Origin of the sequence: Hominimerdicola alba, assembly GCF_900112155.1 — a bacterium.
In the GTDB taxonomy this organism is placed as follows: domain Bacteria; phylum Bacillota; class Clostridia; order Oscillospirales; family Ruminococcaceae; genus Hominimerdicola; species Hominimerdicola alba_D.
In genome coordinates, this window is sequence record NZ_FOKQ01000011.1 from 20,469 (window position 1) to 78,139 (window position 57,671).

Annotated in this window: 50 protein-coding genes (1 of these 50 only partly in view); 24 read left to right on the forward strand and 26 right to left on the reverse strand. The window is 46.7% G+C overall.

Going from position 1 to position 57,671, the window contains the following annotated elements:
• The coding region (locus BM265_RS07745) for a leucine-rich repeat protein (RefSeq protein ID WP_207646966.1) at nt 1-3,608 on the reverse strand (3,608 nt) is incomplete at its 3' end.
• A gap of 202 nt (nt 3,609-3,810) precedes the next feature.
• Between BM265_RS07745 and yabP the strand changes: the two genes are divergently transcribed.
• Together yabP and BM265_RS07755 are read left to right on the forward strand one after the other, a co-directional pair.
• The gene (yabP, locus tag BM265_RS07750) at nt 3,811-4,083 is read left to right on the forward strand and encodes a sporulation protein YabP (protein ID WP_081358395.1); all 273 of its coding nucleotides are present in this window, start codon (nt 3,811-3,813) and stop codon (nt 4,081-4,083) included.
• Nucleotides 4,080-4,373, forward strand: a complete 294-nt coding sequence (locus BM265_RS07755; RefSeq protein WP_074961009.1) for a hypothetical protein — start codon at nt 4,080-4,082, stop codon at nt 4,371-4,373. Before yabP ends, BM265_RS07755 begins: the two co-directional genes overlap by 4 nt.
• A 40-nt stretch (nt 4,374-4,413) precedes the next feature.
• Here the strand turns inward: BM265_RS07755 and BM265_RS07760 are convergent, their stop codons facing one another.
• The 3 genes from BM265_RS07760 to BM265_RS07770 are packed head-to-tail and all read right to left on the reverse strand — an operon-like array spanning nt 4,414 to nt 7,546.
• Complete coding sequence (locus BM265_RS07760; RefSeq protein WP_074961078.1) at nt 4,414-5,346, reverse strand: tRNA modification radical SAM protein MnmL/YtqA; 933 nt, start codon at nt 5,344-5,346, stop codon at nt 4,414-4,416.
• The gene (locus BM265_RS07765) at nt 5,346-6,152 is read right to left on the reverse strand and encodes a hypothetical protein (RefSeq protein ID WP_074961010.1); all 807 of its coding nucleotides are present in this window, start codon (nt 6,150-6,152) and stop codon (nt 5,346-5,348) included. Before BM265_RS07765 ends, BM265_RS07760 begins: the two co-directional genes overlap by 1 nt.
• A 14-nt stretch (nt 6,153-6,166) precedes the next feature.
• Nucleotides 6,167-7,546, reverse strand: coding sequence for an acyltransferase (locus BM265_RS07770; RefSeq protein ID WP_074961011.1), 1,380 nt, complete (start codon nt 7,544-7,546; stop codon nt 6,167-6,169).
• 445 nt (nt 7,547-7,991) lie between these two features.
• On the opposite strand from BM265_RS07770, the gene BM265_RS07775 reads away from it, so the two are divergent.
• Both BM265_RS07775 and ppdK read left to right on the forward strand, forming a co-directional pair.
• Nucleotides 7,992-8,927 carry an NAD-dependent epimerase/dehydratase family protein gene (locus BM265_RS07775; protein WP_074961012.1) on the forward strand — a complete coding sequence of 312 codons (936 nt, stop codon included), beginning with the start codon at nt 7,992-7,994 and terminating at the stop codon, nt 8,925-8,927.
• A 460-nt stretch (nt 8,928-9,387) separates the two neighbouring features.
• Complete coding sequence (ppdK, locus tag BM265_RS07780) at nt 9,388-12,015, forward strand: pyruvate, phosphate dikinase (RefSeq protein WP_074961013.1); 2,628 nt, start codon at nt 9,388-9,390, stop codon at nt 12,013-12,015.
• A gap of 99 nt (nt 12,016-12,114) precedes the next feature.
• Here the strand turns inward: ppdK and BM265_RS07785 are convergent, their stop codons facing one another.
• Nucleotides 12,115-13,410: a leucine-rich repeat domain-containing protein gene (locus BM265_RS07785; protein WP_074961014.1), complete on the reverse strand. Its 1,296-nt coding sequence runs from the start codon at nt 13,408-13,410 to the stop codon at nt 12,115-12,117.
• Between the two features lie 387 nt (nt 13,411-13,797).
• Here BM265_RS07785 and BM265_RS07790 point away from each other — a divergent pair, with 387 nt between their 5' ends.
• The gene (locus BM265_RS07790) at nt 13,798-15,759 is read left to right on the forward strand and encodes an endo-1,4-beta-xylanase (protein ID WP_074961015.1); all 1,962 of its coding nucleotides are present in this window, start codon (nt 13,798-13,800) and stop codon (nt 15,757-15,759) included.
• A 118-nt stretch (nt 15,760-15,877) separates the two neighbouring features.
• Here BM265_RS07790 and BM265_RS07795 read toward each other — a convergent pair whose 3' ends face one another.
• The 9 genes from BM265_RS07795 to BM265_RS07835 form a co-directional block, all read right to left on the reverse strand.
• Complete coding sequence (locus BM265_RS07795; protein WP_074961016.1) at nt 15,878-16,450, reverse strand: indolepyruvate oxidoreductase subunit beta; 573 nt, start codon at nt 16,448-16,450, stop codon at nt 15,878-15,880.
• Nucleotides 16,440-18,251 carry an indolepyruvate ferredoxin oxidoreductase subunit alpha gene (gene iorA, locus BM265_RS07800; protein ID WP_074961017.1) on the reverse strand — a complete coding sequence of 604 codons (1,812 nt, stop codon included), beginning with the start codon at nt 18,249-18,251 and terminating at the stop codon, nt 16,440-16,442. The genes BM265_RS07795 and iorA overlap by 11 nt, the downstream gene beginning before the upstream one ends.
• 47 nt (nt 18,252-18,298) lie before the next feature.
• Nucleotides 18,299-20,263 (reverse strand): type I pullulanase, encoded by a 1,965-nt coding sequence (pulA, locus tag BM265_RS07805; protein ID WP_074961018.1) that lies wholly within the window; start codon nt 20,261-20,263, stop codon nt 18,299-18,301.
• A gap of 34 nt (nt 20,264-20,297) precedes the next feature.
• Nucleotides 20,298-20,762, reverse strand: coding sequence for an HIT family protein (locus BM265_RS07810; protein ID WP_074961019.1), 465 nt, complete (start codon nt 20,760-20,762; stop codon nt 20,298-20,300).
• Nucleotides 20,763-20,774: 12 nt separating this feature from the next.
• Nucleotides 20,775-21,647 carry a phosphatidylserine decarboxylase gene (locus BM265_RS07815; protein ID WP_074961020.1) on the reverse strand — a complete coding sequence of 291 codons (873 nt, stop codon included), beginning with the start codon at nt 21,645-21,647 and terminating at the stop codon, nt 20,775-20,777.
• Between the two features lie 30 nt (nt 21,648-21,677).
• Nucleotides 21,678-22,934 (reverse strand): DUF7021 domain-containing protein, encoded by a 1,257-nt coding sequence (locus BM265_RS07820; RefSeq protein ID WP_074961021.1) that lies wholly within the window; start codon nt 22,932-22,934, stop codon nt 21,678-21,680.
• A gap of 21 nt (nt 22,935-22,955) precedes the next feature.
• Nucleotides 22,956-23,585, reverse strand: a complete 630-nt coding sequence (locus tag BM265_RS07825) for a CDP-alcohol phosphatidyltransferase family protein (RefSeq protein WP_074961022.1) — start codon at nt 23,583-23,585, stop codon at nt 22,956-22,958.
• Between the two features lie 100 nt (nt 23,586-23,685).
• The gene (locus BM265_RS07830) at nt 23,686-24,708 is read right to left on the reverse strand and encodes a lysylphosphatidylglycerol synthase transmembrane domain-containing protein (RefSeq protein WP_242940802.1); all 1,023 of its coding nucleotides are present in this window, start codon (nt 24,706-24,708) and stop codon (nt 23,686-23,688) included.
• 88 nt (nt 24,709-24,796) lie between these two features.
• Nucleotides 24,797-25,828: an MraY family glycosyltransferase gene (locus tag BM265_RS07835; RefSeq protein ID WP_081358398.1), complete on the reverse strand. Its 1,032-nt coding sequence runs from the start codon at nt 25,826-25,828 to the stop codon at nt 24,797-24,799.
• Nucleotides 25,829-26,283: 455 nt separating this feature from the next.
• Here BM265_RS07835 and BM265_RS20010 point away from each other — a divergent pair, with 455 nt between their 5' ends.
• Genes BM265_RS20010 through BM265_RS07855 form a run of 6 tightly spaced genes read left to right on the forward strand, consistent with a single transcriptional unit; the run spans nt 26,284 to nt 29,242 of the window.
• The gene (locus BM265_RS20010) at nt 26,284-26,451 is read left to right on the forward strand and encodes a hypothetical protein (RefSeq protein WP_177219557.1); all 168 of its coding nucleotides are present in this window, start codon (nt 26,284-26,286) and stop codon (nt 26,449-26,451) included.
• Between the two features lie 52 nt (nt 26,452-26,503).
• Nucleotides 26,504-26,680, forward strand: coding sequence for a hypothetical protein (locus tag BM265_RS20015; protein ID WP_177219558.1), 177 nt, complete (start codon nt 26,504-26,506; stop codon nt 26,678-26,680).
• A 21-nt stretch (nt 26,681-26,701) separates the two neighbouring features.
• Nucleotides 26,702-26,914: a hypothetical protein gene (locus tag BM265_RS07840; RefSeq protein WP_074961024.1), complete on the forward strand. Its 213-nt coding sequence runs from the start codon at nt 26,702-26,704 to the stop codon at nt 26,912-26,914.
• Nucleotides 26,911-27,141 carry a hypothetical protein gene (locus BM265_RS07845; RefSeq protein WP_074961025.1) on the forward strand — a complete coding sequence of 77 codons (231 nt, stop codon included), beginning with the start codon at nt 26,911-26,913 and terminating at the stop codon, nt 27,139-27,141. Before BM265_RS07840 ends, BM265_RS07845 begins: the two co-directional genes overlap by 4 nt.
• Before the next feature lie 19 nt (nt 27,142-27,160).
• Nucleotides 27,161-27,913, forward strand: a complete 753-nt coding sequence (locus BM265_RS07850) for an ABC transporter ATP-binding protein (protein WP_074961026.1) — start codon at nt 27,161-27,163, stop codon at nt 27,911-27,913.
• A gap of 6 nt (nt 27,914-27,919) precedes the next feature.
• Nucleotides 27,920-29,242 carry an ABC transporter permease gene (locus tag BM265_RS07855; protein WP_074961027.1) on the forward strand — a complete coding sequence of 441 codons (1,323 nt, stop codon included), beginning with the start codon at nt 27,920-27,922 and terminating at the stop codon, nt 29,240-29,242.
• A gap of 106 nt (nt 29,243-29,348) precedes the next feature.
• Here the strand turns inward: BM265_RS07855 and BM265_RS07860 are convergent, their stop codons facing one another.
• From BM265_RS07860 to BM265_RS07890, 9 genes are all read right to left on the reverse strand, one after another.
• Nucleotides 29,349-30,980 carry a class I adenylate-forming enzyme family protein gene (locus BM265_RS07860; RefSeq protein WP_074961028.1) on the reverse strand — a complete coding sequence of 544 codons (1,632 nt, stop codon included), beginning with the start codon at nt 30,978-30,980 and terminating at the stop codon, nt 29,349-29,351.
• A 342-nt stretch (nt 30,981-31,322) separates the two neighbouring features.
• On the reverse strand, nt 31,323-32,693 hold the full coding sequence (locus BM265_RS07865) for a hypothetical protein (protein ID WP_074961029.1): 1,371 nt from the start codon (nt 32,691-32,693) through the stop codon (nt 31,323-31,325).
• Nucleotides 32,606-32,941, reverse strand: coding sequence for a hypothetical protein (locus tag BM265_RS19695; protein WP_143098692.1), 336 nt, complete (start codon nt 32,939-32,941; stop codon nt 32,606-32,608). The genes BM265_RS07865 and BM265_RS19695 overlap by 88 nt, the downstream gene beginning before the upstream one ends.
• The gene (locus tag BM265_RS20020) at nt 32,934-33,101 is read right to left on the reverse strand and encodes a hypothetical protein (RefSeq protein ID WP_177219559.1); all 168 of its coding nucleotides are present in this window, start codon (nt 33,099-33,101) and stop codon (nt 32,934-32,936) included. Before BM265_RS20020 ends, BM265_RS19695 begins: the two co-directional genes overlap by 8 nt.
• A 6-nt stretch (nt 33,102-33,107) precedes the next feature.
• A complete protein-coding gene (locus tag BM265_RS20880) occupies nt 33,108-33,239 on the reverse strand; it encodes a hypothetical protein (protein WP_278287615.1) in 132 nt (43 codons plus the stop codon).
• Nucleotides 33,240-33,443: 204 nt separating this feature from the next.
• Nucleotides 33,444-34,400 carry a TIGR03943 family putative permease subunit gene (locus BM265_RS07870; protein WP_074961030.1) on the reverse strand — a complete coding sequence of 319 codons (957 nt, stop codon included), beginning with the start codon at nt 34,398-34,400 and terminating at the stop codon, nt 33,444-33,446.
• 203 nt (nt 34,401-34,603) lie between these two features.
• Nucleotides 34,604-35,872: a hypothetical protein gene (locus BM265_RS07875; protein ID WP_074961031.1), complete on the reverse strand. Its 1,269-nt coding sequence runs from the start codon at nt 35,870-35,872 to the stop codon at nt 34,604-34,606.
• Nucleotides 35,873-35,948: 76 nt separating this feature from the next.
• Entirely contained in the window at nt 35,949-37,169 is a 1,221-nt protein-coding gene (locus tag BM265_RS07880; RefSeq protein ID WP_074961032.1) for a CobW family GTP-binding protein, read from the reverse strand.
• Nucleotides 37,170-37,473: 304 nt separating this feature from the next.
• Nucleotides 37,474-38,439 (reverse strand): aldo/keto reductase, encoded by a 966-nt coding sequence (locus BM265_RS07890; RefSeq protein WP_074961034.1) that lies wholly within the window; start codon nt 38,437-38,439, stop codon nt 37,474-37,476.
• Nucleotides 38,440-38,666: 227 nt separating this feature from the next.
• On the opposite strand from BM265_RS07890, the gene BM265_RS07895 reads away from it, so the two are divergent.
• The 8 genes from BM265_RS07895 to BM265_RS07930 all read left to right on the forward strand — a co-directional run bounded on the left by BM265_RS07895 (nt 38,667) and on the right by BM265_RS07930 (nt 45,914).
• Entirely contained in the window at nt 38,667-39,068 is a 402-nt protein-coding gene (locus BM265_RS07895) for a putative DNA-binding protein (protein ID WP_177219560.1), read from the forward strand.
• Nucleotides 39,069-39,113: 45 nt separating this feature from the next.
• A complete protein-coding gene (gene ffh / locus BM265_RS07900; RefSeq protein ID WP_074961035.1) occupies nt 39,114-40,499 on the forward strand; it encodes a signal recognition particle protein in 1,386 nt (461 codons plus the stop codon).
• 11 nt (nt 40,500-40,510) lie between these two features.
• A complete protein-coding gene (locus BM265_RS07905) occupies nt 40,511-40,723 on the forward strand; it encodes a hypothetical protein (RefSeq protein ID WP_074961036.1) in 213 nt (70 codons plus the stop codon).
• 34 nt (nt 40,724-40,757) lie between these two features.
• Complete coding sequence (locus BM265_RS07910; RefSeq protein ID WP_074961037.1) at nt 40,758-40,961, forward strand: immunity 17 family protein; 204 nt, start codon at nt 40,758-40,760, stop codon at nt 40,959-40,961.
• Nucleotides 40,962-41,029: 68 nt separating this feature from the next.
• On the forward strand, nt 41,030-41,272 hold the full coding sequence (gene rpsP, locus BM265_RS07915; RefSeq protein ID WP_013497166.1) for a 30S ribosomal protein S16: 243 nt from the start codon (nt 41,030-41,032) through the stop codon (nt 41,270-41,272).
• A gap of 101 nt (nt 41,273-41,373) precedes the next feature.
• Nucleotides 41,374-41,607, forward strand: coding sequence for a KH domain-containing protein (locus tag BM265_RS07920; RefSeq protein WP_074961038.1), 234 nt, complete (start codon nt 41,374-41,376; stop codon nt 41,605-41,607).
• Nucleotides 41,608-41,882: 275 nt separating this feature from the next.
• Nucleotides 41,883-43,256, forward strand: a complete 1,374-nt coding sequence (locus BM265_RS07925) for a helix-turn-helix domain-containing protein (RefSeq protein WP_074961039.1) — start codon at nt 41,883-41,885, stop codon at nt 43,254-43,256.
• An 81-nt stretch (nt 43,257-43,337) separates the two neighbouring features.
• Nucleotides 43,338-45,914 carry an NYN domain-containing protein gene (locus BM265_RS07930; protein WP_074961081.1) on the forward strand — a complete coding sequence of 859 codons (2,577 nt, stop codon included), beginning with the start codon at nt 43,338-43,340 and terminating at the stop codon, nt 45,912-45,914.
• Between the two features lie 504 nt (nt 45,915-46,418).
• Here BM265_RS07930 and BM265_RS07940 read toward each other — a convergent pair.
• Complete coding sequence (locus tag BM265_RS07940) at nt 46,419-49,043, reverse strand: dockerin type I domain-containing protein (protein WP_074961041.1); 2,625 nt, start codon at nt 49,041-49,043, stop codon at nt 46,419-46,421.
• A 497-nt stretch (nt 49,044-49,540) separates the two neighbouring features.
• On the opposite strand from BM265_RS07940, the gene BM265_RS07945 reads away from it, so the two are divergent.
• From BM265_RS07945 to BM265_RS07965, 4 genes are all read left to right on the forward strand, one after another.
• Nucleotides 49,541-50,980: a nicotinate phosphoribosyltransferase gene (locus BM265_RS07945; RefSeq protein WP_074961042.1), complete on the forward strand. Its 1,440-nt coding sequence runs from the start codon at nt 49,541-49,543 to the stop codon at nt 50,978-50,980.
• A 1,915-nt stretch (nt 50,981-52,895) separates the two neighbouring features.
• The gene (locus BM265_RS07955; protein ID WP_074961044.1) at nt 52,896-53,570 is read left to right on the forward strand and encodes a response regulator transcription factor; all 675 of its coding nucleotides are present in this window, start codon (nt 52,896-52,898) and stop codon (nt 53,568-53,570) included.
• Nucleotides 53,567-54,934: a sensor histidine kinase gene (locus BM265_RS07960; RefSeq protein WP_081358399.1), complete on the forward strand. Its 1,368-nt coding sequence runs from the start codon at nt 53,567-53,569 to the stop codon at nt 54,932-54,934. The genes BM265_RS07955 and BM265_RS07960 overlap by 4 nt, the downstream gene beginning before the upstream one ends.
• Nucleotides 54,935-55,579 (forward strand): hypothetical protein, encoded by a 645-nt coding sequence (locus BM265_RS07965; RefSeq protein WP_074961045.1) that lies wholly within the window; start codon nt 54,935-54,937, stop codon nt 55,577-55,579.
• 60 nt (nt 55,580-55,639) lie between these two features.
• On the opposite strand, the gene BM265_RS07970 is transcribed toward BM265_RS07965, so the two are convergent.
• Complete coding sequence (locus BM265_RS07970; RefSeq protein ID WP_242940804.1) at nt 55,640-56,299, reverse strand: hypothetical protein; 660 nt, start codon at nt 56,297-56,299, stop codon at nt 55,640-55,642.
• 312 nt (nt 56,300-56,611) lie between these two features.
• On the opposite strand from BM265_RS07970, the gene BM265_RS07975 reads away from it, so the two are divergent.
• On the forward strand, nt 56,612-57,241 hold the full coding sequence (locus BM265_RS07975) for an SH3 domain-containing protein (protein ID WP_074961047.1): 630 nt from the start codon (nt 56,612-56,614) through the stop codon (nt 57,239-57,241).
• 97 nt (nt 57,242-57,338) lie between these two features.
• Here BM265_RS07975 and BM265_RS07980 read toward each other — a convergent pair whose 3' ends face one another.
• Nucleotides 57,339-57,671, reverse strand: partial view of a hypothetical protein gene (locus tag BM265_RS07980; RefSeq protein WP_074961048.1) — the final stretch only. 393 nt of this gene lie beyond the right edge of the window; only the last 333 of its 726 coding nucleotides appear in the window; its start codon lies beyond the right edge, outside the window — the gene reads right to left on this strand; its stop codon occupies nt 57,339-57,341.

Genomic DNA, 57,671 nt, shown 5'->3' on the forward strand with positions numbered 1-57,671 from the left:
AGGAGCTTTTTGCCCTTTACGTGAGCAGCTATCTTGGAAATATCAGAAACGTTGATCTTGCCGTCATTATTTACATCAGCACGTTTCTGAGCAGCTGCATCGAGTAACTTCTTACCCTTTACATGAGCAGCGACCTTTGTGATATCGGTAACGTTGATTACTCCGTCACCGTTAACATCGCCGAGCTTGAAGTCGTCAATGCCACCCTCATCTGCTATGATCAGTGTGATGCTTGCAACAGCAGTGCCGTTAGCATTCTTGACAGTGATAGTGGTAGTGCCCTTGCTCTTGAATGTTACCTTGCCTGTATCGTCTATGGTAGCGACCTCAACTTCACTTGAAGACCAGGTAAGCGTATCGGCAGCTTCTGCACCGCTTGCGGTGGTCTGCTTGCAGCCGAAGGAATAGTTTTTGCCTTTGTAAGCCAAAGTTATTTTGTCGCTGATAACCTTTCCGCCCGCGGAGAGTATCTCAAGCTTAGCAGCAACGCGATCATTATCAACGAATTCTACCTTGCTGGAATTCTTATCTGCATATTCCTGTGCGGTCGAATTGCTTGTACCGTACAGCGTGATCTTACCTTTGTCTTTTCCGAATACAAGATTGTTAGGCTTAGTGCCCAGTTGAACTGTGCCGTTATGACCAAAGTCAACGCTGGTTAGGCTGTGACAGTCATTGAATGCTTTGTCCTCGATTAGCTTAAGATTTTCATTGAGTGTAACTTTCTCAAGGAAACCGTTTACGCAGGCATACGATTTGATGGTCTCAACAGTATCGGGAACGACGTATGTAGGATCTTGTTTATAAATGGGACGGTTGTACAGAATAGTCATATCCTGGTTGTAAAGAATGCCGTCAACGCTCTTATATTCGAGATTGTTTTTATCAACATTGATACACTCCAGAGGAGTAAATCCTTTTTCTGCGATCTGCTCAAATTTAAATTTACGGAGATCTATGTTGAACATAGACATAGACATATGCAGATAGGATGTGGTTGCAGGCAGATTGATCGTCTGCATACAGAAGTTGTCTTCAAATGCCTTGCTTCCGATGGAAGTGACACTTTGTGGTATAGTATACTCGCCTTCGTTTGAGGATGGTGTTTTGAGCGTATGCAGATAGTTGCAGTAATAGAATGCGCTGTCACCTATACTAGTAAGAGATTTCTCGGGTATAATAACTGTCTTGAGATATGTGTCCTTACTGAAGCAGCTAGCAGGTATCTCCTGAATGTTTGAATTGGAGAAGTCAGCAGTATCAAGTGCTACGTTCTCTGAGAAAGCAGCTTTACCCAGAATCAACTTATCTCCGTTATCGGGAGTGTGGAAAATGATTTTGGTAAGAGCTGTCTTTGTGAATGCATTTGCATCTATCTTGGTAAGACTGTGTGGGAATACTGTATCAGTTGTGTTGTCCTTAGAGGTGAATACAGCCAGTTTTTCGGCACCGCTGAATGCACTGCTGCCGATATTAGCAAGAGCAGAGCCTTCTTCCCACAGGACTTTTGTCATTGCCTTACAGCCATAGAAAGCATCGTTCTTGATAGCACTTACGTTTTTGGGAATATAAGCATCCTCAAGGCTAGTGCAGTTCTTAAAGGTAGAAGCACTTATGGTGTTAATGTGTGAAAATGCGGTCGCAGTTTCACTTTCCTTGGTGTGAGGCATATGTTTAAGGGCTGTGCAGTCAGCAAAAGCAGAATCACGTACCTGCTCAATAGTATCGTTCATGGTTATTTCTTCCAGAGAAGTACACTTCTGGAAAGCGGAGACACCTATGGTGGATACATTGCCAAGGAACTCTATGTTCTTAAGAGAAGTACATCCGTAGAATGCGTTCTTGAATATATCGGTTACACCTGCCGGCATGAGGATGGTGTTGTTTGAATTTCCAACTTCGTTCGAACCTAACAGACCTGTGCATTTGCTGAATGCAGATTCGCCTAAAACTGAGAAATGAGAATTTTCCGCGAAGTTTATGTATTTGAAAGAAGGGCAGTCTTCGAAACAGCTTTTCTGAACACCTCCGAGGGATGCGGGGAACTGTATAGTATAAGGGATCTTTGTTGCGTTGCTGGGGGTGAGTGTTTCAAGCGATGTACATCCCTTGAAAACACAACCCTTAGGATCGGTAGTTGTTGCGCTCTTTCCGAGTACTGTCAGATTACGTGATACCACTACATCTTTCAACTCTGTGCAGTCGCAGAAAGTGTTATCGTAGAGAGTGGTTACTTTATCGGGGATATTTATACTCTCCAGAGAATTGCATGAATTGAAAGCGCTTTCTCCGATACCCTCAACATAGGTGATATCGACCTGTGTTACACCTTCGCAATTACTAAAAGTACTGCCGGAGATTAATTTCCATGTTTGTGGCAGAACGATCTTGTTCTTAGTCTTGTTTAAATCGCTTCTGGGGTAAAGTGTCAGAACCCAGCAACCAGCAAAGGCGCTTTTACCAACGTTTGTCAGCTGATCGGAAACAACGACCTGCTTGAGATTCTTGCAGTTATAAAAAACTTGATCACCGAGAACGGTGTTTGCGTCCGGAAGTTCAATGCTTGTGAGCGAGGTACAGCCATCGAACGCGCCGCTTTGGATCTCAATACAGGAAGAACCCTCAGCATCGCCTTCAAATTTGAATCTTGTGAGTGATGTACAGTCGCAGAATGTTTCCTCAGGTATCCATTTAAAATCGCTTGGCCATGTAAAGTTTTGCAGGGAGGTACAGCCCTTGAATACCTTTGGTCCGCATTTTAGATCAAGAGTGCCGTTAGGAAGTCTGTTGTAGCTGAAGCCAACAACGTTTACCGCAGTCAGGCTGGTGCAGTTCATAAAAGCAGATGTGCCGATATTGTTCAGCATATCATCACTGTTGAATACGATGGATTCCAGGTTCTTACAGCCGGAAAAAGCACTGTCACCTATGCTCAGAAGATTTTCGGGGAAATTCAGGTTTCTGATAGCGATATCACCAGAAAAAGCATTATTGCCGATGGATGAGATGTTATCACTGAATTTGATGCTTATAAGCTCAGAAGCGCCTGAAAAAGCGGAAGCTTCTATCGTTACGATGTTGGAAAGATCGAGAGGAGCGTTCGGTGTACCCTGAAGATGATCGCAGCCTTTGAAAGCGCTATTGCCGATCGTATTTATTTTATCGCCGAACGAAACGATCTGGAGAGTTGTACAGCCTGATGCAAAACTTGCACCAACGTCAGTTATAAGGCTGTCTTTGAAGTTAATGCGGGCAAGGTTCACATCGTTTTTAAGTACATTCGTGGGCGGTTTCAGAATAACTTTCTTTCCGCTAAGAGAACCGCCTGCAAAGTCTATAACGTCATCTGTTATTCTGCTCATATCGATGTCCAGGGTCGATACACCGTTATTAACACCCATGAATTCAAAAAGATCACTGGACGTGATTTCAATATCACCTGTCTTGGTCATCTTTAAAGTTACGTTTTCATCTTCGAGTTCGCGTTTGGTCTCAGCCGCAGAAGCCGTGATAGGTGTTGTCGCAGAAAAGCCGAAATTTGTGTTAGCAGGTACGCATGAAGCTACCATAAGCATTGCAGCTACGCCTGCTATGATCTTCTTTCTCATTTGTTTCTTCCTCCTTCAGGAATGTTCATAGTTTTATATTGCTGCCCGAAAATTCGGGTATAAATGTACAAAATAATTATAACACATTTTTTACATTTATGCAATAGGCTGTATCGATTTTTTTTACTTTCGGTATTTTACACTGTTCGTGTGATATACAGACACTGCAATGCATATGATATACCAAAAAGGAGGCGTATATATGACAGAAATACAGGGCAGACACAATGCAATTCTTGAAGACCGCAGCAAACTTATGCTGACGGGGGTGAACGATGTCGAGCGCTTTGATGAGAATACGGTGGTATTATACACTCAGCTGGGTGAGCTTACCGTAAAGGGAGAAAAGCTACATATCAGCGAACTAAGCGTTGAAAACGGCGAACTCAATATCGACGGTGAGATATCTGCTATGGTCTATGGTCAGCGGGATGCTGTCAGCAGACTGGGCTTTTTCGGCAAGCTGCTGAGATGACCTTGTTTGAAGCTGCTGCACAGCTGGGCGGGCTGCCCTCGGGTGTGATACTCGGGCTGATGTGGGGGATATTGTCAATCCCGCGATTGCGGTGCCCGCGCTGGGTCTGTTTTGTGGGTGATATGCTCGCTGTGATGATGTTCTCATTCTGCCTTTTCATGCTTGGCGTTGGTATCGAGGGACACCTGCGCTATCCGACAGTTCTGGGTACAGCGGTGGGATTTTCGGCGGTGCGTGGGATATGGCATATCCTGCAAAAAGAGTTCGCTCATTCAGATAATAAAGGATAAAAAATCGCCTGCGGCATTGTTTGCCACAGGCGGTCTGTTGTTATAGCTTGTCACCTTGAAATGCGTTTCTGCGGGACATTTCCATGTCTATGCCGTTGAGTACGCGGCGTTTGTCGCGGCTCCACAGCGGTGCTATGAGCTCATTCCTGTCGCCGTCACCTGTCAGCCTTTCTATGACTATCTTCGGCGGCAGAAGTTCCAGCTGGTCGCAGATAATACTGATATACTCGTCTCTTTCGAGAGTTCGGAACTCTCCGCGAGCATACATATCAGCAAGCGCCGTGCCTTTCAGCACATGGAGCAGATGAAGTTTTACCGCGTGTATATCCAGCTGTCCGACAGTTCGTGCCGATTCTCTCATCATTTCGGCTGTTTCGCTGGGAAGACCATCTATAAGATGTATACACACATTGACGTTCTCTGCTCTCAGAAGCTCATAAGCGCGGAGCAGGTCTGCGTAGGTATGACAACGGTTCATCGCGAGGGCTGTGCTGTCGTATATCGTCTGCAATCCAAGCTCGACTGTGAGGTATGTGTCCTTTGCCAGTTCGCCCAGCATCTTCGCTTTTTCGATGTCGATACAGTCTGCGCGTGTAGCGATACTCAGCCCGACGGCATTTTCGAGTTCAAGGGCAGCCCCGAACATCTCCCGAAGCAAACCCACATCGGCATAAGTGTTGCTTCCTGCCTGAAAATATGGGATACACAGCGCATCCGCCCACTTTTTCTCCATAACGCCGCGGACTTGGGCATACTGTTCCTCAACAGATCTCCGCGGGTCGCCGGCGAAATTACCGCTCATCTTCGCCGAACAGAAAGCGCATCCGCCTACGCCCTTTGTACCGTCGCGGTTGGGACAACCAAGGTCGATATTCAGCGGGACTTTGTATACCTTTTTGCCAAAGCGCTTTTTTAGGTAATAGCTGTAGCTGTGGTAGCGCTTGTTGTCGTCAGAATACTCAAAACCGTTCATCATTCTTCGGGTATATCAGGGGGCGGCTCGGTGTCCGAGGGTGAGGTATCGGGCTTGGAATCGGGCTCGTCGGTGACAGGTGGTTCGGTATCGGATGGCTCGGTGCTGTCCTCGGTATCCTGTGTTGATTCGGTATTATGAGAGATAACGGTGGTTGTGGTAGTCACGAAGGGTGCTTCGTTGTTGGTGGTTGTCATTTCCTCGTCATCATCGGGCATGGTGTATGTCTTGTAGGTCGAGGCAGGTCTTGATACCGCCGTTGTTCCGCCGCCCGGGGCAGTTTCGTCGCTGTCAGCTTCGGTGACAGTGTTGCCGTCCTTGTCGGTCATGACCGCTTTTGTGGTCACGGCATTCTCGTCACGCTCATCGTTGTCAAAGGGATTGTATTCCTCACCGTCCTGCTGACGGTCGGTGCGGGTATTGTAGTTGCCACTTCCTCTTTCGCTGATGGTGTTGCCTATGCCGTACAGAAAAGATATATGCTCCTCTGCTGACTGCATCTGCTCGGGAATCGGCAGCTCACGGAGATACCTTTTTTCGATGCCCTGTTCAAATTCGCCGCTGAGAAAACTCTCTCTTGTAAGGGTGAGCTCTTCGTCATTCCGTATCTTTCCGCCATTTACCGCGAGGAATGATACCGATATGAATATCACCAGCACCGAAAGCACCAGCAAGTTCAGATTATCGTAATGTCCCACGCCTGTTTCAAGTGCCAGAAACCGCACCGCACGGTCGTTTTCTTCGCACTCGTCGGGAAGGTCTATTTTGGCAGCTTCCGCTTTCAGTTTACTGAATTGGTCTTCCATCTTGTCCTCCGTTCTTATACCACTGCCGCATTCGCAGCGAGGGTTATAACGCTTATCACCAGCACTGCCGCTGTTGCTATGGTCTTGCAGATACGCACCGTGCCGTAAGCCTTCCTGCTTTTAGCTGAAAGCTTATCCGCCGAGCCTGTTATCAGTTTGCGGACAGGAGTGCATACCACACAGAAAGCAATCAGTATCAGCACGCAGTTATTTAGGACTGCGTCCCTGACAGCTACACTGAGGGTGTACTGTACGCCTGAGCCCATCAGACCCATCACCCATTTGTGGTAGCCGAAAAATCCCTTGAATTCAAGCGCACCGAATATCAGAAGGCTTGCCAGGACAAGGTATACATATTCGAAGAATACGGGCAGCTTCGCCATTATATTTTTCAGGAAAAGCTGTTCCAGCGCCACCAGCAGACCTGCCGCAAGCCCCACAGCAAGGCTTATGGGCTTGACTGAGTACCAAAGTCCCATGATACCGCCGCATATCACTGCACAGACAGCTGTGCGCACTTTCGACTTGCTGCTCGGTATGCCCAGCAGGTCGCTGAAAAAGGCTATAACTGTGGAGTTGTAGCTCTTCACTAGACCTGTGAAAAGTTCGTCGGGCTCGATATCGCGGTAGTTTATCGGAAGCACGAATCCGCCCATCAGGCTGAATCCGCGGCTCATATCGCAAAGACCGGTAAATATAAAATAGTACTGTGCAAAGAATGCCAGCATACCCAGCCAGCAGCCCAGAGTAGTTATCTCGCTTCCGTTGAGACCGGCGGTACGTATCTTGCGGAAGACCTCAGCCAGCAGTACTACCTTGCCAAGACCACAGCACATTTTGTTCAGGCCCGCGTTCAGCTTTTCAGTGGTGACTTCGCGCTTGCGTATCTGACCTTCCATATCGCCGTAATGTACCATAGGACCTGCGCACATCAGATGGAAGGATACCATGTAAGTCATTATGCAGAACACATTCTTTTCGGCTCGTATCTTGCCGCGGCAGACGTCCGAAACGTAGGAAAATCCCCTGAGCGAATAGTATCCCATGCCTATGGGCAGCATAATGTCTTCAAGGGCAAGGGCTGTATCCGCAAACAGGTAGTTGTGCCCGAATATAAGCATCAACGCCGCATTCATAACGCCGTCAGCCGCAGTGAGGAGCAACGCTCCCGTGCGATTCTTTTCGCGTATGCTTCCGACACATAGTCCCAGTGCCCAGTCAACCACCAGGGACAGGAATATCAGACATACTACAAAAGGTCTGCCCCAGCTGAAAAACAGCAGCGAGGTGATTATCAGTATCAGGTTTTTATATTCCGAACTCCTGTCCAGCATTGAAAGCACCGCTGAAACGGGGAAAAGTCCGAACAGGAAGATAAGGTCTGTGTAAGTCAAGATGAATTCTCCTTATATAGCAAGTTCAGTTTGGCTGAACCTATGATTTTTAATATTAATCTGCACTGAAGTAACTTTGAACGTAAAAAGAGCTGTTTGCAGATTTTACCGATATTTCGCGGTTTTTTGACGTTTTAATTAATGAAATTGAAGCTCTGTTATAATATTTTAGCACACTTCACAAAATTAAGCAAGCGAATTTATAAAGAAAATCTAAATTTTTCAACTTTTAACCAAAACATATTGCAAATTATAATAATTGTGTTATAATAATAGCGTAGAGAAGAGTGATAGTGCGCCTATCAATACACGGCGCGGGGATATTCGGCAAAGGGTTTTCAGCCCTTTACAGCGTGGCGTGCGCTGGTTTTCCGCGGTTCGTTTATTGACAGCTTTCATGGCAATAAAGCTGTCAAGGTGCATGATACGGAAGGGAGTGGCATCAATGTCTACTATACTAATTACTGGTGCCAGCGGCATGATCGGTCAGTACCTGACCTCCAGCCTGCTGCATAAAAAACACCGTGTATTCGCGGTAGATTCAAAAACGAATGACTTCATCGGCAAGGACAGCAATTATAGTTTTACTCAGTGTGATATCAATGATAAAAGAGCTATCTGCAATATCATGGAATCCAATCATATCGACGCAGTAGTGCATCTTGCAAATTCCGTGGATAATGATATAGACTCCCTGGTGACAGATGCCGAGATAAAGAAGAGCAAAGTTACCGATAAATATATCTATTCTGCGGCTGATAAGTGTGGTGTGGGATGCTTCATACTCCTCAGCACCACAGAGGTATATGGCTTGCAGAAGGGCAGAGAGCCTATCAGAGAGACCATTGCTGAAAAAGCCATAACCAATTATTCGGTTATGAAGCTCACCAGCGAAAAGCTTATGGAAAAGGCTTTCAAAAAGAGCTCGACCATCCCCGTTGTAGCAAGGGTAGCGCCCATTTATGATGCCGAGCATACCGATAATCTTCATTCCCACGTTTTCGATCACAAGGAGAATGTAGGCTACGTTTTCGGTGAAGGTGACTACGGTTTTACTTTCTGCTGTGTGTTCAATCTTATCGATTTTATAAACGGTATCATATCCGTGCCTCAGGGCAAATACAGTGGCGTATATAATGTATGCGATTCAAGGCAACTGAACGCCAACGAGATAATCCAGTACGAAAAGGATCGTCACCGCATAGGTGCCGTTATCCGCCGTTCACCCGGCAGTGAAAAGGCAATGCTTTTCAACAAGGGCAAGATGAGGACTGATTATCGTTATTTTGATCCCACTATTACCTTCAACAACTGGCTGTTCGATAATACCCGTGCAAAGCGTATCGCTCCCATGAGGTGGAACCTGAGCAATACCAAATAATAGTGTAATCCAAAGCACTCCCGTTTTTCGGGAGTGTTTTTTGATGTAATGACCACAATATACAATTATAGTACACCATTTTGATAAACAGGTGAAAAATTGGCGGAAATATTTATTATATACATATCTTGTAAGGCTGGTAAGTCCCCGGGAAGAATAGTGTATATCCGTGAAAAACCGTCTGATGAAATATGAAGACGCAGGATGAATTGTTATCGGCAGGCATACTTATCATTGTCAAGTATATGTATTTCGGGTGAAAATGAGCGAAAATGCTTCATTTTTGTAGAATGTGCATAGAAGTTGAGCGGAAACATTGTGAAAAATTTTATTACTTAAAATGCTCGGAAACTATGGTAATTTTGGCGGAAATCTGTTATAATATATTTACGACCGTAAATTGGCAGTATCCTGCTGCGCAATAAAACGGAATTTCAAAATTTTTGGAGGTAGATAACCTATGGCAACTAAGTATTGCTATCTCTTCTCTGAGGGTAATGCCAACATGAGAGAACTGCTCGGCGGTAAGGGCGCAAACCTGGCAGAGATGACCAACATCGGTCTTCCCGTTCCCCAGGGCTTCACTATCACTACCGAGGCTTGCACACAGTATTATGAGGACGGCGGTATCTCTGAAGAGATCCAGAAGGAGATCAACGAGTATATCGTAAAGATGGAAGGCATCACCGGCAAGAAGTTCGGTGACAAGGAGAATCCTCTTCTCGTTTCCGTTCGTTCCGGTGCAAGAGCTTCCATGCCCGGTATGATGGATACTATCCTGAACCTGGGTCTGAATGAGACTGTTGTTAACACTATCGCTGAGAAGTCCAACAACCCCAGATGGGCTTGGGACTGCTACAGAAGATTTATCCAGATGTATTCCGACGTTGTTATGGAGGTCGGCAAGAAGTATTTCGAAGAGCTGATCGACAAGATGAAGGAAGAGAAGGGTGTTACTCAGGACGTTGAGCTGACTGCTGACGATCTGAAGACACTGGCTGGCCAGTTCAAGGCTGAGTACAAGGCTAAGATCGGCGTTGACTTCCCTGACGATCCTAAGGAGCAGCTGATGGGCGCTATCAAGGCTGTATTCCGTTCTTGGGATAACCCCAGAGCTAACGTTTACAGACGTGATAACGATATTCCTTTCAGCTGGGGTACTGCTGTTAACGTACAGTCTATGGCATTCGGTAACATGGGTGACGACTGCGGTACAGGCGTTGCATTCACCAGAGATCCCGCTACAGGCGAGAAGAAGCTGATGGGTGAGTTCCTGACTAACGCTCAGGGCGAGGACGTTGTTGCAGGTGTTCGTACTCCTATGCCTATCCAGCAGATGGCTGAGACATTCCCTGAGGCTTTCGAGCAGTTCAAGCAGGTTTGCCAGACTCTCGAGAACCACTATCACGATATGCAGGACATGGAGTTCACTGTTGAGAACAAGAAGCTCTATATGCTGCAGACCAGAAATGGTAAGAGAACTGCTCAGGCTGCTCTGAAGATCGCTTGCGATCTCGTTGATGAGGGCATGAAGACCGAGCAGGAAGCAGTTGCTATGATCGACCCCAGAAACCTCGATACTCTGCTGCACCCTCAGTTCGACGCTAAGGCACTGAAGGCTGCAACTCCCGTTGGTAAGGGTCTGGGCGCTTCTCCCGGAGCTGCTTGCGGTAAGATCGTATTCACAGCTGATGACGCTGTTGAGTGGGCTGAGAAGGGTGAGAAGGTCGTTCTGGTTAGACTTGAGACTTCTCCCGAGGACATCACCGGTATGAAGGCTGCTCAGGGTATCCTGACTGTTCGTGGCGGTATGACTTCTCACGCTGCCGTTGTTGCTAGAGGTATGGGCGAGTGCTGCGTATCCGGCTGCGGCGATATCAAGATGGACGAGGCTAACAAGAAGTTCGACCTCGGCGGAAAGACCTTCAAGGAGGGTGACTACATCTCCATCGACGGTACAACAGGTAACATCTATGATGGTATCATTCCTACCGTTGACGCTCAGATCGCAGGCGAGTTCGGCAGAATCATGGCTTGGGCTGACAAGTACAGAACTCTGAAGGTTAGAACTAACGCTGATACTCCTGCTGACGCTAAGAAGGCTAGAGAGCTGGGCGCTGAGGGTATCGGTCTGTGCCGTACCGAGCACATGTTCTTCGAGGCTGACAGAATCGCAGCATTCAGAGAGATGATCTGCGCTGACACCGTTGAAGAGAGAGAAGCTGCTCTGGCTAAGATCGAGCCTATGCAGCAGGCTGACTTCGAGGCTCTGTACGAGGCTCTGGAAGGCTGCCCCGTTACTATCAGATTCCTGGATCCTCCTCTCCACGAGTTCGTTCCTACTGAGGAAGAGGACATCAAGGCTCTGGCAGCTGCTCAGGGCAAGTCCGTTGAGGATATCAAGGCTCTGATCGCAGGTCTCCACGAGTTCAATCCCATGATGGGTCACCGTGGCTGCCGTCTGGCTGTAACATATCCTGAGATCGCTAAGATGCAGACAGCTGCTGTTATCAAGGCTGCTATCAACGTTCAGAAGAAGCACGCTGACTGGAACGTTAAGCCTGAGATAATGATCCCTCTGGTAGGCGATGTTAAGGAGCTCAAGTTCGTTAAGAAGGTTGTAGTTGAGACTGCTGACGCTGTTATCGCTGCTGCTGGTTCTGATCTGAAGTACGAAGTTGGTACCATGATCGAGATCCCCAGAGCTGCTCTGACTGCTGACGATATCGCTGCAAACGCTGACTTCTTCTGCTTCGGTACTAACGACCTGACTCAGATGACCTACGGTTTCTCCAGAGATGACGCAGGCAAGTTCCTGGGCGCTTACTACGATAAGAAGATCTTCGAGAACGATCCTTTCGCTAAGCTCGACCAGACAGGCGTTGGCAAGCTGATGGAGATGGCTATCAAGCTTGGTAAGCCCGTTAATCCTACACTCCACTGCGGTATCTGCGGTGAGCACGGCGGCGATCCTACTTCCGTAGAGTTCTGCCACAAGATCGGTCTGGATTATGTATCCTGCTCTCCTTTCAGAGTGCCGATCGCTAGACTGGCTGCTGCTCAGGCTGCAATCGCTGAAAAGAAGTAATTCTTTAAGGCATACAGTATCCACAGTGATGTGTTAACTGAATAGCAAAATCAAAGCTCTCACAGTTTCGGCTGTGAGAGCTTTTTGATGTTTATTTTATTACTCGGGCTTATTGACCAGACTATCGCAATCCTTAAACGCATCCTCGCCAATTTTCGGTGAACCTTCTATGATGACCTCTTTCAGTGAAGTACACCCATCGAAAGCGTGCTCGCCTATCTCTTTGACACTTGCAGGGATAACGATCTTTTTAAGTGCTGTGCATTCAGCGAAGGCGTAAGCGTCGATCTCTTCAACGCTATCGGGGATCACAAGGCTTTCGATTGTAGAAGTATCATATACAGAAGACTGAAATGCATCGTTGATATATCTTACACTTTCGGGTATTTCAACAGTCTTAACATTTGGAGATGTCAAGAAAGCTCTATCACAAATACTTTCTATTCCATCGGGTATCACAACATTTTCATCTTCACCGATATACTTGTAAAGCAGTACATCATTGAAGATTATAAAATCACCTTTTGCTTCTTTTTCAAGAGTTTCCTCAAATGGAGTATTTCTAAAAATACAGCCGCCGTTTTTTACAAGGCTTTTGGGAATGTTAACTTCTGTAAGACCGCTTTTTTGAAATGCGCCGTATCCTATTTCTTCTATGCTGTTAGGAAGAGTCACTTTTTTAAGGGAAGTGCATTTCATAAATGCGCAGGTTTCTATTTCTTCAACGCTGTTCGGAATTATTATACTTTTAAGAGCAGTACAATCAGAAAAAGCACTGTCTCCTATTTTTTTCAGTCCTTCGGGTAATACTACCTTACGTAAATATTTCATATCAGCGAAGGAAAAGAAACATTGATTGGGAATGATAAAACTAGAGTCAAGGTCAACACCACAGCATATCTCGGTGATACCCTTGGGGAAAACGAGTTCTCTTACTTTGGTTCCGGCAAGGATATACGAACCTGTATATCTGAGATTTGACGGGATATTTATCGTCATGAGATTAGTACAGTTTTCAAATGCTCTGCAATGTATTTCTTCGACAGTGTCAGGCAGGTGAATAGCTGTAACATATTTGTACATTACATAATATTTTGTATCAACGTATTTACCATTTTCATATAATGATTCTTCAAAGATAGACTTTCCTATTGATGAAACGGGTTTGCCCTCGATAGTATCAGGGATATTCAGAAGAAAAAAGGGTCCTGTGTAATGTTCTATCTCAATAGTATCATTTTCCAACACCTCATAATCAAAATAGCGTTCAGGCATTCCGATGTTCCAGAACACGATATTGATAATGACATATATCAAAATTATCAGACTCAGTAATATCAGTACGATATTGCGTATTCTCTTTATCAGACTTTTCTTCGGTTTTGTATTTTCCATAATTGACCAGCTTTCGTAATATAAAATATACCAATGGCTATTATACCACAGAATCTCACTGACGTCAATCGATATAAATTAACGCATTGTGAGAGCTTTTTTATCCATGCGTTCCGATATTTGTCAACAAATGCAGACATCACCATAACCGAAAAATCCATATCACCGTCACCAAAAATATTAACCTCGCGAATTGTGCATATCATCAAAAATAAGAACGATTGGTTTGAACATATTGCACATAGCTGTTCCGCGTGAGAGGCTAATTTTGTGCAAATTATGTGCAATTCTTACCGAAAATTGCGGAGTAATGGTTAAATTCATTGACAATTCTCAAAAGAAATGATAAAATGAATATATAATAATTTTTTGGGAGGAGAATCCATAATGAAAGGAAATCTTTTAAAAAGGCTGTCAGCCTGTGCGCTCTGCATAACTATGGCTTGTTCAGCTGTACCGTTTACTGCATATACAGTTTCGGCTGCAACAAATTCAAGCGTTAGTTCCAGTGCTTCGGGTAAGGTAGCATTTTCTACCGACTTCGAGGACGGAGATTGTTCAATGTTCTCAAAGCGCGGCGACAGCGATACTTCAGTTATCAAGGTCATCGAGGACAGCAAGGCACCCAGCGGCAAAAAGGTAATGGCTGTTACAGGCCGTGACCAGAGCTGGAACGGCCCTTCCCTCGGCGTAAAGGGCGTTCTTCAGCCGGGCGTAAAGTATGATATATCGGTAAAGGTAAAGGCTCAGTGGTATAACACAGTCTGCATCTCGCTCCAGCATACTCCCGCAGGTTCCAATGAACCTCTGTACACTAACCTCGTAAAGGGTGTTTCCCAGGGCGATTATGTTGAGCTGAATGCAAGCTTCTCATACGGTGCTGAGGAAAAGGACGTTTCCATTTATGTTGAAACATGGGGCGAGGCTAATGACCTCTACATCGATGATTTCACCATAACAGCTGCGCCTAATAATATGGATACAAGTGCACCTTCGCTGAAAAATGTTTATGCTGATATGTTCAAGATCGGTACTGCCTGCACAGTTTCCGAACTGGCTCCTGATTCAACCAAGGATCTTATCCGCAAGCACTTCAACAGCATTACAGCAGGCAACGAGCTGAAGCCCGAGAACGTTCTCGACAGAGAAGCTTGCCTTGCAATGGCTGAAAATGGTGACGACGAGAATCCCCAGGTAACTCTCGAAGCAGCAAAGCCTATCCTTGATTTTGCCCTCAAGTACAATATCCCCATGAGAGGTCACGTACTTGTATGGCATTCTCAGACTCCTATCTGGTTCTTCAAGGAGAACTACGATCCCAACGGCGAATGGGTATCCAAGGAAAAGATGCTCAAGCGTATGGAGAACTACATAAAGAACGTATTTACAGCAGTTAAGAAGGATTATTCAGGTATTGACTTCTATGCATGGGACGTTGTAAACGAGTGTTTCGATGACTACGGCTCTCCAAGAAAAGCAGGTTTCCCTGAAGATTCCAACAACTACGAGGCTTCACCCTGGGTAAAGATCTTCGGTGACAACTCCTTCATCAAGCCCGCATTTGTATACGCTAAGAAGTATGCACCCGCTGGCTGCAAGCTCTACTACAACGACTACAACGAGTATATGCAGAAGAGCGACGCTATCGTTAAGCTCTGCCAGGAGATCAACTCCGATGGTCACTACATCGACGGTATCGGTATGCAGTCTCACCTCAACGTAACAAACAACGGTTCATCCGATCCGTTCCCCTCTGTAAGTATGTACAGACAGGCACTGGAAAAGTTCAGCAAGACAGGTCTTGATATTCAGGTAACTGAGCTGGACGCTACCGTAAATGATAAGAAGTTCGATCTTCAGGCTAAGTATTACAGCGATATCATGGACGCTATTGTAGACTACAAGGATTATATCTCCGCAGTTGTATTCTGGGGCACCACCGATGATATCAGCTGGAGAGCTGACCGCGATCCTCTGCTGTTCAACAAAGATTACTCCGTAAAGCCCTGCTTCGAGTCCATCGTTGACGGTATCGAGTACAATGAAGATCCCGATCCTCAGCCTCAGAATAACGATTATCCCAAGAACGTTAAGGCTAACTACAGCACCAAGTATCATCAGGTACAGTTCGTTTGGGATAAGGTACAGGGCGCTGACAAGTACGGCATCGCTGTATACCTGGCTGGTAAGTGGAGAGTTCAGACTTCCAACATCACCACTAACAGCTATGTAACTCCCAAGAACCTGACTCCAGGCATGACCTACAGGGTAGCTGTTGCTGCAAGAGTCAACGGTAAATGGAACACAGCTGATCCTATCAAGAATGCGATAACTGTTACTATCAAGTAATATACAGTTTTTCACAGACCCCATAACGGCAGTTTCTTCGGAAACTGCCGTTAATTTTTGTATACAATAATAAGACCGGCCCCGCAGTTCATAATGCGAAGTCGGTCATATTCTTTTATCAGATATCCAGCCTTAGTGCAAGGCTGTTCATTTCGATGAACTGTGGCTTGACTGTCTTTTTCATGGTTTCCTCAACATCATCGATGCCGAAGGGGAGCACACCTGTGCGCACCGACTGTCCCAGCATTATCATGTTGAGTGCTCTGGGTGAACCTACCATACGGCAGGCTGCTTCACCGTCGATGGTCTTCAGGTCAGCCACGTTTTTCTCCAGATATTCCAGCATCTCAGTGCCGTTGTAGGCGGTGCCTTTCAGGGATACCGTAACAGGCACGATGGGGTGAGTGTTGACTATCACCTTTCCGCCGTCCTTCAGGTAGGGGAGCATACGAACCGCTTCCGCAGGCTCAAAGGCGATTATCAGGTCAGCGGTCTTCTCAGGGAACATGGGGCAGTAGAGGTTGTCGCCCAGCCTTAAAAAGCTGAAAACGCTTCCGCCTTTCTGTGCCATACCGATAGTTTCCGCACTCATTACGGGGATATCCTTTGCCATAGCTGTTGCCGCGATAAGCTTTGAAGTCAGCACGATGCCTTGTCCGCCAACGCCGCATATAAGAATATTATTCTGCATTTTTGCCGCCTCCTATCGCATTTACGGGACATACCTGTGAACACAGACCACAGCCTGTGCAAAGGCTTTCCTCAATGGCTATCTTGCCGTCCCTGAGAACAAGTCCGGGGCAGCCGAGAAGATTCTTGCACTTCTGGCAGTTTATACACTTGTCATTGTCGATGACTGCGGGCTTTTCGGGCTTGATAAGCACAGCACATGGCGACTTGAATATTATCGCCTTGACACCATTTTCGTTTGCAACACGCTTTACAGTATCGACAGCTTCGTTCAGTTTCAGCGGGTCAACAGTTTCAATAGTGGTAACGCCTACACCGCGGAGTACCTGCTCAATGTTTATCTTTTCAACTACCTGACCCATCATCGTCCTGCCCGTGCCGGGGTGGGGCTGATGACCTGTCATGGCGGTGGTGGAGTTATCCAGAACTACAAGGGTCATATCAGCCTGATTGTATACCGCGTTAACAACGCCTGTTATAGCCGATGCGAAGAAAGTGGAATCGCCTACGAAAGCGAAGCACTTTGTATCGGGGTCGATGCGACCTATGCCCTGTGTGATGTTCACACCTGCGCCCATGCAAAGGCAGGTATCAACCATATCAAGGGGCATTGCGTTGCCGAGGGTGTAACAGCCTATATCTCCGCAGAATACGCTCTTTATGCCTTTCATCGCCTGCTTTACAGCGAAGAACGATGCTCTGTGAGGGCATCCCGCACAAAGCACGGGAGGTCTTACAGGCAGTGGAGGAACATCCTCAGCCTTTTCCTCAGAGGGGAGGAACATTCCAAGGAATGAAGCCACAGCGTGTTTTACAGATGTGCAGGTGTTCTCGCCGGCAGTGGGGATATTGCCTGTCTGCTTGCCGTATATCCTTGTTTTAAGACCGTACTTTCCGCATACGTAAATGAGCCCTCTCTCGATAACAGGGTCAAGCTCTTCAACGCAGAGAACTTCGTCAAGACCCTCAAGAAAAGCCTTTGCGGCTTCCTCAGGGAAGGGGAAAGGAGTGCCCACCTTGAAGAGGGGGACTTCCGTATCAAGAGCTTTCAGTGCTTCCTTTGTATAGGTGAAGTTTATGCCGTGGGTAGCGATGCCGCGTCTGCCTGAACCGCTTTTCACGGGGTTCAGACCGCTTCCGCTGAATACGGTGGAAAGCTCACTGTTGCGCTTTTCGATATCACCGTGTGCCTTGAACGAAAGCCTTGGAAAGATGACCCACTTCATGGGGTCGCGTACAAAGCCCTCGGGCTTGTTCTTTACGCACTCGTTCTCGTCCTTGACTTCGATAGAGGCATATCCGTGACAGACTCTTGTAGTCGGACGGAAAAGCACAGGTGTGTGATACTTTTCGGAGTACTCAAAGGCTGTCTGTATCATGTCGTAAGCTTCCTGCACCGATGAGGGGTCAAAGCAGGGGAGCTTTGAGTAAGCCGCGAAAGTACGGGTATCCTGCTCGGTCTGTGAGGAAATGGGACCCGGGTCGTCAGCCACAAGTATTACCATGCCGCCCTTAACGCCGATGTACGCAAGGCTCATCAGCGGGTCGGAAGCCACATTCAGACCCACCTGCTTCATGGTTACCATGCATCTTGCGCCGCTGTATGCCGCGCCTGCACCCACTTCAAGAGCCGCTTTCTCGTTTACCGACCACTCAACGTACAGGCTGCCGTCGTTGTTCTTAGCGGCAGTTTCCAGCACCTCTGTGGAGGGTGTGCCGGGGTAGCCTGATATCACATTCAGACCTGCCGCTATCGCACCTCTTGCGATGGCAGCGTTGCCCATCAGAAATTCTTTATGCATAAAAAACTCTCCTTTATAACGGATATTTTCTTATATTCAGTTTGCGATCATATACGTTTGAAGACCGTTGCAGACAGCGGTGCACAGCGCACGTATCCCGAAAATTCTTCCTCATCGATAAAGCCCGATTCGTCAAGCCGCTTGTAGAATATTCCCCAGGGCAGGTTGAAATACCTCTCCTCTAAGTAGGGGTTCAGGGCAATGACGAAACATTCTTTTTCGTTTTCCAGCTTCCATATTATGAAGTTTGCGTCGCTCGAATCTATGAACTGCAGGTGCCGCTCAACGTCGCCCTTGTTTGCCATACGGAAAAGTTCGCTTGATTTTCTGAGCTTTATCAGCGCCTTGTAGTAGTTGAAAACAGCGCGGTACTTGTTCTTTTTGCCCCATTTTATGGCATTTGTGTGATCTGGGGCGTTGTAGCTGTTGCCGTTGTATACGTTCAGTTCATTTGGTTTTTCGTTCTCCGTAAGCTCTCTTGGCTTGCTGCGCAGAAAATCCTGTCCCAGCTGTATGAATGGCATACCCTGAGAAAGTATTATTATCGCCGCTGCCATTCTGTCCATCTTTATCAGGTCGGAGGGGCAGTAATGGTTGCTTCCGGATATCTTCAGCTTGTCCCAGAGAGTGTGATTGTCGTGGGCTTCGGCATAATTCACCGCCTGTGTGGGCTCGAATGCCCAGCAGGCTTCGGAAGCATCTTTCAGCTGATAATGTGGCACAGAACCTGCGATACCTCTTTTAAGTATCGAAGACGTATTGCGGTTGCCGCTTATGAATCCCAGATCGTAGGGGTTGAAAGTTCCGCCCTTTACCGAATCGCGGATATTATCGTTGAAAAGTCCCACTCTGCCGAATTCGTAGCTGTTCCACTTGTATGCCAGTTTATCCGCGGGCATGGGGGATTCTCCGCCTGTCCAGCCCTCGCCGTACATCAGCAGGCTAGGGTCTATCTTATCAAGTTCGTCACGGATGATATTAACCGTTTCGATATCGTGCAGCGCCATAAGGTCGAAGCGGAAACCGTCCACCTTGTACTCAGTTGCCCAGAATTTCAGGGAATCTATCATGTATTTGCGGAACATCATGTGGTCGGAAGCTGTTTCATTACCGCAGCCCGAACCGTTTGAAAATGTACCGTCACGCCTTTTACGGTGGTAGTATCCGGGGAAGGCTTTCTCAAAAGAACTTTCCTCGGTGTGATATGTATGGTTGTAAACAACGTCCATTATAACACCTATGCCGTTCTTGTGCAGCGTCATTACCAGCTCCTTGAACTCGCGTATACGGCATTTCGGGTCAGTGGGGTCAGTGGAATATGAACCTTCAAGACAGTTGTAGTTCTTGGGGTCGTAGCCCCAGTTGTACTGATTTTTCTCGGGATGCGCTTCATCAACGGTGGCATAATCCGCCACGGGCAGAAGATGAACGTGGGTAATGCCCAGTTCTTTAAGATGGTCAAGACAGGTCTCGGATTTTCCGCAGCGCGTCCTGCTGTGGGTCAGCCCCAGAAATTTTCCCCTGTGTTCGGGACATACTCCAGAACTTTCATCGATGGTGATATCCCTGATATGGCACTCATATACTATCGCCTGACAGGCATTAAGGCACTTCGGCTTGGGAACATCGTCCCAGCCCTTGGGATTTGTTGAGTCAAAGTCCACCACAGCGCCCCTGTTGCCGTTTACACCGCAGGCTTTTGCATAGATATCGATAGTTTCAAGACGGTTGTGCATATACTCGAATTCGTAGGAAAATGTGTAGAAAAGCCCGTCACAGCTGCGGAAAAGCTCAACATACCAAACACCCTTGTCAAGCATCTCCATCGGCAGAGTTTCAACGAGGTTGTCGCCCTCACCGTCGAGATAAAGGTTGAGATAAACACCGGTAGCCATCGGCGACCATGTTTTGAAGATAGTTCTGTCTTTTTCCTCGCCAACAATATTTGCGCCAAGGTCATTTCCGTCGTAGTAGTATTTGTTGTCGATATCTGCCGCGTTGTATCTGAGCAATTGTTTCACCAACTTTGTTTAAAATTCATTTTCCTTACATAAGCTTTTCAAGCTCTTCGCGGAGTTTTCGCTTCATATCCTCAAGCTCCTCCGCGGTGGGACGATTATCGTCGCTGTACATTTCATCCATAGGTATGCTCCACACAGGACCTCTGCCGTTGTTGTAGCAATTCCCGATATCTCCCGTTCTCCTCGGGAAAAGGTGCCAGTGCAGATGCGCGTCTCCCATACCAAGAAGTTCGTAGTTCATCTTTTCAGCTCCGAAAGCTTTTGCCGCCGCCTGAGCCACAAGAACCATCTCTTCCATGAACTTCGCCCGCTCAACGGTATCAAGGTGGAAAAGCTCTGTTTTATCGCCGTGGTGCTTGTACAGAAAAAGCGTATACCCATAGAAATGCTGATGGTCGCCAATTACCACATATCCTGTTTCAAGCTCTTTCACGAAATACGGGTTCGTCCCGCTTTTTATCATATTGATCCTGTCGCATATAAGGCACATAGTATCCCACCCTTATTTCACGGACTTAGCCAGCTGTTCGCCCTGACGTACCTTGGTCTCAGCGCCCTCGCGGGTGTTTATCAGCAGGTCTTCATCAACTATGGCGGCACCCTTTTCAAGCAGAAGCACGATAGTCGAACCGCCGAATTCAAACATACCCTTTTCCTCGCCCTGACGAACTCTGTGATTTCCCCATGGGTGATGATTGGAAATCTTGCCCACCATAAGCGCACCGACTTCCATCTGTATAACATCGCCGAAGAACTCTGTCCTCAGCATACAGTAGGTGCGGGAATTCTCCTTGTAGACCTCAACATGGCGGTTAGCTACGGGGTTAACAGTATTCAGGAACCCCTTTATCTCGCGGTCATGGCTCTTTATGCCGCTGAGGGGGTAGATGTAGCGGTGATAGTCATCAACGCTTAGTCTTATGATAAGTGCATAGCCGCCTGCATACTTCTGAGCAAGCTTTTTGTCACGCAGAAGGCTGTCGATATTATACACCGAATCCTTTATAACAAAGGTATTCGAGGGTGTTATCTCATAGGCGCTGACCTTGCCGTCCGAAGGGGATACCAGCTTGTGCTCATCGGGGTCGAAATGTCTGCGTCCCGGCTTTATTTTGCGGGTGAAGAAATCGTTGAAGGAAGTATACTGCTTTTCCTCGTAATCAAACATATCAATGCCGTTCTTTTCGGCAAAATTCTCGATAAAACCGCTGCTGAGCTTGCTGTTCAGCACCTTTCTGCTGACCTTTGAGAATACGGGCAGTGAAGCTATCTCCAGCGCGCTTCTGCCCAGGTAGCTGTCATAAGCATCATTCAGGAATCTGTCCTGATTGGTGGTGACTTTATACTCGTTGCCCTGTCTGTCTCTGTACCTCATGTGTATACACTCCTTTCGATCGCGTTTGCTTTAACATTCCATTTCCCAGTCGTAAGGACCTTTTTCCTTATCATAGCTTACCCTTATTTCAGGTGAGCCAAATAGATTATCGGAACCATATACCGCTATGATCTCTGTCTCATCATAAATGTCTAAACATACCGGAGACAGATCGTCGTAAATAGCCTGCTCAGAGAGTTCGTTGCTATCTTCATCGAACACTTCATCAATATTTTGTGCTGCATATCTCCTGCATTTTTCGTCCAGCTCGGATATATCGCCTACGTGTTCAGCCGCATTTTTTATAATTGCCTCCCACTTCTCGGGCTCGTTTTCCGCATATATATATACCCCGATACTGTCTTCGCCGAGCTTCATCTCGCCCTCGAAACGCTCTTCTGTCTTGTCGTACTCAAGCTCTCCGAAGAAGTCGTCCTTTACTATTATAGGCTTGTTGTATTCGTCCACATATGCCTGTAATTCGGGGCACTGCACTTTTTTATCAACGATCTTTTCAAGCCAGAACCCTTGGTGTTTTTCTGTGCCGTCCGTATTCTTTTTCATTTGTTCACGAACACGCACACGGTACAGCCCGTTTTCGGTAAAGCCCTTTATTTTGCCGCAGTTATCGTATGTTTGATTTCTTACGAACCAGTGGAGGTATCCCTTTGCGGGCATTAGTTCGCCTTTTTCTTCGTCATAAAAGGCTGTGCAGAGAACGTCCGCGCAGTACGCTACACCTTTTTTTCTATTTACGCTGAATGTGCCGTTCGTATCGCATTTTTCGACAGCTGCTACTATCGTGCGGATATCCTTTTCATAATATGAGTTCGGCCATACGATGCTGTCAGGATCGATATTGCCAAGAACGATCTTTCTGAGAGCTTTGTGTCCGAAATAAGTCAGCACTATCCACAGCACTGTCACTGCGAAATAAACACCGAGTTCTCGACCTGATTCTTTCAGACAGTAAAAGGTAAGTATCAGCAGGAAAAGACCTCCGCCGTACCAGACTATGTATAACAGCGCCTTGGGAAAGTACCTTATGATCATCAGGTAGGTCAAAAAGTTCCCTTTGAAGTCCCTTTCACCCTGCGACCTGCATAACGCCGCGTATACGAGTCCGCTCAGTATATGCCCCGCCGCAAAGGCGAGCAGTGCGAACAGCAGAGCCTCGGGTCTGCCATCTTTGATGAAGTCTTTTATCAAAAAGAAATCGGTCACACCTGTGAATGTTATCACACAGCTTAACAAAAGTATCAGAATCCCGAAAAGAAATTTGTCCACAGCTTTCCCCTCCTGATGGAGTTATATGATATGGTTCATTTTAAGGTAGCTGAAAAAGATTATGAGCCCCAGTGTGAACATTATCAGCAGACCTTTGTTGCTGGGCTTGTTGACTTTTATCTTCAGCACGAACATTACCGATATCAGCACAAGGAAGCCCTGAAAAACATATGGGAATATGTACCCGGGTATATTATGCCTGCCGATATACAACAGCGGCAGAACTATACAAACACTTGTAACAGGCAGACCCTCGTATTCCTTGCGGTTCTCCTCGGTTTCACGCTGACGTTCCTCTTCCATAACATTGAAGTAAGCCAGTCTGATGACTGCCGCAAGAACTATCATAAGCGAGGGTATCAGTCTCATGGGGTATACCGTATGGTAGTGATAACCCAGCAAAGCTGGGAAAACACCGAAGCATACAAGGTCGCAGAGAGAATCTATCTGTATGCCAAATACCTTTTCATGGTCTGAGCGGTTCTTCATGGAACGCGCTATCTTGCCGTCAAAAAGGTCGCATATGCCCGATATAACAAGGCAGAAAAACGCGATCGCGTCATGCCCTTCAAATACCTGTGTTATCCCGTATACCGATGATAATAGTCCCACATAAGTGAGTATTACCGAATAATTATAAAAGCCTATCATTTTGAATTCTTCCCTCTTCTTATCTTATCTTTATAAAGTTTTTGATCTATGTTTTGGGGTACAGTAAAGTAATGCCCCTATCAATAATATAAGTTAAAAATCAATTCCGTGGGATATTCAGCTGCTTGTCCGAACGCATTACTTTCAGGTGGGCGATGAACGTTACTATACCGCCTACGATCAGTACCGCATAGAATGTAAGCCCTCGGCTGAGAAGCAGAGCGGGTTTTACAAATCCCTCACCAAATATCGCTTCAAATACCAGCAGGAAGCTTCCCTCGGTAACTCCCGCCGCACCGGGCAGAGGAAGCATCTCCACTGCAATAGCTATCATCACCTGCATGGTCACGATGTCATAAAAGCTGACTCCCGAAAGTCCGTAGGACTTGTATATCACCCATGTCACCGCAAAAAGGCAAAGTCTCTGCACAAGGGTCATGATGAATACCTTAGCAACCGTTACCGCATTTTCTCTGACGTACTTTGAACCAATAACGTAAGTATCGCAGATTCGGTTTATCTTCTCCACAAGCTTTTCGTGGTTCTTTTCCTTTACTATCTTCCAGTCCGTCAGCTTGTTGAGTATGGTTATGCCCGCACGTCTTGCCCAGTCGGGTCTTGCGACGATGAAAGCCAGTCCCGCGATGAAAGCTATATTCAGCACGAAGCCCAGTGTAATCAGGGGTGCGAGACGACCGCCGTGTTCGGCTACCGCGTCAAAATTGAATATCAGCAGGATAAGCCCCAGTATCACCAGCACTGATTTGTAAGCTATGGTCACCAGTAGCATTATCAGCGAGGAGAAGCCTATCTTTACGCCGTCTTTTTTCATGTAGTACATCTGTGCAGGCTGTCCGCCAGATGACGAGGGTGTTATATAGCTGAAAAAGAACCCGATAAACGAGTATTTCAGACAGCTTGTCAGCCGCACTTTTTGTCGGCATACCCTTAGCAGAAAATGTATTATGCAGGATTCTCCCGCCACAAAGCAGAAGGTCAGCGCAAGTCCCGCCAAGAGCCATTTGTCATCTGCGTTCTTAAGGTCTTTTATGATATCCGAAAGCTCCTGTCCTTTGAAGAGCAGTCGGAATGTCAGCAGCATTATAAGCCCGATAAAGCCCACATTAAGAACGTATTTGAAATATTTCTTTTTTATCAGTCGTTTTATTGTCGTTCACCAACTTTTATATATGTCTTTATCGCCCGTCAGCTTAGCTGAGGGAGGTGAGTCTGTCGTAGTTTGTTGCAGCAAGGTACATTATATTAATTACCAGCTGTATTATTGTGAATCGCATTACCACCTGTGTATCAGACCAGCCCTTGTTCTTGCGGCAGTGGTCGTGCAGGGGAGTGCGGATATCCTTCATGAAGTTCTTCATCTTGAGGAAACGTATGAAACTTACCTTCAGCAGGCTGAGACCGCCGTCCAGTATGATAACTATACACATAGGTACGAAGCTGATAGGATTCTTGCTCATCAGGAATATTATAGCAAGCAGTACACCCAGCGCACGGGAACCAGCATCGCCCATAAGCATGGTGGAGGGCGAACAGTTGAACCAGAGATAAGCCGCAAGTGTCGCAAGCATTATCACGGGAGCAAAATCAAGGAAAGACCAGCCCACAGTGAGTGTCAGCACGCCGCTGAACAGCACAAAGCTGCCAAGCACCGCCATCACCAGTGAAGCACACAGACCGTCAACGCCGTCGGTGCAGTTGGTGACGTTTATGGAAGTCCACACCAGCACACCAGCCAGTATGATGAATATCACAGCGGGTATGTGGAAATGCAGGTGAAGCAGGGGCATATCAATATTGCTGCCGTTATACTTCCAGAAAGTAACAGCCGTACCCAGAGATATCACCAGGTCAAGCAGACCCTTTTTGAGGTTGCCCCAGGGTATCTTGGCGGCATCATCGAGATAGCCCGTCAGCATAGCGCCGTATAACAGCACGAGATAAATAAGATACTCTAAGTCAAGAGGTATGAACAGCGCCGCCGAAAGGCAGAACGTGGTTATGAATATAAGTCCGCAGCCCCTGGCCTTGCCCTGTGACAGCGCACCGTTTACCGCGAATTCTCTGCCCTGATCTTTCGGCAGGATGTTCCTGAAGAACTTCAGCGCCAGAAAACATGACCAGAACGAAAAAGCGAGCATCAGCAGCACGAAAACCGCATATTTCGAGGGGTTTCCCTCATCAAAAAAATCATAAGCCGAACCAAAAAACAGTCTGTATAACATTTGCATCTTCCTTTTAAATAAAAATACTCATACATCATATATTATACTACATATTATAAGAAAATGCAAATTTTACGGGCGGTCATTTTGCACAAATTTACCCGTCTGACTTCAGAGTTAACTGGGGATACCTTTTTAATAATAGGAATCACTCCTCATCTGACTGTTATGCTCATCTGATAAACTGTGTATATATCGGGTGAGTGTATATACACAGTTAAGGGGTGTGTATATACACGGTTGGGGGCAAAATATGGCTTCGATTGTTATGAGTGCACAACTCGACGAAGAATATTGTTGGTCGGATTGTACACACATACAATTGTATTCATGGGGTATTGACAAAACTGTGCAAACTGTGTATACTGTATACATACAGTTAAGGCTGCAATAACAGTCATAACAGTAACACAGAAATACAGACAACAATAACGTAACCGAAAGGAAGTATCATTATGAATAACACAAACAGAAAAGCTCTGGCACTGAGGATCATCGCAGTATTTATGCTGATCATGGGCATCATCGGAACAGCAAGAGGAAGCACAGCGGCGATCGCGTGCCTGTGCAGCTCGGCAAGCATGGTCACCGCTTCAAACTGGATAGTTCGCAGAAGCAGATAAAACAAGATAAACTCACACAACAAAATGATACGGAACAAAGGGAGTGACTTATATGAAAAATACAATGTTCAGAAAGATAATAGCAGTTCTGGCAGCTCTGATAGGAATAGGTTCATTGATAGCTTTTGTATTCATGAATATGGGTGACAGCACCATAGCACCTGCAATTGTGCTCATGGGTCTGATGCTTGTTCTGAGAGTAGGCTTCAATAAGCTGAACGGCAGATAAAGATATACAAGGAGACACATCATGAAACTGAAGACAAATAAAAAAGATATCATCACAGCGGTTTCATTGGTAATTATAGGTATCATCGTTGCGATACTTTTAAGCGGTCTTAGCGACAGAGCATTCAGGCTGTTTATAGCCGCTATGCTGATACTGCCCACATTCGGCAGATACTTTATAAGCAGGATAAAAAAGATATATATATATAGAACAAAGAGGGAGACAACAGAATGAAAACAAACTCACAGCGCAGGTACGATGCGCTTAAAGGTGCGGCGGCGGCTCTGCTGATAGCGGTGTGCTTCTTCGCTTTCAGCCACAGGCTTCCGCAGAAAGACGATATCAAAGGGCTGACAGCGCTGATGCTGGTGTGCGCAGGCGGAAGTTCAGTCGGGCTGATGACGGACAGCATCAATGAGGATATTCTTTCTCAGGAAAACGCTGAGGACAGCTTTATTTGAAAAATATGAGGTGAAACGTATGGAAACAAGAGAAAAGGTTCTGGAGGTCAAGGGACTTTCAAAGCAGTACAAAAAGGGCGTGTACGCTTCGGAGAAGGTAACTTTCGATGTACACAAGGGCGAGATATTCGCGCTGATAGGACCTAACGGCGCAGGCAAGACAACAACTATCAGAATGATATCCACCCTTTTGCAGGCAACAGAGGGCGATGCGGTGGTAAACGGTCACAGCATACTTACCGAGCCCGACAAAGTCCGCAAGAGCATTACCTATCTTCCCGATGAAGCAGGTGCTTACAAGACCATGAAAGGCATCGACTACCTGAGATTCATGGCTGAGCTGTATGCTGACAATAAACAGCAGGCTGACAGCTATGTTGAAAGAGGCAGAGAGATATGCGAGCTGGGTGACAGGCTCAATGATAAGATACAGAGCTATTCCCGCGGTATGCAGAGAAAGCTTCTGCTGGCAAGGGCGATAATGTCAAAGCCCGCACTTGCCATACTCGATGAACCTACTTCGGGTCTGGATATAATCAATGCCCTTGAGATAAGGCGTATGATAAAGAAATTGGCAGGGGAGGGCATGAGCTTCCTGCTGTCCTCACATAATATGCTGGAGATAGAGTATGTATCCGACAGAGTAGGCATAATCGCAAAGGGTCATCTGCTTGAAACGGGTACTCCCGAGGAACTTATAGCTAAATACCAAGCTGAAAATCTGGAGGACGTTTTCGAGACTGTGGTAATGAAAAGGAACAAAGAGGTGTGACACAAAATGAAATTCAAGACACTATTTTTAAAAGAGCTTCGAGAGATGCTCAGCTTGCAGACCATAATGACTATGGTCATTTCCGTTGTGATACTTTCCTTTGCGGGACAGGCTATGAGCAAAGCCGTTGAGGAAAGCGCTGAAACCATGATGGATATTAATATCTGCGACCAGGACGATACAGAGTTCACCAAGAACATGATAAAATTCCTGACAGCCAACCTTGCACAGCTTGACGGCGAGGTAAATGTGGTGGAGATAAGCTCCGATGACTATGCCAAGGAGCTGAAAAAGGCTGATGTAAAGAACGTTGTTATTATCCCCGAGGGCTTTACCGCAAGCGTGGAGAACAACGAGGCTGCAAAGGTAAAATTCGTCCAGAGACTTAACTCGCTGGCAACAATGTCCAACCTGAACACAGGTTCACAGGTGGCAGTTGAATACCTGACAGCGGCTGTAAAGGACGTTGTATACAGCACCAAGGTATCCAGCGGCAAGCTTTCAAATGAAGAGGTATCATTCCTCAATAACCCCATAGCCCTTGAAGAATCCACAGTAGTAGCTGATAAGAGCGCTGATATCTCCGCAAGCATAGTAATGTCTCTGTGTTCAGCACAGGGTATGATAGTTCCTATCATGATGTTCGTTCTGGTCATGATGTCTTCCAACATGATACTCAACGCTATCAGCACCGAGAAGATAGACAAGACTCTTGAAACTCTGCTTACCGCGCCTATTTCAAGACTTTCCGTCATAGCGGCTAAGATGTTGGCGGCAGCAGTTGTAGCGGCTATGCAGGCGGCTGTTTATATGTTTGGTTCAAAGAACATGATGAACGGCGTACTTGAAAAGGTAGGCTCCGACAGCGGCTACTCCGAGATACTGAAAGATCTGGGTCTTACCATGGACGCAGGACAGTATGTTCTCGTAGGTATCCAGATGTTCCTTTCCATACTGATAGCACTGTCCGTTGCACTGGTACTCGGTGTTCTGGCAAAGGACGCAAAGAGCGCACAGACACTTACTCTGCCTATCATGATGTGCACAATGATACCCTATATGCTTTCAATGTTCGTTGATATCAAGACAATGTCACCCGCAGTAAGATATATCGTATACGCTATACCTTTCACACACTCCTTCATGGCTTCCGAGAACGCTATGTTCGGTAACTACGGTGTGTATACAGGCGGACTTGTCTACCAGTTCATTTTCCTCATAATATGTATGTTTATGGCACTGAAGATATTCATGAGCGACAGGATATTCACCATGAGCATCGGCGGTAAAAAGAGCCAAGGCACAGCCAACGAAGAGAGCGAATCATAAATAACACTTTAAAGAACTATCGGGAAAGCCTTTCAGGCTATTTCCCGATAGTTCGCTTTATATATCAAAAAAACACCGCGGAAATTTCCCGCGGTGTTAGTTGTTATTATGAATTGTTCTGCTTGGCAACTACGGATTCGCCGCAGTAGATCTTGCGGAGAACAGGCTTTTCGATCTTGCCTGTGGGGTTTCTGGGTACGTCCGCGAAGATGACTTTGTGGGGTCTCTTGTAGCGGGGCAGTTTGTGGCAGAAGTCGTTTATCTCCTCCTCGGAACATTCCATGCCCTCTTTGATGGAGATTATAGCCGCTGCGATCTCACCCAGTCTCTTGTCAGGCAGACCGATAACTGCAACGTCCTTTACAGCAGGGTGTGCACGCAGGAAATCCTCTATCTGTACGGGATAGAGATTCTCACCGCCGCTGATGATAACGTCTTTCTTTCTGTCAACGAGGAATATGAATCCGTCCTCGTCCTCCTGTGCCATATCGCCTGTGAACAGCCAGCCGTCCTTGAGAGTCTCTTCGGTAGCCTTGGGGTCGCGGTAATAGCAGGTCATAACGCCGGGACCCTTTACGCAAAGTTCGCCGACCTCGCCGCGGGGAACAGTTTCGCCGCGCTCGTCAACTATCTTGACCACCCAGCCAAAGCCAGCCTTGCCGATAGCGCCAACCTTGTGGATATTCTCAACACCAAGATGTACACAGCCGGGGCCTATGCTCTCGCTGAGACCGTAGTTTGTATCGTACTGATGATTGGGGAACAGCTTCTTCCACCTTGAGATAAGAGAGGGCGGAACAGGCTGTGCGCCTATATGCATAAGTCTCCACTGGGAGAGCTGATACTGGGTTATGTCGATATCTCCTCTGTCAACTGCATCGAGGATATCCTGAGCCCATGGCACCAGCAGCCATACGATGGTGCAGAGCTCGCTTGAAACTGCTTCAAGCACGAACTTAGGCTTGACACCTTTGAGTATAACAGCCTTGCCGCCCGAGATAAGGCTGCCGAACCAGTGCATCTTAGCACCTGTATGGTAAAGGGGCGGTATGCAGAGGAAGACATCGTTCTCGGTCTGACCGTGGTGCGCCTGTTCAACTCTTGCGGAATGAACAAGGCTCATGTGCTTGTGAAGTATAGCCTTGGGGAAGCCTGTAGTACCCGAAGAGAAGTATATAGCTGCATAATCTTCATCAGTCAGTCTGATATCAGGCGAAACGCTGGAGCAGTTTGCAGCAAGTCTGTCATAATGCTCAGCGAAAGTGGGACATCCCTCACCAACGTAGAACAGCAGACGGTTCTTGCTGATATCGTCAACTATCTCTTCAACTCTGCCGATGAATTCGGGGCCGAATACGAGGATATCCACCTCAGCCAGTTCAACGCAGTACTTTATCTCATCTGCGGTATATCTGAAATTAAGGGGCACAGCTAGAGCGCCTGTTTTCAGTATGCCGAAGTATATAGGCAGCCATTCAAGGCAGTTCATCAGCAAAATACCGACCTTGTCGCCCTTTTTAACACCGCGGGAGATGAGCAGGTTAGCGAAACGGTTAGCCTTCTCATTGAATACCGACCATGTTATCTCGCGTCTGTAGGGTACATCTGCGGTAGGCTCTATGAGTTCATATTCCTTCCATGTTACGCGCTTCTCGCGTATCTCGGGGTTGAGCTCTACAAGGGCTGTTTTATCGGGGAGTTCAGCTGCATTTCTTTCCAAAAATTCTGTAATTGGCATTATAAAATTATCCTTTCCGAACGAATTTTGTGCTTTGATATATGAAAGTATAAAAGCTGTAAAGCACAAAAGCAATTAAGTTAATTTTACCACATTCATAGAAAAAAGTAAAGACTTCACAGGGCTTTTTTTGTACAAAAATGTCGCAGACCCTTTTTGCAGTTTGCACAAGCAAAAAGCAGACAGGCGGGATATAAAAAACGAATCGCGCAGTATATGCCGACAAAGCAGCATTAACCGCGCGATTATTTTTAGTTTATGTGTGATAGCGCTGATGTGTCACTATCGGTAATTATTTAGCTATAGGGTAACGTCAAGCTTCAGCACCGCACTTACGATACGTCAGTTTGTGCCCCATGTTGCTGAATCTCTTGTTAAGGATTCCACCCTTTTTTCACGAGTTGTAATAATATAGAAATTACTATCTGAGATAACAGGGTTATCTATGTATTTTTCGATTCTTTCTCCATCATCATTCTGTATCGCTATGAAAACTGTTCTTACGGAATAGCCATTATAAGGTATCCAGTCAGTAGTCATTGATTCACCCATTTCTATCCAGGAAGCGATAGTACTCTCCGGTATTGTGCTGCCTGCTTCAAGCTTTATACTATTTACCTTAGCAGAAGAACCGCGATCAGCATACAGAGATAGAGTAATCTTTTCGCTTTGGTTAGGTTTCTTGGCGTGCAGGGTGCCCCATTCAATATTCCTGTGATCGGGTGTCGGATACTGACCTATATTGCCGGTAGTGTTATCCTTTACCTGAACAAAGAAAGATTCCTCGCTGTTGATAGTTGCCATGCCCACATATACACTGACATTTGTTCCCCGACCATTGTTGAGCAGCTCACTGTTGACAGCGGCATCACCTTTAGTAAGTTCTTTTGTACCTATTTTCAGTCCATCCTTGGTGTTTGCCTGTGGAAATTCGCCGTTGTCAAAAATCTCTTGCAAACTATTCAAACCGTGTTCTGTTTCATAATCTGCGATATATTCGGCTACAGCATTATACGCAGTCTTGGCATCTTCGTCAAGCTCTCTTGATTTCACAGCCTCAGATGTATTTTCATCGAATGTACCCCATGTTGCTTCGCCCTGTGTGGGATGAGGATACTGACCTGTCTTTCCTGTCTTGGGATCCTTTGCCTGAACAAAGAATTCCGGATATCCGTAAGCATCGGTACCGTTCGTGCCTACATATACGATCATGCCGTCATAATAGAATTTCAGCCAGTCGTTTATGGCTTTATCACCTTCGGTAAGCGATGAATTACAGTCTATCTTCAATCCGTCCTGAGTGTGCGCATTCGGAAAACCGCCGTTTTCAAAGCATCCCTTATAGTCAAGTCCCATTGTTTCCAGATCAGCTATATATTCAGCAACTTCATTATATGCAAATTTAGCTGCGCGGTTAACATCTTCGGTACTGTAATTTGTACATATGGGTGAATCGGGGTCAAATGTGCCCCATGTTACATTACCATTTGAGGGGTGGGGGAACTGACCTACCTTGCCTGTCTTGTTATCCCTTACCTGAATAAAAGCAGAGTCCTCACCGTTGATTTTTGTTTTGCCAACATATACGCTTATATTGCCGCGGGCATACTGCGAAGCTTCGATATTTACCGCCTTGTCGCCTTTTGCTGTATGAAGCCTGTCTTCATGCCGCCTTTTGAATTTGCCTTTGCAAATTCTCCGTTCTTGAAGCAATCCTCTAAACTGAGACCCTCATATTCATAATCACTATAAACTACACCAACGGCACCAAAGCAATACCGGGCAGCTTTGTTCAGACCGTCAACTGTGTTTGATTTGTCCACATCAGAGTATACTCTCAGTCTTTCGGGAAGTTCATTGTATCCATACTCGTCCGTCATGGTAAAGGTGAACGAAACGCACTCATTCGGAGCAACAGTGCCATTGGTGCTGCTGTTCCTGATAACGCTTTTCTCATTCAAAACCTACATAACTGTAGTTCTCGGTGAACAGTCTGCCGTATTTTACGTTCTGTATCTCGCCTTCGTGTTCAAAGCCCACAGCCCAGTTGTTTATTGTCTTCTTGCTGGTGTTCTTCAGGGAGATCTTAACTGTGGTGTAACCGTCCTTAACGGAAAGCACCTCGTACTATGCCAGATAGCCTGTACCTCTGTAAGCCCTTGAATCGCCTGTGTTGAGCGAAGCCGATGCGGGCAGAGAAAGTCCGCAGGCAAGTGCCAGTGCAGTTAAGCCTGAAATGATCTTTTTGTTGTTTTTCATTTTTTATGCCTCCTATATTTTGTGAGTAGGATATATCTATACTCTCGTTAAAATTATAACACTTTAATATTTTAATGTCAATGATTTTTAGGTGAAAATTATTGACGTTAATTTATATGTGATTTTTCGGGATAGTCAGCTATCCTGCATAATAAAAAAAGTCTTCCGACGGTACGAAAATTGTCGGAAGACTTGTGTAATTTATCAATAGAATGTTGCAACTTCCTGTAAAGGCGCATCGGCGGGAACAAGCTTCTCCACAACAAGCACGGGACCCTTGCCCTTGTAAAGCTTGTGCTTCTGCATCTTTACTGTAAATGTCACATCGAACCACTTGGGCGTTGTCAGATCAAGCTGTTCATCGCAAAGGCTTGCCAGCCAGCAGAATGTGATATCCTCAACACAGCAGGTCATTATCTTTCTGCCCAAGGCGATTGTGCCTTTGGGGAACTTGGGGTTCATCGCCGCCATAGCTTTCAGATGCACCCGCTTGCCGTCGTACTTTTCTGGCTCTTCATTGATATCTCTGTACCACAGCGCGTAGTCCCTTTCATCAACTTCGATGGTATCAGCATTGATGTCAAAAGGCAGAGGGTCTTCGATGTCGTCGTACTCGGAAGTACCGTCAGTACACTCGTAGGCGATATCTGTACGTCTGCTGACACCTCTTACTATCTTATGGAACTCCATCTTGTCCATAGTTGCTTTGTCAAAACGGTTAAACACCGTCAGCTCACAGTTTGAGAGCTTGTCAACTACCAGGGATCTCATGTTCTGGTTGTAGTTGAGGAATGTGGTCGCATCGGTGAAATTCATTATCTGGTAGATCGCCCAGCTGTCAGGCAGTGCGTTCAGCAGATCGTTCATCGTCCACATACCATTGTACTCTATCATAACTCGCTGACCGTGTACCTCAGTGTACAGCTTCTGCAGATTGATAGGGTTCAGCTCGTCCTTATCTTCTATCACGCGGGGATATATATGGCTCTTCTCGAAGTCACTGGTGTCGTACTCCTCCATGCCTTCCTCGCATATCAGCAGAAGTGTCCTGTCACCGTTGTTGAAACGCTTGTCTTCAAGCGTCTTCTGTATAAAGGTGGTCTTGCCGCCCTCCAGAAATCCCGTGAACAGGTACACGGGCACAAAATTATCTTCATTCATTTTCAGATTACTCTCCTGATCTATTATATTGTTATCCCGCTGACACACCACTAAACAGCCTTTTGACAGGCGGTATCAATAGACGGCGGTCTTCTTTCCCCGCCGTGGGCGGGGAAAGAAGACATCTCAATAAATATTCATTACCGGACTGGGTATAAGCGGTGTGATAAAGGGATAGTCATATTCCATTATTATCACTGCTGTCAGAACGGCACCATGCCGTCGGGGTCGTAGGATTCAAACTTCTCTTCCTCCTTTACAGGCACAAACTTTTTCATGCCGCCTTCGGGCACAAAGCCCATACGGCAGAAATACTCATGCTCGCAGTCGTAATCGGGCAGAACTATCTTGTCCTGAGAACCGCGAACTATGTCGTACTGATCAAGCAGCACCGAGCCGCCATCTTTGTGGAGTATGCACTGCAGACCGTTTATCTCCAGCGCACCATTTACTCTGCAAAGTGTACCGCTTTCGTCGAAGTAGTCGAAGTCCACCGATTCGCCCCTGCTTAGTTTGCCTATCTCCTCGGGGGTGAAGATGTGTCCGCACCATACTCCCGAGAACTTCACGGGACATCTCAGCACACGCGCCATGAAGCTGTCAAGGTCGCGGTCGAGTATCTCGCTGCTGTAATTCTCGTACAGAAATTCCATCTGGAAAAGCTGCTCGGCAACTTTCTTCATGTCCATATCCTTCGGCATGAAGAAGCTGCTCAGGGTAACTGTAAGGTCGCCTGTGCGCAGGCTTCTCTCATATAGGAACCTGTACTCGCCCAGACTGTTCTTCAGCGGTATATAGCTGCCGTCGTTGTAGTGTATAACACAGCCGCCGTACTTTGCAGAAGCCTTTTTCAGCTCATAGCCGTAGTATGCCGCGGGCTGTCCGTTTTCGGTGAACTCCTTGCCTACAACCTCGATTATGCCGCCGCCCAGCAGACGGTTCAGCTGTGCCGCATCGGGCAGCTCCCTGCAAAGGAACTCCATCTCCACAAGCTCGCCCTCGTGGTAGATGTAAAGGGTCTTTTTATCGAACTCGGTTATCTTGGGTATGTGCTTTTTCGGAAATACCTCAGGCACGAATTCGTACTCAGCCGCATTGAACAGCTTGTAGCTTGAATTGAAGGACACATTGAATGGGTCGATGTCCTTCTGCACCTCTTTCAGGCTGCCTGTAACGGTGTATACCATGTTGCCCTCGACAGAATCAAAGGTGATGCTCCCGCCGCTGCACAGCACGGATACCTCATCATCGGTAAATATATGACCGTGCCATACGCCGCAGAACTGTGCGTCCTCGCCGTCCTTTTTGAACTTTACGCTTACCTTCTCGTAAACCTTGCCGTTGAGTTCGCTGCTGTATTCATAACGTTCGCCTGCGTTCTCAAAGGGAACATACTGAGTGCTGCCGTCCTCACCCTGAAAACTTCCCGGGTAGAAAAGGTCTTTCTTTATCTCGTAATTTGACTTATCCATGCTGTACCTCCTTTTTGGTATACCTTAGTTTTACCATTTAATATAGTATAATTTATTTTGCGGGAGCGTCAGGGTATCACTGTACCCCGAAAAGCTCCGAAACAGCTTCTTCGTTCAGCTGAGAGCCGATAACGCACAGTCTGCCGATGGTACTTGCAGAACCTGTTCTTACATCGGGCACACCGGGAACGTAGTCGTAGTGTATCCAGGTGCCGTCGGTGCCCTCAACTATGCCTTTTGCACGGAGCACGAAGCCGTACTTCTTCTCGTCTTCCAGTGCTTCAAGGGCAACGCGTATCTCATCAGCGGTGTACTTCTTTGCGGTCTCTCTGCCCCAGCTGGTGAATACTTCGTCAGCGTGGTGGTGATGATGATCGTGATCGTGACAGCCGCAGGTGCAGTCCTCGCCGTGCTCATGGTGGTGATGCTCATGGTCATGATCGTGATCATGGTGATGATGGTGTTCATGCTCATGATCGTGATGATGCTCGTGCTCATGTTCATGGTCATGATGATGTTCATGTTCGTGATCATGATCGTGGCAGCCGCAGGTGCAGTCCTCGCCATGCTCGTGATGGTGGTGCTCATGCTCTTCATCGTCATGGTGATGATGGTGATGCTCGTGCTCCTCATCATCGTGGTGATGATGGTGGTGATGTTCATGTTCCTCTTCCAGCAGAGCCTTCAGCTCATCATCGAGAGTGTTCTTCTGTGTCATGGCATCAGTGAGCTGCTTGCCTGTCAGCAGATCCCAGTCAGTAGTAACGATGGGAGCCTTGTCGTTCAGGGCACGAAGCCTTGCAACTACATCATCAAGTCTCTCTTGAGGAACGCCCTTTGCATGGCTGAGTATCAGGCAGCTTGCGTAGGTTATCTGGTTGTTGAAGAATTCACCGAAATTCTTCTGGTACATCTTGCACTTTGCAGCGTCAACAACAGTTGTGAAGCCGTCCAGCACTACGTCATGTGCGTGGATATCCTGCACAGCTTTGATAACGTCGCTGAGCTTGCCTACACCCGATGGTTCGATAAGTATACGGTCGGGCTTATAGGTCTCAAGCACCTGTACCAGTGCCTTGCCGAAATCGCCCACCAGCGAACAGCATATACAGCCCGAATTCATCTCGGTTATCTCAACGCCTGCGTCCTGCAAAAATCCGCCGTCGATGCCTATCTGTCCGAATTCGTTCTCGATAAGCACGAGTTTCTCGCCCTTGTAGCCGTCGGCGATGAGTTTCTTTATCAGCGTAGTCTTGCCTGCGCCGAGGAATCCGCTGAATATGGTGATCTTAGTCATGAAAAACACTTCTTTCTAATAATTATGAGATCATACAATTTCTCATTTTTTATTATAGCACATATTCCGATAAAAGTAAAGACGCCGTGAAATAATTTCCAAAATGCACAATTGCGGGTGCGCCCGGATGCGGTGGCAGCAAAATAAATGCGAGCGTATGCCACCGTATGCACTTGCATATACTTGGTATGCGGATATATCTTCCGCATGATGCCACCGCAAGCCACCCTATTAAATGGTATCCCACCGCCTACGCTTTGTCATATTAAACAAAAAGACCGCCGAAAATTCAGCGGTCATAATATCATATACGATTATCGAGGAATGCCAGGGTCTTTTCGTCGTAGACCAGATCCTGTGCTTCCATATTCTCCTCCATCTGCCAGAGCTTTGTTACGGCGAATACCGATGATACAAAGAAAGGCTGGCTGTTCAGGTAGCCCAGAGGTACTACCGCAGGGGGAGTGCCTGTCTTGTCGCAGAGCTGCTTTACTCTCGCAAGACGTGCAAGGTTAGCAGTGGAAGCGAACTGGCTTTCGGGAAGATTTGTGGCAGCGTCGCCCCTTGCGAGCTTTGCGAAAAATCCCTTTGCCTGCGGCGAAAATGCCATAACAGGGAAGTGGTTGCGTCTGTACCAGCCGAACTCCTGGGTATCCATACACACAAGTGTAGAGTCACCAAGTATATCAGTGCTTGCGTGGGCAAGAGAATAGTTTATCTGGCTGATGCGTATAGGCTCCATGCCGTGTTTGCGTGCAAATTTGTTAGCTTCCTGTATACGCGAGGTAGTCCAGTTGGATACACCGATGAAGTGTATCTTCCCCGACTGATACATATCGTTCAGTATCGGCATTATCTCCTCAACGGGGATATGTGGGTCATCGCGGTGAAGAAAATATATATCTACATAGTCTGTTTTCAGGCATTCAAGACTTCTTGCAAGATCAGCTTCAAGGCTTGCTCTGTCAAGGCGGGATTCTCTTGTCTCAAGGTCGTAATGACCGCCCTTGGTGGAGATGATCACCTTGTCGCGGCACTTTCTGGATTCAAGCCATCTGCCGATGACAGATTCGCTCACATCTGCGCCGTCCTCGACCCAGTCGCAGTAAACGCGGGCTGTATCTATGCACCAGCCGCCGAGCTCGATGTATTTATCCAGATAGGAAAAATAGGTCTCGTCGCTGTCCTTTCTCTCAAAATTCGCTGTACCGTAGGTAAGGCTGGGGATCTTTATCTCGTATTTGTCGTTTTTTAGTGTACAGGTTATCAATTTTAAGCCCTCCTCTTGTTCATTATTTAATCATCCTATTATTAATATCCTAAAATTATAACATATAAATCGCGTGATTTATATAACAAATTGTAAAATTTTATGTTTTTGTTCGAGCCCCCTTGACAAAAGCAGGAAAGTGGTATATAATAAGTAACGTTGTAAAGCTATGGTGCTTTACAGGTATCCGAAAAAGTTCGCAGAAAGTCTGAAAGGGGCGGATAAACTTGGCAAAAAGCTTTGAAATGTATATCCTGCTCGATCTGTATGGCAGGCTGCTGACGGAAAAGCAGTTCAACATCATGGATCTGTATTATAATGATGACCTCAGTCTTGGTGAGATAGCGGCTGAATGCGGTATCTCAAGACAGGGCGTTCATGATGCGGTAAAGCACTGCGAAAAGGCGCTGGCGGATTATGAGGAAAAGCTCGGTCTGCTGAAAGCGCAGAGAGCGTATGTTGAAGAGCTCAAGGAGCTTAAAGAACAGGCGCTCGATATCTTCAATGAATGCAAGCGCATAAGTATGTCAAGGCCGATAGCCGAAAAGACTGTTGTACTGCTTGAAAATCTTGACAGCAAGCTTGCCGAATACGAAACAGAAGAGATCAGCGAAGAAGCCGCTGAATAACGGCTTCATATCTACTATAAATTCCACGGACAGGGAGGCAGACTTATGGCATTTGAAGGATTGAGCGAAAAGCTTGGCGGCGTTTTCAAAAAGCTGAAAGGCAGAGGAAAACTGACCGAAGCCGACGTTAAGGAGGCTATGAAAGAGGTCAAGATGGCTCTGCTGGAGGCGGACGTAAGCTATAAGGTAGTCAAGGATTTCGTGGCTAACGTTACGGAGAGAAGTGTCGGCGAGGACGTTCTGAAGAGCCTTACTCCCGCACAGCAGGTAATAAAGATAGTTAACGAGGAGCTTGTCAAGCTGATGGGCGAGGCAAACTCAAAGATAAATTTCCCAAGCAAACCGCCCTGTGTTATCATGATGTGCGGCTTGCAGGGTTCGGGTAAGACCACCCATGCAGCAAAGCTGGCTAAGATGTTCAAGCGTCAGGGCAGCAGACCTCTGCTGATAGCAGCGGACGTTTACAGACCTGCGGCTATAGATCAGCTGAAGATAGTGGCTGAAAAGGCGGAAGTACCCGTGTTTGAGATGGGTCAGATAGACCCCCGCAAGATAGTCAAGGAAGGTCTTAAACAGGCTAAGGACTACGGCAATGATCTTGTTATCATAGATACTGCGGGTCGTCTGCACATCGATGAAGAGCTGATGGACGAGCTGAAGGACATCAAGAAGATCGCAGAGCCCAACGAGATAATGCTGGTTGTGGATGCGATGATCGGTCAGGATGCTGTCAAGGTAGCTTCAAGCTTTGATGAAGCACTGGGCATCGATTCCGTTATACTGACCAAGCTCGATTCCGATACAAGAGGCGGTGCGGCGCTGTCCGTACTTGCTGTTACAGGTAAGCCTATCAAGTTCGTGGGTATGGGCGAAAAGCTTGACGAGTTCGAGCCTTTCCACCCCGAGAGAATGGCTTCGAGAATACTGGGCATGGGCGATATGCTCACCCTTATCGAAAAGGCGAGCCAGACGGTGGATGAAGAGGAAGCCGAGAAGCTTGCGAAGAAGATGCAGGAAGAGGGCTTTGACCTCGATGACCTGCTGGAACAGATGAAGCAGATCCACAAGATGGGCAGTATAAAGAACATCATCTCGATGCTGCCGGGTGCAAATAAAGTATCCGATGAGGATCTGGAAATGGGCGAGGCTGCGCTGAAAAAGACCGAGGCTATCATACATTCGATGACCAAGGCAGAGCGCAAGAAGCCCGCGATAATCGACCCCAAGCGTAAAAGACGTATCGCTGCGGGCAGCGGCACACAGGTATCTGATGTAAATCAGCTGCTGAAACAGTATGACGATATGAAGAAGATGATGAAGCAGTTTGGTATCGGCGGCGGTATGCTGCACGGCAAGAGCGCAAGACGCAAGAGAGCTGCACTTCTGAAAGGTCTGGGCGCAGGAAAGAATTCTCCTAAGCAGCAGGGCTGAACCCGGGTGGAATGAGAGAAGCTTCAGGCGGGCTGTGTATTATCGCAGTTGGTTTGTTCATTTTGATTTTTGCCATTAAGGGTGATAAATGGTTTGACCGCACAGATGGCAGAAAACCGATGTTTATATCACGGCTTGGCAGAGATGGTTCGCGTATGTTTTATGCGGCATTAGGCTTGATGAGTATACTCGTGGGCATACTGATGATAGTAATATTAGTATGATGTCTGATGTCCGATGTATGGCGGAGGTTAGGATATGAGCGATCCTTTGATGGCTTTGCTGATCATATTGGCAGGCGGTTTCTCAATATTCTGTGCTTACAAGGACTATGACTGGTACATGGACAGCCGCAAGGCGCGGTTCTGGGTAAGGATACTCGGCAGGGACGGCGCAAGAAAGTTCTATATCGGAATCGGCGTGTTCCTCGTATTGATAGGTGTTGTAACATTGTTTGTTTGAATTTAAGTTTTCAATGCGGAGTTCCCCGCTTTGATATATTTAAGGAAAGTTTATGGAGGTGAATACAAATGGCAGTTAAGATCAGACTGAGAAGAATGGGTGCTAAGAAGGCTCCTTTCTACAGACTTGTTGTTGCTGACTCCAGATATCCCAGAGATGGCAGATTTATCGAGGAGCTGGGTTACTATGATCCTACCAAGGAGCCTTCCCTGGTTAAGGTTGACGACGAGAAGGTAAAGAGCTGGATCGCTAAGGGCGCACAGCCTACCGATACAGTAAAGGCAATTCTGAAGAAGAACGGCACACTGTAATATACGAGCCGAAAGCTTTGTATAAAGATCCGATCGGTAAGGTAAACGTATCCCGCATCTGCCTTACCGATAACTTTTGCGGGAGGTAAAGGAGCTTTACTATGGAAGATTTACTGAAAACTATCGTCAGCGATCTGGTCGAAGACAAGACAGCTGTTGAAGTATCTGCTGATGAACCCAACGATGAGGGCGTTATCGTATATCATCTGCACGTTGCGGCTGATGATATGGGCAGAGTTATAGGCAAGCAGGGCAGGATCGCTAAGGCTATCCGCGTTGTTATGAGAGCGGCTGCTTCTCGTTCCGGTCAGAAGATCATGGTCGAGATAGACTGAATCGCGGGCGCGGTAATATATGATTTTCAGCACTTTTGTCATTATATGGCAGAAGTGCATTTTATTTTCTTGGTTCGGTTTATGCTCCCGCTCAGTGAATAATGAATAGTGAATAATGAAAAATGAATAATGTAAGATGTCGCCTTCGGCGATCGATTTTTTGGGAGGATGCGACCGCATACGGTGGTATGACTTGGTAAGTACTTGTAATCATACGCGTAATATGATATAATGTCTGTATGTTTATGTAAGTCTAAAAGAAAGGATCACGGCAGATGTTAAGTAAGAAAGTGGCTTTCCTGCTGAAAAAGCTGGACGTTGAAAACAGCGTGATCGCGGGATATGCGGGGTGCGGTCCTGCGAATTTTTGCAGGCTCAGGAGCGGTTCCAGAAATTACACAGGCAAAAGCACCACCGTCAAAAAATTTGTCGAGGGTGTTTACTACTACTGCTGTGATAACAGCAGGCTGAGTGAGCTTTGCAGTATTATCAAATGTGCGGATATCACCGAGGATAAGATCATTTCTGCCCTGACGGTATGGCTTTTCGATGGCAAGGACACGCCTGCGGATACCGACGAAAGACCCGATAGCAATGTTTTCGGGAACAAGCTGTGCAGTCTTATGGATATCGCCGAGCTTTCTAATAAGGAACTCAGCAGCATGATAGGTGTTGACCCATCTTATATCAGCCGTATGCGCAGCGGCGAGAGAGTACCTCTCAGAAGCACGGGACTGTTGATGAAGCTGTGTTCTGCTATTGCCGAGAGCATTGACAGTGAGTATAAGGTAAATCAGCTGAAAGAGCTTATTGGAACAAAAGACGAAGAAGTCGAAAACGAGCGCTCCGAGCAGATATTCATGTGGCTGAGCAGCAGGGATATGCCCGCGAATATGCAGTCAGTCAAGTGGCTCATCAAGATGATAAATGATATTCCCGATGTGCAGGAGAAGTACGATATGCCCGAGGTTCCGCCTTACGAAATAAAGTCTGAGTACTACGGCGCCGGCGGACTTCAGCAGTGCTGCGCACGCTTTCTTGATAACATCATCAAAAACAACAGCCCTGAGATACTTCTGTATTCAGATATCAACATCGACTGGCTGACATGGGATTACGGTTCTCTGTGGATAAATCTGATGAAAATCTGTTTCAACTGCGGTACACGCATTAAAATAATCCACAGCATCGACCGCAGTGTGCACGAGATGATCGAGGCTATCATCAGCTGGCTGCCGCTTTATGTTCTGGGGCAGATAGAGCCTTATTATTCCACAAGCCCTGTGGGCGGAAGATTCGCCTGCTCCATCATCATTGACCCTAATAACGCCTGCATACAAAGCTACGGCGTAAGGGATACGGCGGCTGAATCGGAATACGCCTATATAACCAAGGAAAAAGGTATCGAGCGTAATATCCGTGTGTTTGACGCTCTGCTTAGCAAGTGCAAGCCGCTTATGGAGATAGCAGACCCGATAACGCCCTCGGAAAATGCCGAGGTATGTGAGTACGGAAAAGTGCAGCTGTGCTTCGAGGACGACCGCGTGTACATGAATAAACTGTCCTCCCCCGCCCGCTCATTCACCTTTACCTACGAACCCATGAAACAAGCATTCCGCAGCTTCGCTAACTGCAAAAGCGAACTGTAAACAGCTCCGCAGTCCATTTGATAAATATTTGTTTGCGGCAAAAGAGAACGTGATATGGAAAGACAAGGTTGGTATAATAATATGAACAGAAAAGCAGTAATAGGAATACTTGCGCACGTTGACTCTGGCAAGACTACGCTTTCGGAGGCTATGCTCTATAAAAGCGGGGCTATCCGCAAGCTGGGTCGTGTCGATCACAAGGACGCATTTCTTGATAATAACCCCATTGAGCGTGACAGGGGTATAACAATATTCTCAAAGCAGGCGGTCTTTGAGTACGGCGGTGTGGGATTCACTTTGCTGGATACTCCCGGGCACGTTGATTTCTCGGGGGAGACCGAGCGAACTCTGCGTGTGATAGATGCGGCTATACTGGTTATAAGCGGCACCGACGGCGTTCAGCCACATACAAAAACTCTGGCGCGGCTGCTGGAAAGGTACGATATCCCCACTTTCATCTTCGTGAACAAGATGGACATGGACGGCGCGAGAAAGGATTTCGTCATGAATTCCGTGACTGCCGCCATGGGAGAAAGGTGCGTTTCCTTTGCACAGCCCGCCGATGAACTGACGGAAGCGCTATCCCTCTGCACTGAAGAAATGATGGAAGAATATCTGGAAAAGGGTAAAATTTCGGACAGCAATATAATTTCTGCCATAGCACAGAGACATCTGATACCGGTATGCTTCGGCTCTGCACTGAGATTGGAGGGCATAGAAGCTCTGCTTGACTGCATTTCAAAGTATATCCCTCTGCCCGAGGAAAATGCCGAATTCGGTGCTAAAGTCTACAAGATCACCGAGGACAACGGCGCGAAGCTAACCCACATGAAGATCACAGGCGGAAGTCTTGCCGTCCGCGATGTGCTGACCTACACCGATCGCGAGGGCGAGGAAGTCAGCGAAAAGGTGGGCAGGATAAGGGTGTACAGCGGTGAAAAAGCCCGCAACGCCGAGGTTGTTGTTCAGGGTGAAGTCTGCGCTGTGCCCGCACTTACGGCGACTTTCGCAGGTCAGGGTCTGGGGTTTGAGCCCACCGACACCGAGCAGATACTCGAGCCTGTGCTGACCTACCGTGTTATCGCGCCAAAGGAAGTTGACGAGCACACGCTTCTCAGCAGGCTGCGTATCCTTGAAGATGAAGACCCCACCATGGCGGTGAACTATAACGAGCAGCTTCACGAGGTGACAGCGGCGCTGATGGGTGAAGTTCAGGCGGAAGTCCTGAAACGCATCGTCAGCGAGCGTTTTGGCATGGAGATAGAGCTGAGTGAGGGACGGATAGCGTATCGCGAAACTATTGTCGAGCCGATCGACGGAGCAGGTCACTTTGAGCCCCTGCGCCACTATGCGGAAGTCCATCTTCGCCTTGAACCCCTGCCCCGCGGCAGCGGACTGGAATTTGACAGCGATTGCAGCGAGGATATCCTCAGCCGCAACTGGCAGCGACTTATCCTGACCCACCTGAAAGAGAAGACCCACCGCGGCGTGCTGACCTGTTCGCCCATAACCGATATGCGCATCACCCTGACTGCGGGGCGGGCGCACCTGAAACACACCGAGGGCGGCGATTTTCGTCAGGCGACTTACCGCGCTGTAAGGCAGGGCCTGCGCAAGGCGAAAAGCATTCTGCTGGAACCATGGTATGCTTATAGACTGGAGATACCTGCCGCAAACGTGGGCAGAGCTCTCACCGACCTTGACCGCATGGGCGCACACGCCGAGCCCCCCGAGACCGACGGCGAAACTGCGGTGCTGACAGGCACTGCTCCTGTGTCGAAACTTCGGTTCTATCACACCGATGTGGCGGGCTACACAAAGGGTCTTGGCAGGTTAAGCTGTCGGGCGGCGGGCTATGATGTCTGTCTTGATGCCGATGAAGTCATCGCCGAGATAGCCTACGACCCAGACAAGGATACTCATAACTACGCGGATTCCGTCTTCTGCTCCCACGGTGCGGGTCACGTTGTGCCCTGGAATGAAGCCGACGAGCAGATGCACGTCAGCCCCGAAACGGGCAGGCGGCAGTATCAGCAGGCTGAAGAAGTCCGCACCCGCGCGGCTGATTTTGTACGCCGAGCAGTTGAGGACGAGGAACTTATGGCGATATTCGAGCGCACCTACGGCTCCATAAACCGCAAAAAGCGGGATGCTATGCGCACTCCCAAGGAAGTCACGAAGACAAAGTCCAAGCCCAGACCTGTCCCCACGGGTCCCGAATACCTGCTGGTTGACGGCTACAACATAATTTTCGCATGGGACGACCTGAAAAAGCTGGCGGCTGAAAATCTCGACCTTGCCAGAAGTACGCTGATAAACCGTCTTAGCAGTTTTCAGGGCTGTCGGGGCTGTGAGCTTATAATAGTTTTCGATGCCTACCGCGTTAAAGAGCCCGAGCATATCGACAAGGCGGGGAGCGTCAGCGTGGTATATACCAAGGAGGCAGAGACCGCCGACACCTACATCGAGCGCACGGCTCATCAGCTGGCTAAGGAGCACCGAGTTACGGTGGCGACTTCCGACGGGCTTGAACAGGTGATAATCATGGGCTCGGGGGCGAGAAGAATGTCTGCCAGCGACCTTAAACACGATGTAGAGACCGCAGAAAGGGCTGTCAGGGACTATATCGAGAAGCTCAACCGCAGGAAACTGAAATGACTTATATGTTTTTTTCGCTGATACGCCGCACTTAAAGGAATATAACGAAAGTTTGGTGGGTTTCTATTCCCCGCCGCAGGCGAGGAATAGAAACCGCCAGTATGATATATCCATTTCGATCTGGCATTTTAGCAGTGTGGTAAATGGATAGCCATAATAAATATTTGTTAGAAGATTCATTTGTTAACAAAACGTTTACAATCATCTAGTCACTTTGGGTGATGTGCGTCGGGTCAAAATGGTATATAATACATACATAAGATACAGAGAACACAAAACACTCCGTATCGAACTTAATTTTGACATTACCACTTTTAACCCGACTTTATAAAAAACAACAAGATCAAGCTCAAAGGTTTTGGCCAAGGACCTCTGAGCTTGGTTTTGTTTTATATGGACTTTTTTGCCGAAAACGCAATTCTTCACAAAATACCAAAGAGGGGAGCTATAGTCAACCTTTTCGCGAAAATCTTGACCCAAAACTCCCCTCTTTTGCAGTTCCCGCTAGTTTGCTTTTTCTGCCAGCTCGGGTATTACAAATTCCTCATTGACCGCAAGTATCTTTTTGCCCTTTGAATGTGCCGCTATCTTAGTGATATCGGTGACAGTGAGCTTGCCGTCACGGTTAACATCTGCAAGGTCGGACTGCTCTTCGTCAGCAGGTACACGCTTGCCTTTTACGTATGCAGCAACTAATGTGATATCGGTAACATTTATCTTGCCGTCACGGTTGATATCGCCGTACCTGCATACCTTAACATCAGCCACACTCAGAGTACTGCCGACGGTCATAACTGTTTTTACGGGTCTGCATGAATATCCCAGAACCCATACCACGTATTCGCCCTCGGGAAGGTCGGCATACACACTTCCGTCATCAGAAGCGTTCTCCCTGATGATCTCGCCGTTACTGCCTATAAACACTACCTGTGTCTTGCTGTCGCCACCCTTTATCGTCAGTGCGGTGTTGCATTCTATCTCGATAACATCATCGCGCTCTTCGGGACCTTTGTAGTCCTCGGTTGAAACTATGTTGAAATTCATTTCCGCAGTACCGCTGTAATTGCCGATACCTGCAACAGCTATCGTTGCTGTACCTACATTGACATTGTTCTTGTAGGATACTGTATAATCCTTGCCCTCGACCATTGCCGCCCCCGAAACAGGGCTTCTCAGCTCGAATTTTATCTTCATGGGCTTGCCTGTGTATTTTACGTCATCTATCTTTTCGATGCTCCAGGGATAACCGATATCGGCGGGCTCTATTTTAAAGGTGTAGATCTGTGAGCCTACATAATCGCCTTTGCCTGTTAAGGTCAGCTTGCCTGTGCCGACGTCTTTGTTATCGGTATACTCCACAGTATAATCCTTGTCCTTCTGAAGAGTGTAGGCGCCCTCTTTTATAGTTATCTTCGGCTCTACCGCGTCGCCTGTATATACCAGATCATTGGTCTTGACTGTGATATCCAGCTTGTTCAGCTGAACAGGGTCGCGCTTTGATATCACGAAATCTACAGTCTTTGTTCCGCTGTAATAGCCGATGCCTTTTATCGTCAGACTGCCCGTACCCACAGCATTATTGTTATTATAGCTGACAGTATAGTCAACACCCTCGGTCAGGCGCTTGCCGCTTGAATGGACCTTTATCTTGGGTTCAACCGCACTGTTTGCATAGATATGGGTTTCATCAACGAACTCTATATCAGCAACAGCCACTGATTTAGCGGGCATTGCCTCGCCATCAATTTTTTTATGACATTCTGTACATTCCTTATAACGGTAGCCCGTTTCTGTTGCGGTAGGCTCTTTCTCAACTATCCACGAACCGCGGGTATGCTTATGGGTTATCGTTACTTTGCAGTATACATCATCAAAACTACTCTCGCCGTCGCCAACATACAGGTATATTTCGCCTTCCTTAGTAGGGGTCATGTATATATTTCCGCCTGACTGTATCATATCCACATAATCGCGAAGTCTTCCGCCGTTATTGCAGCTGCTCCAGATACGGTATCCGCCTGTTATCAAGGGGTGGTCATAGCCCTTTATCAGCAGAGGTTCGCCGATCTCGATCTCATAGCTTTCCTGTGGGAACCCAACAGTATAATCGTCCTCGTCCAGCAGATCGAAATAATTGACCTTGTAGCTGATGGTTCTTTCCTTGCCGTCCTTGTCGTATATTCCTGTTATCTTAACGTCAACCACGTCGTTTTTCGGAAACAGCCCCGGGTTGAATATTATACAGTTATTGTTCGAAGCTATGTTTGCATCGCTGATACCGAAATATCCGATCAGCTGAGATGCATCGCAGGGGGAATTCTTATCGAAAGTCATAGTCTTGCCTGTAAGCTTTGAAGTCACTGTGACCTTTACCTTGTCCCTCTGTGGCGCGGAGTATACTTTTGTGTTGAGGGTCACGGAATATGCGTAGCCGTCCTTCTCATCCACAGAAACAAACTCATTCGGCATATTCGATGGCGGCCATGATATATAATCACCCGTGAATTTATCATTACGGGTCTTGTCCCTGACATACATCGCAGTTCCGTCATATACCGCACCCAGACCGGTTTTCTGCATATCCGGGCTGAGTATCCAGCGTCTGTGACCCAGCTTTGATATATTGCTGGCATCAGTATCGAACATATAACCCTCTACCACCGATGCCTGGATATTCATATATCCCTTGCCGATATTTGAATCTCCTGAACCCTGCTTCGCCAGAGCATATACCTCATCGCTCATAACTGCGGGCTTGGTGGGATCATGGCTCAGCCCTTGATTTATATGGATGATCAGGCTGGCATTCTGCGCCAGTTCGTTGTAGCTTTCATCAAGCTCAACATCATAGGGCAGACCCGCAAGATATCTGCAGAAATTTATGGAATCCAGACCATCATCAAGGGTATCCTGTTCAAGTTTGCCCGCATACGTAGGAGATTTCGTGGAATAAGCTTCACTGTAAGCAGGAACATCATGGAGATCGAAGTACATCTTCTGATACATTTCTTTGATTTCAGACTGAGTATGCCTTTCAAGCTCATAAGCTTCAGCGCACACCATAGCGGACATTGCTGCTGCCGATGCAATTGCAGCCGTAAACAGACCTTTTACCAACCTTTTATTCATCTCGATCCTCCTCCACACCCATCGGAACCTCGTCGATTAATTTGTTAATACTTATAAATTATTTCGCTGTGTTTAATATGTTTCTTTTATTAAATCAATTATAACATACTTCTGCAGAAATTTCAACAAGGTAATTGAACTGAAATTCCGAAGCGTGATTTGTTCATATTCAACAAGACAAAATATAAAAAACCGAACAAACATCCAATTTGTGTTTGTTCGGGGGAAAGTCACCACCATGATATGGGGCAAAATTGTCATAGAAACAGAGCACGCAGTCGCATAAACCGCGCGCTTTGATTCGCGGCATAGTTTGTTTAGTGCGCAAGTTTGTTGCCGCGCCACGCTTGACCCAAAGCTCTCTTCCTTGGCGTTTCCCGCTAGTTTGCTTTTCTCGCGCTTTTTTCCTTGACATTACATCCCCTCTGTGGTATCCTTATTGTAGACAGCGCCAAGCTGTCCCAAAAATACTATCCTAAACGGAAAGGAAGATTAAAATGACCGAACTGAATTACACCATGCTCTGTGACTTCTATGAGCTGACAATGGGCAACGGCTACCTCCTCAGCGGAATGGACAGCAAGATAGCTTACTTTGACCTGTTTTTCCGAAGAGTACCAGACGAGGGCGGCTTTGCAGTTGCCTGCGGACTTGAACAGATAATCGATTATATCGAAGACCTGCATTTTTCTGCGGAAGATATCAGCTATCTGCGCAGCAAGGGCGTATTCAGCGAGGAATTTTTGAAATATCTGGCAGACTTCAAATTCACAGGTGACGTATGGGCAGTTCCCGAGGGTACTGTGATCTTCCCGAATGAGCCTATAATCACGGTTCGCGCCCCTGCGATCCAGGCTCAGCTGATAGAAACTTATCTTCTGCTGTGCATAAATCACCAGTCCCTAATTGCGACTAAGGCGAACCGCATATCCAGAGCTGCACAGGGCAGGGCAGTCAGCGAATTCGGTTCAAGGCGTGCCCACGGTGCTGACGCGGCTATCCTCGGTGCGAGGGCTGCGGGCATCGGCGGCGTGAAGAATACCGCCTGCACCATAACCGATCAGCTTTTCGGCTTCCCCGCAACGGGAACTATGGCGCACTCCTGGGTTCAGATGTTTGACAGCGAGTACGATGCTTTCGCGGCGTACTGCAAATGTTATCCCGACAGCACCGTGCTGCTGGTGGATACTTTCAACGTCCTGAAAAGCGGTATCCCCAACGCGATAAAGGCTTTTGACGATGTTCTGAAGCCCCTTGGCAAGCGCCCCGTTGGTGTAAGGCTGGATTCGGGTGATATCACTTATCTTTCCAAAAAGGCGAGAAAAATGTTGGACGATGCGGGCTATCCCGACTGCAAGATAATCGCATCGAATTCTCTGGACGAATACATTATCCGTGATATGATATTCCAGGGTGCGGCGATAGACGGTTTCGGCGTGGGTGAAAGGCTCATCACCGCCCGCAGCGAGCCTGTTTTCGGCGGAGTATACAAGCTTGTAGCCGTTGAAGACACCGACGGCTACATCATCCCGAAGATCAAGATAAGCGAGAATGTTATCAAGATCACCAATCCACATTTCAAGAAAGTGTACCGCATCTACGACAAGGAGAACCACAAGGCCATAGCCGACCTGCTGTGCGTGCACGATGAAGTCATCAGCGAGAGCGAGCCCCTGACCCTTTTCGACCCGAACTACACCTGGAAGAAAAAGACAGTCACGGATTTTGAAGCCCGCGAACTTCTGGTGCCAATTTTCTCAGGCGGAAAGCTGGTCTATAAAAAGCCTGCCTACGCCGATATCGTAGCATATGCGGCGGAAGAAGTCGGTACCCTCTGGGATGAAGTCACACGATTTGAGAACCCACACAACTACTATGTGGATCTATCTCAAAAACTCTGGGATATCAAGAACGATCTCCTGAATTCGGGAAGATAACGAATAATAAGCCCTTTCTGCTGATTAGATGCAGAAAGGGCTGTTTTTGGTATCAGGACAAAAAAATTAATGCCCACTTATTTCGGCGTGAAATGGACATTAATTTTCTTATAGAATTATGAAAGGGATTTGGTATTTGGCAAAACCCACAAGTTTCGGCGTTTTATGAGCTTTGCCAAACAGCAACCAAAGAAAGGTTTTGGAGGGACTTTCTTGTTTCTTCCTTTACTGTAATTACATAATAACACCCTTGTATGAACCGAGAATGAATTTTCGGCTTCATTTTGAGATTTTTCAAAAAAATATCAAACGTTTTAGTTAAATGATTTGTCATTACAAAAAGAGCAGTCCCCGAAAAGACAAAAAAATTAATGCCCACTTTTATTCGGCGTGAAATGAGCATTAATTTTCTTATAGAATTATGAAAGGGATTTGGTGATTGGCAAAACCCATAAGTTTCGGCGTTTTACGGACTTTGCCAATCATCATGATGAAGAAGAATTGGAGGGATCTTCTTGTCATTTCCTTTACTGTACCTATATGATACCACCCTTATGTGAACCGAGAATGAATTTTCGGGAGGTTTCCAAAAATTTTTTTTAGAAATTTTCTCAAACGTTTAAGCCGATGACCTTGCATCATTTCTGTCAGGCTCTTCTGCAAAAATGCAAAAAATTAATGCCCACTTTTTCGGCGTGAAATGAGCATTAATTTTCTTATAGAATTATGAAAGGGATTTGATGTTTGGCAAAACCCATAAATTTCGGCGTTTTACGGACTCTGCCAACCATCAAGACGAAGAAGTTTTGGAGGGACTTTCTTGTCTTTTCCTTTACTGTACTTATATGATACCATGCTTATGTGAACCCTGCATGAATTTTCGAAAGGATTTTTTGATTTTATCAAGAAAACGTAATCGTTTTCTTTGATATTATTTCTGCAGCGGCCGCTCAGATGTTCAGTCTGCAAAAAGACAAAAAAATTAATGCTCACTTGATTCGGCGTAAAATGAGCATTAATCTTCTTATAGAATTATGAAAGGGATTTGGTGTTTGGAAAAACCCGCAAATTTCGGCGTTTCACAGATTCTGCCAAACATCAATACGAAGAAATTTTTGGAGGGATCTTCGTGGTATTTCCTTTACTGTAACTATATGATACCACCCTTATGTGAACCGAGAATGAATTTTCGGGTGGTTTTCAAAATTTTTTTCAAACGTTTTCTCGTTTTTTGAACCTGAACTTTAACGGTACGGTTTTTAGGACAAAAAATTAACGCCCACTTCTGAATCGGCGTGAAATGAGCATTAATTTTCTTATAGAATTATGAAAGGGATTTGATGATTGACAGAACCTGCAAGGCTTTGTAAGCTCTGCCAAGCACCAATTTTTTATGTTATTCAGAGAAGCGGTAAAACCTAATGTTCAGTGAAGTGCGACTTGGGGGATCGCGCGAGGGAAAACATCTAAATTCATAGAGTTGGGGTTCGCCGGACACTAGGCTTTACCGCTTCGCCGAACCTTCTTCTTTTATCTTGATTATACTATAACACTCTTATATGAACCGAACATGAACTATAGAGATGTTTTAAAAATGTGCCGAACTTTGTATATTTGTACAAATGACCATACAAATATCCGCGGCGATATATGCAGAAACACTGCTTTTGTGATGATCTTGTGTTGGAAAAATGGTAATTTCAGGAATCAAGATATAATTATATGAATTCATGGAGCTGTTTTATTGAACCGATGTCACAAAACAATTGTAAATATTTTGTGAATGAGCAAAAAAGTATTTGCAAAACCCTGAGAACTGGGGTATAATTTATAATAGAATGAAATAAATCGATTCGGCTCAGATTTATTTTTGGATATATCGGATAAAATTATAGAAGAAAGGGAAGTGATTCAAATGTTCCAGATACTTGTTGTTGAAGACGATGCCAGCCTGCGCCGCCTTATGAGCGCAGCCCTGAAACAGAATGGATATCAGCCTTTTACTGCCAGCGACGGCATTGAGGCTCTGGATATGCTGGAAAAGACCAATATCGATCTGATAATCTCAGACATCATGATGCCCAATATGGACGGCTACGAGCTTACCAGACAGCTGAGGAGCGCAAATTTCCAGATGCCTATTATAATGGTAACGGCAAAGGAGAGCTTCGAGGACAAAAAAGTGGGATTCGATGCGGGTACCGATGATTATATGGTAAAGCCCATTGATATCAACGAGATGATACTCCGTGTGGGCGCTTTGCTGAAAAGGTCTAAGCTTGCATCTGAGCACACCATGACGGTGGGCAACTGTGTGCTTGACTACGATGCCCAGACCGTTGCTTTTGACGGTCAGGCCGGTGAGACCATACCACAGATGGAATTCAAGCTGCTGTTCAAGCTGCTTTCCTATCCCAACAAGATATTTACCCGCAGACAGCTTCTTGACGAACTGTGGGGCATGGATAAGGACGTTGATGAAAGAACGGTGGACGTACACATCAAGCGTCTGCGTGAGCGCTACGGCGATGCTGAGGCGTTTTCCATAGTAACAGTCAGAGGACTGGGTTATAAGGCGGTAAAACAGTGAAAAAAGCGATAAATAATACCCCTCCCGCTTCATTGAAGCCTGTCAGACATCCGCCGCAGCAGAAAATGACCATGCAGTTCAAGCTGGCGATGATGTTCTTTATAGTAATGTTCATTTCAGCCAGCATATCAGTCAGTGTGCTGCTGCTGATATTCAGCCCTGTGATGAAAGAGAACGCCACTACCCAGATGTCATCATTTGCGACTTCTGCTTTCGAGCTTCAGAAGGACGGCTACGGGTATGAGCGCATCGTAAGTCTGCTGAACAATTCTTCCTATGATGTCACAAGGCTTGATAAAGATGACAAGGACGTGCAGGCTCACAAGAAAGAGATCGAAGAATCGGGATACTACATAAGCACCGAGGGCATAGTGCCCAGTGCTGAAATGATAACCGTTATAGACGACGTTTATGTCCGTGTGAATACTTTCAACAGTGAGAATGTTTTCTGGATAGTGAACCTTGTTACCATCGTGGCGTTCATGTCCAGTATAATGCTGGGTACCATCATCACCACCTTTGTGGGACGCACCATGCTTCAGCCCATACACGACCTGAGTATGGCGACTTCCGAGGTCGCGAGAGGTAATTTCTCCGTAAGAGTACGGGAGAACGGTACGGACGAATACGGCACTCTTCAGCGCAACTTCAACAAGATGGCGCAGGAGCTTTCCGGTATTGAAACGCTGAGAGGCGACTTCATCTCCAACGTATCACACGAGTTCAAAACACCGCTGGCTTCCATACAGGGCTTCGCTAAGCTTTTGCAGAACCCCACTCTCAGTATGGAGGACAGGGATGAGTATACTCAGATAATCATTGATGAAACATCAAGACTTTCCAAGCTTTCATCCAATATACTCAACCTGACAAAGCTGGAGAACCAGACCACCATCGGCAAGAAGAAGCGTTTCCGCATAGACGAGCAGATACGAAAGATCATACTTATGCTTGAACCCGAGTGGTCGAAAAAGGATATCGATATGGATATCGACCTTGAGGATATAATCTATGTGGGTAACGAGGATCTCATGGGTCAGATATGGCAGAACATAGTCAACAACGCGATAAAATTCACACCCCAGGGCGGACAGATAAAGGTAAATCTGTTCCGCGGCGAAATGGGTATCGTTGCCAAGATATGGGATAACGGCCCCCAGATTCCCGCAGAGAAAAAGGACAAGATATTCGAGAAGTTCTATCAGGGCGACCGATCCCGTGCCACAGAGGGCAACGGACTTGGTCTGGCGCTGGTAAAGAGGATAGTTGACCTGGCAGACGGAAAGATCACTGTGGATAACCCCTTTGAGGGCGGTGTAGTATTCGTAGTCGAACTGCCTTATCAGATCGAGGATATGATGTAAATGGGTCGAAGAATAAAGCTCGGAAAAATAATATTTCTCACTCTGCTGACCGTTGTTGTCGGTGTGCTTGTGTACAGGTTCGTCGAGGGCAGGGGAGTGCGCAGGGGTATAAAAGGTCTGGGCGAGCCTGTGCAGACAGAAGCTGAGGGCTCTGCCAAGAAATTCGTTAACGGCTACGAAGCCGATATCACATTCAAGGCAGGATACGAGATCGAAGCGCTGGTAGTTCACACAAAGCGCTACGATTCAAAAATCAGCGGTGCGCTGGCACCCGTTGATCTGGCACTGGCTTGGGGCAAAACGGCTGAATATAACGACAGGATAGATTTCCACTGGTCGCAGTCTGGCAGATACTGTTCCTGGCACGTGGATGATATAGACGATCTGATGCCTGTTGGCGATGTTGAGAACGTCGAGTGCAGTGCATCGAACAACCATATTATCCCCGCTGATGAAAGCGTAAAACGTACAGTGCTGAAAATTCGCCGCGGCGACAGAGTGAAGCTGAAAGGCTACCTGGTAGACGTATATGCCGCTGACGGAAAGGGCAACACTTTCAAATGGAACAGCAGTACCACCCGAACGGACACAGGCGACGGCGCCTGCGAACTTATTTATGTCACCAAAGCTGAGATCATCAAATAAAAAATAAAGCGGAAAATGTCAGGATACAGCCCGACATTTTCCGCTGTTTTCGTTTATAACTTATTTCATTTCATCCTGCGCTTCTTTGGCAAGTTCTGATGCTTTCAGACGCTTCTTGTGCTTGCTTACTATGAAACCTATTATCAAAGGCAGTGATATCACCACCAGTGCTGACACAGCTATCATTATTGATATAGTACGCGGATGAGCACCGTGTCGCTGAAATGTCAGTGAATCGCCATTTGTGCTGAATCCGTAAGGCGTATCCATTGAGTAGGCTGTTTCCGAAGCCGAAGTCACACCAAGGATATTTCCCTCATCGTCGACATAAGCCGCCTTGAAATCACCGTAGTTTATGCTGAGGTCGATAAAATCGCAGGACTCGGTTTTAGTCGATGCCATTTTCAGCAGTTCTTCATCGGAGTATATGCAAAGAGCCAGGGCTTTTTTGTGGTGCAGTGAAAGGCTGATATATCCATCTTCGCTGTACTTTGCTATCTCGCTGTCGGCAGTTATACCTAAAGATGTACCGCCTTCTGCACCATCCTTACAGACCTCGGGAGACTGTGTGAAATCGGTGTAGCTTTCGTCATCGGTAGTCATTTTGATAAGTATATCCGTGTAGACTGTCCCCTCGGGAGCATCGGCATAGGTTATATGTGCAACAGCTGGGTCTTCGTGCTTTGCGGCAGATGCGGGAAGTGCTAGCGAAAATGCCATGACAGCCGCTGTAAAAATTGCAGAGAACTTTTTCATTATATCAATTCCTTTCGCGGAAACATAAGTTATTACAATACTGATTATACCATCCCGTGAACTTCAAGTCAACAAGGATAATGCGCTAATAACGTATATACTGCGCAATTTTCGGGCAATATAACATTGTAATATTCATATGACCAATATTAAGAAAATACTAAGGTTTACTGTAACCGAATTTTAATTGACATTTTGTCTGTAAAACGTTATAATAATAAAGTGAAATATTTTGTGAGAGCGCGATGCGCTAATCTTTGAAAGGAAGACAGGCAAATGCCCGAGAATAATCAGCATAGAAATAATTACTCCCGCCAGCCCATGCAGGGACAGGGCGGTCAGTACAGACAGAGCCAGCATAATAATATGCAGGGAAGACCCGACAGACAGGGCGCAAGACGTCCCTCGCCAAACAGACAGGGTGCGAGAAGATCAAGAAAACAGCAGGAAAATGATGCACAGATATCAGCAGCAGTAAAGGGTATCATCGCTATAATGCTGACATTGCTGATAGTTGTGGTAGTAATAATGCTTTTCTGGAAGAGCTTGTTTACAGGCGCAGAAAAGGGTCCTGTGGCTACAGGTACCATCACATCTACAGAATATCATGCCCCCGAGACCAAAACGGCTACCGAGCGTGAAGATAATAAAAAGTCCACCAAGAAGAAAACTTCCAAGAAGCGGGATGAAGACGAAGACGATGAGGATACACAGAAGATAACCTGTACAGGTGCGGTGCTCCTCCATCCTGAGCCTTCTTCAAGCTCCGCTACACTGGATACTATCCCCCAGGGCGTTGAAGTTACTTTCATACGCAACGAGAACAACTGGTTCTATGTTGAGTACAACGGTCAGGAGGGCTATGCGTGGGGCAACTACTTCACTGCTCCTGTAGGACTGAACTAAATAATACCAACACCCCGCGGACAGCCTGTGGGGTGTTTTTTGTTCCTTATGAATGTCAAAAAAGTGTGCCCCGCATACAGCAGAGCACACTTTTTGATCATTCTTCGGGCTCGGTATAGGACATATCCAGTTCGATGGTGCCTTTATATCTGGCTGATTCATACTGTATGTCATATTTTTCGCCAAGGTATTCTTCATCGTAATAGTATTCTTTTATTTTGAGATCACCCTCAAACTCCGTACATTCTATGGCACACATATAGAATTTGCTGCCGCCGCTGATGCCTAAAGTTTTGAATCCTTCTTTTGCATTTATCGAAATACCATGGCAAAGTCCTGATGTGTCTCCCGATGCTTCAGTTGCTATGATAAGTCTTGGCAGTATACCCTGCATATTGGCATTGATCATATAATAATAGAATGTAAGATC

Bases quoted from the DNA above. Each gene is read 5' to 3' on its own strand.
- yabP (WP_081358395.1), top strand. From the start codon at position 3,811: ATGACAGAAATACAGGGCAGACACAATGCAATTCTTGAAGACCGCAGC.
- BM265_RS07755 (WP_074961009.1), top strand. From the start codon at position 4,080: ATGACCTTGTTTGAAGCTGCTGCACAGCTGGGCGGGCTGCCCTCGGGT.
- BM265_RS07760 (WP_074961078.1), bottom strand. From the start codon at position 5,346: ATGAACGGTTTTGAGTATTCTGACGACAACAAGCGCTACCACAGCTAC.
- BM265_RS07765 (WP_074961010.1), bottom strand. From the start codon at position 6,152: ATGGAAGACCAATTCAGTAAACTGAAAGCGGAAGCTGCCAAAATAGAC.
- BM265_RS07775 (WP_074961012.1), top strand. From the start codon at position 7,992: ATGTCTACTATACTAATTACTGGTGCCAGCGGCATGATCGGTCAGTAC.
- ppdK (WP_074961013.1), top strand. From the start codon at position 9,388: ATGGCAACTAAGTATTGCTATCTCTTCTCTGAGGGTAATGCCAACATG.
- BM265_RS07785 (WP_074961014.1), bottom strand. From the start codon at position 13,410: ATGGAAAATACAAAACCGAAGAAAAGTCTGATAAAGAGAATACGCAAT.
- BM265_RS07790 (WP_074961015.1), top strand. From the start codon at position 13,798: ATGAAAGGAAATCTTTTAAAAAGGCTGTCAGCCTGTGCGCTCTGCATA.
- BM265_RS07795 (WP_074961016.1), bottom strand. From the start codon at position 16,450: ATGCAGAATAATATTCTTATATGCGGCGTTGGCGGACAAGGCATCGTG.
- iorA (WP_074961017.1), bottom strand. From the start codon at position 18,251: ATGCATAAAGAATTTCTGATGGGCAACGCTGCCATCGCAAGAGGTGCG.
- BM265_RS07810 (WP_074961019.1), bottom strand. From the start codon at position 20,762: ATGTGCCTTATATGCGACAGGATCAATATGATAAAAAGCGGGACGAAC.
- BM265_RS07815 (WP_074961020.1), bottom strand. From the start codon at position 21,647: ATGAGGTACAGAGACAGACAGGGCAACGAGTATAAAGTCACCACCAAT.
- BM265_RS07825 (WP_074961022.1), bottom strand. From the start codon at position 23,585: ATGATAGGCTTTTATAATTATTCGGTAATACTCACTTATGTGGGACTA.
- BM265_RS07835 (WP_081358398.1), bottom strand. From the start codon at position 25,828: ATGTTATACAGACTGTTTTTTGGTTCGGCTTATGATTTTTTTGATGAG.
- BM265_RS20010 (WP_177219557.1), top strand. From the start codon at position 26,284: ATGAATAACACAAACAGAAAAGCTCTGGCACTGAGGATCATCGCAGTA.
- BM265_RS20015 (WP_177219558.1), top strand. From the start codon at position 26,504: ATGAAAAATACAATGTTCAGAAAGATAATAGCAGTTCTGGCAGCTCTG.
- BM265_RS07840 (WP_074961024.1), top strand. From the start codon at position 26,702: ATGAAACTGAAGACAAATAAAAAAGATATCATCACAGCGGTTTCATTG.
- BM265_RS07845 (WP_074961025.1), top strand. From the start codon at position 26,911: ATGAAAACAAACTCACAGCGCAGGTACGATGCGCTTAAAGGTGCGGCG.
- BM265_RS07850 (WP_074961026.1), top strand. From the start codon at position 27,161: ATGGAAACAAGAGAAAAGGTTCTGGAGGTCAAGGGACTTTCAAAGCAG.
- BM265_RS07855 (WP_074961027.1), top strand. From the start codon at position 27,920: ATGAAATTCAAGACACTATTTTTAAAAGAGCTTCGAGAGATGCTCAGC.
- BM265_RS07860 (WP_074961028.1), bottom strand. From the start codon at position 30,980: ATGCCAATTACAGAATTTTTGGAAAGAAATGCAGCTGAACTCCCCGAT.
- BM265_RS20880 (WP_278287615.1), bottom strand. From the start codon at position 33,239: ATGAAAAACAACAAAAAGATCATTTCAGGCTTAACTGCACTGGCACTT.
- BM265_RS07870 (WP_074961030.1), bottom strand. From the start codon at position 34,400: ATGAATGAAGATAATTTTGTGCCCGTGTACCTGTTCACGGGATTTCTG.
- BM265_RS07875 (WP_074961031.1), bottom strand. From the start codon at position 35,872: ATGGATAAGTCAAATTACGAGATAAAGAAAGACCTTTTCTACCCGGGA.
- BM265_RS07880 (WP_074961032.1), bottom strand. From the start codon at position 37,169: ATGACTAAGATCACCATATTCAGCGGATTCCTCGGCGCAGGCAAGACT.
- ffh (WP_074961035.1), top strand. From the start codon at position 39,114: ATGGCATTTGAAGGATTGAGCGAAAAGCTTGGCGGCGTTTTCAAAAAG.
- BM265_RS07905 (WP_074961036.1), top strand. From the start codon at position 40,511: ATGAGAGAAGCTTCAGGCGGGCTGTGTATTATCGCAGTTGGTTTGTTC.
- BM265_RS07910 (WP_074961037.1), top strand. From the start codon at position 40,758: ATGAGCGATCCTTTGATGGCTTTGCTGATCATATTGGCAGGCGGTTTC.
- rpsP (WP_013497166.1), top strand. From the start codon at position 41,030: ATGGCAGTTAAGATCAGACTGAGAAGAATGGGTGCTAAGAAGGCTCCT.
- BM265_RS07920 (WP_074961038.1), top strand. From the start codon at position 41,374: ATGGAAGATTTACTGAAAACTATCGTCAGCGATCTGGTCGAAGACAAG.
- BM265_RS07925 (WP_074961039.1), top strand. From the start codon at position 41,883: ATGTTAAGTAAGAAAGTGGCTTTCCTGCTGAAAAAGCTGGACGTTGAA.
- BM265_RS07930 (WP_074961081.1), top strand. From the start codon at position 43,338: ATGAACAGAAAAGCAGTAATAGGAATACTTGCGCACGTTGACTCTGGC.
- BM265_RS07940 (WP_074961041.1), bottom strand. From the start codon at position 49,043: ATGAATAAAAGGTTGGTAAAAGGTCTGTTTACGGCTGCAATTGCATCG.
- BM265_RS07945 (WP_074961042.1), top strand. From the start codon at position 49,541: ATGACCGAACTGAATTACACCATGCTCTGTGACTTCTATGAGCTGACA.
- BM265_RS07955 (WP_074961044.1), top strand. From the start codon at position 52,896: ATGTTCCAGATACTTGTTGTTGAAGACGATGCCAGCCTGCGCCGCCTT.
- BM265_RS07965 (WP_074961045.1), top strand. From the start codon at position 54,935: ATGGGTCGAAGAATAAAGCTCGGAAAAATAATATTTCTCACTCTGCTG.
- BM265_RS07970 (WP_242940804.1), bottom strand. From the start codon at position 56,299: ATGGCATTTTCGCTAGCACTTCCCGCATCTGCCGCAAAGCACGAAGAC.
- BM265_RS07975 (WP_074961047.1), top strand. From the start codon at position 56,612: ATGCCCGAGAATAATCAGCATAGAAATAATTACTCCCGCCAGCCCATG.